Source organism: Kitasatospora phosalacinea, from assembly GCF_000716545.1.
GTDB lineage: Bacteria > Actinomycetota > Actinomycetes > Streptomycetales > Streptomycetaceae > Kitasatospora > Kitasatospora phosalacinea.
On record NZ_JNWZ01000015.1, the window covers coordinates 115343 to 172664 of the forward strand.

Genomic DNA, 57322 nt, shown 5'->3' on the forward strand with positions numbered 1-57322 from the left:
CTCCTTGCCCCAGGGACTCTCCTCGGGCTGCATTTCCGGCTGGCTCACCTGTGGCGCTCCCTGTGGCGGGGTGACTGCGGAGGCCCGGCGGGCACCGGGACTGACGGTACGGAGTCCGAACGCCCCGGAGGGTCGGGCCGTCGGTTCGTGGGACCGGCGGTTCGTGGCACGGCGGTGCGGCCGGGCTCGGGTCCAACAGCACTTCTTACCGCCAAATGGCTTAGCGTGGGGGCGCTTCCGCAGTGATCGTTATGTGATTTCACCTCCGGAAGCCGAGGTGGGAGGGTTGCGGCGGGCGGCCGGATTTCACCCGTCCGAGCGAGGCCGGGCGGGGTCGCCGGTGTGACGGCACGGCTGTTCGGGAGCTCCTCGTATCTTCCTACGGACCGGGACCCGGACCCGGGCCCGAGCCCGGACCCGGACCGCGGGTCGCCGCCGCCCGCCGGGGCCTGCTCCGGAGCCGCCGACGGCGCGGAACCGGCCACCGACTAGGCTTGGCAGGCGTGAAGGTCCTCGTCATCGGAACCGGCGCCCGCGAACACGCCCTGTGCCGCTCACTGTCCCAAGATCCCGCCGTCACCGAGCTGCACTGTGCCCCGGGCAACGCCGGGATCGCGCGGGTCGCCGCCCTGCACCCGGTCGACCAGTCGGACGGCGACGCGGTCACCGCGCTCGCCCGCCGACTGGACGCCGACCTGGTGGTGGTCGGCCCGGAGGCCCCGCTGGTGGCCGGCGTCGCCGAGCCGCTGCGGGCGGCCGGCATCCCGGTGTTCGGCCCCGGCCGGGAGGCCGCGCAGCTGGAGGGCTCCAAGGCGTTCGCCAAGGACGTGATGGCCGCGGCCGGCGTCCCCACCGCGCGCTCCTACGTGTGCACCACCGAGCAGGAGGCCGCCGAGGCGCTGGACGCGTTCGGCGCCCCGTACGTGGTCAAGGACGACGGCCTGGCGGCCGGCAAGGGCGTCGTGGTCACCGAGGACCGCGCCGCCGCGCTGGAGCACGCCGCGGCGTGCGAGCGGGTCGTCATCGAGGAGTACCTGGACGGCCCCGAGGTGTCGCTGTTCGCGATCACCGACGGCACCACCGTGCTCCCGCTCGTCCCCGCGCAGGACTTCAAGCGCGCGCTGGACGACGACCGGGGCCCCAACACCGGCGGCATGGGCGCCTACTCGCCGCTGCCCTGGGCCCCCGAGGGCCTGGTCGCCGAGGTGCTGGAGAGCGTCCTGCAGCCGACCGTGGACGAGCTGCGCCACCGCGGCACCCCGTTCTCCGGCCTGCTGTACGCGGGCCTGGCGCTGACCTCGCGCGGCACCCGGGTGATCGAGTTCAACGCCCGCTTCGGCGACCCGGAGACCCAGGTCGTGCTGGCCCGGCTGCGCACCCCGCTGGCCGGCGTGCTGCTGGCCGCCGCCAACGGCACGCTGGACGCCCTGGAGCCGCTGCGCTGGTCCGAGGAGGCCGCGGTGACCGTGGTGATGGCCTCCGAGGGCTACCCGGCGAGCCCGCGCACCGGCGACCCGATCGAGGGCCTGGACGCGGCGGAGGCCGACGGCACCGCCTTCGTGCTGCACGCCGGCACCAAGGTCGGCCCGGACGGCGAGGTGCTGACCGCGGGCGGCCGGGTGCTGTCCGTCACCGCCGTCGGCGCGGACCTCGCCGAGGCCCGGGCCAAGGCGTACGCGGGCGTCGCGGAGATCTCCTTCAAGGGCGCCCAGCACCGCACCGACATCGCGGCCAGGGCCGCGGCGGCAGCCCAGTAGCAGATCGCTCCCGCGGGGCGCTGTGCCCGGACCGACCCGTCCGGACGCAGCGCCCCGCGGCGTTTCCCGCGCTCGCGCCGGTCAGCACGGAGCCCGGAAAACCAGTCCTTCGGGTGATGGCCGGGGCATCCTGCTGACGGGGTGCGATCAGGGGCCTTAGGGTGCGCTGCATCGCGCCGGGACGGGGGCCCGGGTGCGGACGCGGCTCGTCCCCCCGGCGCGCCGGGGGGATGCTGGGAGCGGTGGCGCGCCCCGCCGCGGTGTCACCAGGACGGGTGGAATCGCCGGAGTTCCGGAACACCCGCCCGCACCGCGGCGTCGAGACTGACGGGAGAGCGCCACGCGAGTCGTACCACCGGGTTCGGCATCCGCCGCTTCCCGTACCGGAATTGATCGAGTCGAGTCGGCTGCGAAGGGGGTGCCGCGGCGATGGCTGCAGTGGACACCGCACGCGCACGAGCCCAGGCCGTCCTGCGTCTGCGCGGACGGGCCGTGGCGGCCGCCGCGCTGCCCGCCGCCTGCGCGGCGGTGCTGTTGGCCGGGCGGTTCACCGGACACATAGGCGCCCCGGGGTCGCCGGACGCCCCGCTCTGGGACGGCATCCGCTGGGCGGTCTGCGCGGTCGCCGCGCTCACCCTGGCGCTGGCCGCGCTGGTCGGCCGGGCGCACCGGCTGGCCGTCCCCCCGGTCACCCCGGCGGTGCCGCTGGCCCGGACCGAGGCGCCCGAGCTGTACCGGCTGATCGAGGAGCTCGCCGAGCGCCTCGACGTGCCGGCGCCCGCCTCGATCGCGCTCACCCCGGACTGCGACAGCTGGCTGGAGGAGCCGCACCGGCGGGGCGGCGGACCGGAGCCGGCCGCGCCGGTGCTGGTGATCGGCTCCCCCTTCCTGTGGTGGATGCGGGCCGGCGAGCTGTGCGCCCTGCTGGCCCCCGTGGTGGCCGGCGGCGCCGCGGCCGCCGCCCCGGACATCGCCGCCGCCCGCCGCTGGGTGCGCACCCTGGACGCCTCGCTGGGCGAGCGCCGGCGCGGCCCCGCCGCCCTGGTCGGCCTGGTCGACCGCCGGCTGCTGGGCGCCTGCCGGGAGCACTCCGCCGAGCTGGAGCGCGCCGTCGCCGCCTGGTCCTCCGAGCAGGCCAGGGCGGTCGACTACGGGCCGCGGATCGCCGCCCAGGCCCAGGTCGGCCTGGCCTACGCGGGCTGGGACCGGCTGCTCACCCGGGTCGCGCTGCCCGCCTGGCGGCTCGGCCTGCACCCCGCCCACCTGAACGCCGGCGTGGTCTCCGCGCTCACCGAGCTCTCCCGCCGCGACCGGCTCGCCGACGGCTACGAGAACCGGCTCGGCGACCGCCCCGCCTGCGACCTGCTGGAGGAGCCCGGCCTGATCGACACCCGGGTCTCCCGGCTGGCCGCCGAACTGCTGCACGAGGAGCCCGCCGAGGGCTGGCAGCCGCTGGACTGGGAGGACTACCCGCAGCGGGTGGTCCTCCGGGGCTGGCGGGTCCAGGCCGCCGCGCTGCAGGCCGCGCTCGGCGACGACCGCTCGCGCACCGGTCCGGCGCTGGACAAGCTGCTGGCCCGGCTGGCGGCCGGCGAGGCCGAGGAACTGGCCGCCGCACTGGCCGGCCAGGTGGCGCGCGCCGCCGAGGTCGCGCCCCCGCTGCCTCCCGTGCGCAGCGGCCGCGACCTGCTGGTCGAGCACCTCACCGCCACCGTCTGCTGCGCCGCGGTGGACGCCGGCACCGCCGCCCCGGGGCTGGACTGGCTGGACGGCCCGGTGCTGCTCTGCTCGGCCGCGCCCCGTGGGGAGTTGGCGCCCGCGGTGGCGATGGCGGTCGAGGACGGGCAGGACGGCCCGCTGCGCGGCTGGCTGGAACGGGCCGGGATCAGGGTGGAGCGCCCGGTGCGCCTTTCGGGTTGAACCGGGACGCTTCCGGACCGTCCAGGGAAACCTGGTTTCATCCGTACCAATTGCTACGGTGGGGTGACGCTTCGCCGTCCAACTGTGGTGTGCTGGACCGCACGCACATCCGCATGGCAATTGCCAAACCCTCGGTGGATGGGCGAAGGGTGGGGAGGGGCGCGTGGGGACGGAGTCCAACCGCCGGTGGGAGTCCGGCACGTTGGCGCATGGGGTGTCCGACCCGTTCGGGCAGGGCCCGGTGCCGTGGCTGCGCAGCCCCGACCACTACCTGGCGGACGGCGAGGGCGTGGTCCCCTGGTACGTGAGCGTGGACGCGCCCGGCCAGCGGCCGGTCGACGGCCCGTCCCGGCCGCGCCCGGCGGTCAGCGGCCCGCGCAACGCGGACGACGTGCGCCGGCAGATCAAGGGCTTCGCCTCGGCGGGCGTGGTCCGTCCGGGCGGTTCGGTGGACTTCCGGGTGACGGTCAACCCGCCGCAGGAGTTCCAGGTGGACGTCTACCGGATCGGCCACGACGCCGGCGACGGCGCCCGGCAGGTGTACTCCAGCCCGCTGATCTCCGGCCTGGCCCAGCCCGCGCCGATGGTCGCCGACCGCACCGTCTCCTGCCACCACTGGTGGCTGTCCTGGCGGCTGCAGGTGCCCGCCGACTGGCGCTCGGGCGCGTACGTCGCCGTGCTGACCACCGCCGACGGCGGGCACCGAAGCCACATCCCGTTCACCGTGCGGGACTTCGACCAGGCGGACCTGCTGCTGGTGCTGCCGGACGTCACCTGGCAGGCGTACAACCTGTTCCCCGAGGACGGGCACCTGGGCGCCAGCCTCTACCACGCCTGGGACCACACCGGGCACCTGGTGGGGGAGGAGGCGGCGGCCGTCACGGTCTCCTTCGACCGGCCGCACGCCGGGGCCGGACTGCCGCTGCACGTCGGACACGCCTACGACTTCATCCGCTGGGCCGAGCGCTACGGCTACGACCTGGGCTACGCCACCGCGACCGACCTGCACGCCGGGCTGGTGGACCCCTCCCGGTACAGGGCGCTGGTCTTCCCCGGGCACGACGAGTACTGGTCGGAGCCGATGCGGCGGGCCGTCGAGCGGGCCAGGGACGGCGGCACCTCGCTGGTGTTCCTGTCCGCCAACAGCGTGTACTGGCGGGTCGAGCTGTCCGCGGGCGTCGACGGCGAGCCGTCCCGGCTGCTGAACTGCCGCAAGCGCCAGCGGGTCGCCGCCGACCACCCCGCCGCCGGGGTGCCGGGCGCGGCCTCCGCGCTCTGGCGGGACGCCGGGGAGCCCGAGCAGCACCTGCTGGGCATCCAGTACGCGGGCAGCGTGCCCGCGCCGGTGCCGCTGGTGGCCCGCAACACCGGGCACTGGCTGTGGCAGGGCACCGGCCTGGCGGACGGCGACGAACTGCCCGGGCTGGTCGCCGGGGAGGCCGACCGCTACTACCCGAAGGTCCAACTGCCCGCGCACACCGAGCGGGTGCTGCTCGCGCACTCCCCGTACCGGGACGCGGCCGGGCGGGTCACCCACCAGGAGACCTCGCTGTACCGGGCGCCCAGCGGCGCGTACGTGTTCGCCGCCGGGACGTTCGCCTGGTCGCCCGCGCTGGACCGGCCCGGGCACACCGACGAGCGGATCCAGCGCGCCACCGCCAACCTGCTGGACCACCTCTGCAAGGAGGGGCGCACCGGGCCCTGAGCGGGCGGGCGTGAAAGACTCGGCCGCAGAGCCCCCCAGCTGTGAGGACTGACTGAGCGTGAGCGGATTCGTCACCAAGCCCGAGCCGGTGCAGGTGCCCGGCCTGGTCCACCTGCACACCGGCAAGGTGCGCGACCTGTACCGGGACGGCGCCGGGAACCTGGTGATGGTGGCCAGCGACCGGACGTCCGCGTACGACTGGGTGCTGCCCAACGAGATCCCCGACAAGGGCCGGGTCCTGACCCAGCTCTCGCTGTGGTGGTTCGACCTGATCGCGGACATCGTCCCGAACCACGTCGTCTCCACCGAGCTGCCCGCGGGCGCCCCCGCCGACTGGGCCGGGCGCACCCTGGTCTGCCGCAGCCTCGACATGGTGCCGGTGGAGTGCGTGGCCCGCGGCTACCTGGCCGGCTCCGGCCTGGAGGAGTACCGGGTCTCGCAGACCGTGTGCGGCGTCGCGCTGCCCGAGGGCCTGGACAACGGCTCGGAACTGCCCGGCCCGATCTACACCCCGGCGCTCAAGGCCGAGGTCGGCGAGCACGACGAGAACGTCCCCTACGAGGAGACCGCCCGCCGGGTCGGCGCCGAACTCGCCGCCACCCTGCGGCAGACCACCCTCGCGGTGTACTCCCGGGCCCGGGACATCGCCCGCGACCGCGGCCTGATCCTGGCGGACACCAAGTTCGAGTTCGGCCTGCTGGACGGCGAACTGGTGATCGGCGACGAGGTGCTCACCCCCGACTCCTCGCGCTTCTGGCCCGCCGACGAGTGGGAGCCCGGCCGCGACCAGCCGTCCTTCGACAAGCAGATCATCCGCGACTGGCTGACCTCGCCCGCCTCCGGCTGGGACCGCAAGAGCGAGAACCCGCCGCCGCGGCTGCCCGACGAGGTGGTCGCGCACACCCGGCAGCGCTACATCGACGCGTACGAGAAGCTCACCGGGCTGCACTGGAAGTGACGCACCGGCACGGCCGGCCGCGGGCTCCCGTCCACGGCCGGCCGCGGCCCCCCGCCGGAGGGGGTCACAGCCAGCCGTGCTCGCGGGCGATCCGGACCGCCGCGTGGCGGTTCTCCGCGCCCAGCTTGCCCGCCGCCGAGGACAGGTAGTTGCGGACCGTGCCAGGCGAGAGCGCGGCGCGCTCGGCGATCTCGGCGACCGGGGAGCCGTCCGCGGCCAGCTCCAGCACGTCCGTCTCGCGCGGGGTCAGCGGGGAGTCGCCCGCGCTGATCGCCTCCGCGGCCAGCTCCGGGTCCACGTAGCGGCCGCCGGCCCGGACGGTGCGGATGATCCCGGCCAGGTCGGAGGCGGAGACCGTCTTCGGCAGGAAGCCGCGCACCCCGACCTCCAGGGCCCGCTTCAGGTAGCCCGGACGGCCGTGCCCGGTCACGATCATCACCCGGCACTCCGGCAGCCGGTGGCGCAGCTCGGCCGCCACCTCCAGGCCGTCCAGCCCCGGCATCTGCAGGTCCAGCACCGCCACGTCCGGGCGGTGCGCGGCGGCCATCGCCAGCGCCTCCGGCCCGGAGGCCGCCTCGGCGACCACCGTCAGGTCGTCCTCCAGCGCCAGCAGCGCCGCCAGGGCGCCGCGGATCAGGTGCTCGTCGTCCGCGAGCAGTACCCGCACCAGGTCGTTCACTTCACGGACTCCCTCACTGTGATCGGTAGTTCGGCGGTCAGCCGGAACCGCCCCGGGCCGCTGCCGGCCGTGTCCAGGGTGCCGCCGTGCGCGGCCAGCCGCTCGCCCAGGCCGCGCAGGCCGCTTCCCGCGCCCTCCGCGCGCGGCGGCGGCACGGCGGGCACGCCGTCGTTCTCCACCTCCAGCAGCGCGGTGCCGCCCGAGACCCGCAGCCGGAACCGGCAGTTCGCGGCCTCCGAGTGCCGCAGCACGTTGGTCGCGGCCTCCCGCACCACCCAGCCCAGCACCGACTGCGCCTCGGCGGGCAGGTCGTCCGCGCCGGACAGCTCGGTGCGGCAGTCGACGTTCGCGGCGCGCAGCACCGAGGCGGCGCCGACCAGTTCGGTGTGCAGCTCGACCGTGCGGTAGCCGCGCACCACCTCGCGCACCTCGCGCTGCGAGTCCTGGGCGATCCGCTGCACCTCGGTCATCTGGTCCACCGCCTCCGGGCGCTGACGGCGCGCCAGCTGCACGGCCAGCTCGCTCTTCAGCGCGATGGTGGCCAGGTTGCGGCCCAGCACGTCGTGCAGGTCGCGGGAGAAGCGCAGCCGCTCCTCGGCGACCGCGAGGCGGGCCTGGGCCTCCCGGGCGGCGTCCAGCTCCCACACCACCTTCGCCGTCCAGATCGAGCCGCGGGCGGTGCACGCGGCGATCGCCGACCCGAGCAGGGAGCCCGTCAGCAGCCCGGCCACGAACCCGGGGGAGACGCCCGTCAGCAGCAGCGGCAGCGCGACCAGCAGCAGGCCCGCCACGGCGGCGGCGGCCGTCTCCAGGACCGGCAGCGCGACCGCGGTGGTGGCGATCCAGAAGGCCATCGTCATGACCGCCACCGTCAGCGGGAACGTCGAGCCCTCCTCCTCCACCGACGGCCCGAGCAGCAGCGCCGCCACCGAGACGGCCACCGACGCCGCCCCCGTCGCCACCACCCAGGGGTAGGGGCGGGAGCGCCGGCCCAGGTAGGCGGCCAGGCCGGTGCGGACCAGCACCGCGTTCAGCGCCGCCGCCGCCGCCGAGCCGAGCGCGCCCACCGCCAGCTCCGCGTCCGACGTCTCGCCCCGGCCGATGCTCCCGGCCACCATGCCGAGCGTCACCAGCGGCTGCATCAGCGCCACCGCGTACAGCGACCAGCGCACGTAGAACTCGGTGCGCTGCGGTTTGGACAGTGCCCGCCAGCGGCGGATCGGTCGCGGCCTGCTGACCCGCACGGCGTGGCCCCTCGCTCCTCGGTGGTCGTCGGACGAATCTAGCGGCGCGGTTCCCAGCGGAACCAGCGGCGGGCCGCCCAGGCCGCCGCCCCCGCCCAGGCCGCGGCCAGCAGCAGCGGCAGCGCGGCCGGGCCCCACGTCCCGGCGAAGCCCGCGGAGGGGCCGGTGCCGTCGGTGCCGAGCCAGCCGATGTGCAGGAGCTGGAGCGCGGGGGTGGTCGGGAGCAGGCGGCAGAGGTCCGCCACGCTGTCCGGCATGGACTCCAGCGGGATCATCAGGCCGGAGCCGAACTGGGCGGCCAGCATCAGCGGGAGGGTGGTGATGCCGGCGGTCTCGACGGACTTGGTCACCGCGCTGGACAGGGCGGCCAGGGCGGTCAGCAGCAAGGCGGACAGGGCCAGCCCGGCCAGCACCAGCAGCGGGTTCGCGGGGGTGCGCAGGTCGAGCAGGGCGGCGCCGCCGACGGCGAGGAGCAGGCACTGGAGCAACGCCAGCGCGATCGAGGGGAAGGCGGTGCCGAGCAGGATCTCGGCGTCGGCGGCCTCGCCGGTGCGCAGCCGCTTCAGCACCAGTTCGTTGCGGCGGGCGGTGTAGGCGGTGGTCAGGTTGGTGTAGACGACGACCAGCAGGACGACGCCCATCGAACTGGTGACGAGGTTGCCGTTCACGTCCATGCCGGGGGTGTGCTCGGCGGCGGCCCGCAGGATCGAGCGGAGCGAGCCGACCAGCGCGAACGGCAGCACCAGGGCCAGGAACACCGCGGTGCGGTTGCGGCGCAGCAGGGTCGCTTCGGCGCGGCCGAGGGCCGCCAGCCGGGAGAGCGGGGTGCGGGCGGGGGCGGCGGCGGTGGTCATGCGGCACGTCCGATCTGCGACGGGGCGGCGGGGGCGGCGGTCGGGGCGGCGGACGCGGCGACGGCCAGGAAGGCCTCCTCCAGTGAGGCGCTGCGGGCGTCCAGCCGGGCCAGTTCGACCTGGTGGCGGGCGGCCCAGCCGAGCAGTTCGGTGAGGGTGCCCTGCAGGTCGGGGGTGCGCAGCAGCACCCGGCGGCCGTCGAGCCCGACGGTGGTGCCGTGCAGCGGGGGCAGTTCGAGCGCGGCGTGCGCGCCGGTGCGCTCGGGCAGTTCGAAGCCGATCCGGGCGGGGTGGGCGGCCAGCACCTCGGCGACGGTGCCGCCGGTGACCACCCGGCCGTGGTGCATGATCGCCAGCCGGTCGGCCAGCTCCTCGGCCTCCTCCAGGTAGTGCGTGGTGAGCACCACCGTGGTGCCGGCCGCCCGCAGTTCGCGGATCAGCCGCCAGACCGAGGCGCGGGCCTCCGGGTCCAGGCCGGTGGAGGGCTCGTCCAGGAACAGCACCTCGGGGCGGCCGAGCAGGGCCATCGCCAGGTCGAGCCGGCGGCGCTCGCCGCCGGACAGCTGCTTGACCCGCACCGTGCGCCGGGGCAGCAGGCCGACCAGGTCGAGCGCCTCGTCGACGGCCCGGGCGCCGGTGGTCAGGCCGGCCCAGCAGCGGCCGGTCTCGGCCAGGGTGAGCTCGCCGGGGAAGCCGCCCTCCTGGAGCATGATGCCGATCCTGGGCCGCAGCGCGGCCCGGTCCCGGCGCGGGTCGAGGCCGAGCACCCGGACCTCGCCGGCGCTGGGCCCGGCCAGGCCCTCCAGCACCTCCAGGGTGGAGGTCTTGCCCGCGCCGTTGGTGCCCAGCAGGGCGAACAGCTCGCCGGGGGCGACGTCGAGGTCCAGGCCGCGGACGGCCTCGAAGCCGTTCGCGCCGGACGGTCCGTAGCGGCGGTGCAGCCCGCGGGCCTCGACGGCGGGGCGGGGACGGCTGGTGTCGGTCATGGCTCCAGCCTCCCGGCGGCCGGGGCCCGCCAGTAGTGCGGACCGTCACCGGGCGCCGGTGCGGGCGCACGGGTGGGCGGTGACAAACGTCACCGGTGCCGCGCCGCCCGGCGCGGTGGTGCGGGCACGAACGCCGAAGGCCCCCCTCGGTGGAGGGGGGCCTTCGGCACTGGAGCGGACGACGAGATTCGAACTCGCGACCCTCACCTTGGCAAGGTGATGCTCTACCAACTGAGCCACGTCCGCAGGATATGGAGTTGTACTGCACCAGTCTGTTCACGCTGACTGCGAGCGGACGACGAGATTCGAACTCGCGACCCTCACCTTGGCAAGGTGATGCTCTACCAACTGAGCCACGTCCGCACGGCGCCGGGCGCCGGCCGCCCCGCTCGGGTTCCCCCGGTTGCGGCGACGAGAATTACTCTACAACATCGATCGGCGTGCTCGCCCCACCCTTCTCCGGCGCCTTCCCCGGCGGCGTGGCCGGGGGAGGGCCGGCGGGCCCGCGACGGGCCCGGGGCGACGCTCAGTTGTTCTCGGCGAACGCCTCGTACACGTGCTTGGGGATGCGGCCCCGGGCGGGCAGCTCGTGCCCGTTCGACTGGGCCCAGGCCCGCACGGCGGCCGGGTCCGGGGTGAGGGCGGTGCGGCGGAAGGACTTCCCGCTGCGGCTCTGCCGGCGGCCGGCGGCGACGAACGGTGCGAGGGCCTCCCGGAGCTTTTCCGCGTTGTCGGCGGACAGGTCGATCTCGTACGACTTCCCGTCCACGCCGAAGTGAACGGTTTCCGCGGCGGTGCCGCCGTCCAGATCGTCGGAGAGCGTGACGACTACGCGCTGAGCCATGGGTGTCAATCCTCTCGGGCAATTCGGCCGTCGGGGGTCTCGGATGCCCCGCCGGTCCGCTGGGCCGGGATCGCGGCATCCGCCGGCGGGCAGGGGAGCCCACGCCGAGATGCGGCGCGTTCGGCTGCCGGTCGCCCTATTCTGCACCCGAAGGCCGGTGAAATCGTAGAGTTGGGGATTCCTTTTTTCGGGATATTCACGCTCTTCCCCCCGGCGCGGATACCCGGGTCGATACCCGGGCCGATACGGGTGCCGATAGCCGCCCGTTGCAGACGGGATTAAAGCGGCGAAATCGGATGCCCGGGAGGGGTGGCGGGGGCCCTGGACCCTTGGGGCGTAAGGGGTGTGGGTCTACGCGCGTTACCGCTGGTGGCCCGCAAGAGGGCCCCGGAGCCCAGGTAGTCTGGAGTTCCCCCGCCTTCACGCAATCACCACCGGGAGTGCCAGTGGCACGCGTCGTAGTCGACGTCATGCTCAAGCCGGAGATCCTCGACCCGCAGGGACAGGCGGTGCAGCGCGCACTGCCGCGTCTCGGGTTCGCCGGGATCGCCGACGTCCGCCAGGGCAAGCGTTTCGAACTGGAGCTGGAGGGGCCGGTCGACGACGCCGCGCTCGCCCGCATCCGCGAGGCCGCCGAGACCTTCCTCGCCAACACCGTGATCGAGGACTTCACCGTCCGAGTCGAGGGCGAGGAGGGCAAGTGACCACCCGAGTCGGCGTCGTCACTTTCCCCGGTTCCCTCGACGACCGCGACGCCCAGCGCGCGGTCCGCCTGGCCGGCGCCGAGCCGGTCGCCCTCTGGCACCGTGACAAGGATCTCCACCAGGTCGACGCCGTCGTCCTGCCCGGCGGATTCTCTTACGGCGACTATCTGCGCTGCGGTGCCATCTCCCGCTTCTCCCCGGTGATGGACACCGTCATCGAGCAGGCCAAGCTCGGAATGCCGGTCCTCGGTATCTGCAACGGCTTCCAGGTGCTGTGCGAATCGCACCTGCTGCCCGGCGCGCTCACCCGGAACGACTCGCTGCACTTCATCTGCCGCGACCAGAAGCTCCGCATCGAGAACGCCTCCACCGCCTGGACCCGGGATTACTCGGCCGGCCAGGAAATCGTCGTTCCGCTCAAGAACGGCGAGGGCCGGTTCGTCGCCGACGGGCGCGTCCTCGACGAACTGGAGGCGGAGGGCCGCGTGGTGGCCCGCTACCTCGATCTGAACCCGAACGGTTCGTACCGCGACATCGCCGGCATCACCAACGCGGCCGGCAATGTCGTCGGCCTGATGCCGCACCCGGAGCACGCCGTGGAGCCGCTCACCGGTCCGACCACCGAGGGCCTGGGCTTCTTCACTTCCGTCCTGAAGCAGCTGGTGAACGCCTGATGAGCCTCGACACGGTAAAGAACGCCGAGCAGACCCCGGACGCCGCCCAGCCCTGGGCCGAACTCGGCCTCAAGGAGGACGAGTACGCGCGGATCCGGGAGATCCTGGGCCGCCGCCCGACCGGCGCCGAGCTCGCCATGTACTCGGTGATGTGGTCGGAGCACTGTTCGTACAAGAGCTCCAAGGTCCACCTCAAGCAGTTCGGCGAGAAGGCCCCGGAGAACGACGCGATGCTGGTCGGCATCGGCGAGAACGCCGGCGTCGTCGACGTCGGCCAGGGCTACGCGGTGACCTTCAAGGTCGAGTCGCACAACCACCCGTCGTACATCGAGCCCTACCAGGGCGCGGCCACCGGCATCGGCGGCATCGTGCGCGACATCCTGGCGATGGGCGCCCGCCCGGTCGCCGTGATGGACCCGCTGCGCTTCGGCGCGGCCGACCACCCGGACACCCGGCGCGTGCTGCCCGGGATCGTCGCGGGCATCGGCGGCTACGGCAACTGCCTGGGCCTGCCGAACATCGGCGGCGAGGTCGTCTTCGACTCCTGCTACCAGGGCAACCCGCTGGTCAACGCGCTCTGCGTGGGCGTGATGAAGCACGAGGACATCCACCTCGCGCAGGCGTCCGGCCCCGGCAACAAGGTCATCCTGTACGGAGCCCGCACCGGCGGCGACGGCATCGGCGGCGTCTCGGTGCTCGCCTCGGAGACCTTCGACGCGACCGGCCCGGCCAAGCGCCCCGCCGTCCAGGTCGGCGACCCGTTCCAGGAGAAGCTGCTCATCGAGTGCACCCTGGAGATCTTCAAGGAAGACCTCGTCGCGGGCATCCAGGACCTCGGCGGCGCCGGCCTGTCCTGCGCCACCTCGGAGCTGGCCTCGGCCGGCACCGGCGGCATGCGGATCGAGCTGGACACCGTGCCGCTGCGCGACCACACGCTCTCGCCCGAGGAGATCCTCATGAGCGAGTCGCAGGAGCGCATGTGCGCCATCGTGGAGCCCGGCAAGGTCGACCGCTTCCTGGAGATCTGCGAGAAGTGGGACGTCATCGCCACCGTCATCGGCGAGGTGACCGACGGCGAGCGGCTGGAGATCTTCTGGCACGGTGAACTGGTCGTCGACGTGCCGCCGCGCACCGTCGCCCACGAGGGCCCGACCTACCACCGCCCGTTCGCCCGCCCGTCCTGGCAGGACGCCCTGCAGGCCGACGCGCCGACCGCCGAGCGGCTCGCCCGCCCGGCCGACGGCGCCGAGCTGAAGGACGCGCTGCTCAAGGTCGCCGGCTCGCCGAACCAGGCCTCCAAGGCGTGGATCACCGACCAGTACGACCGCTACGTGCTGGGCAACACGGTGCTGGCTACCCCCGAGGACTCCGGCATGATCCGGATCGACGAGGAGACCAACCTCGGCGTCTCGGTCGCCACCGACGGCAACGGCCGCTACGCCAAGCTCGACCCGTACGCGGGCGCCCAGCTGGCCCTGGCCGAGGCGTACCGCAACGTCGCGGCCGGCGGCGCCAAGCCGCTCGCGGTCTCCGACTGCCTCAACTTCGGCTCCCCCGAGGACCCGGACGTGATGTGGCAGTTCGCCGAGGCCACCCGCGGCCTGGCCGACGCCTGCCAGGTGCTCGGCACCCCCGTCACCGGCGGCAACGTCTCGCTGTACAACCAGACCGGCGACGTCGCCATCCACCCGACCCCGGTGGTCGCGGTGCTCGGCGTCATCGACGACGTCACCCGGCGCACCCCGGTCGGCTTCGCCGAGGAGGGCCAGCTGCTCTACCTGCTCGGCGACACCGCCGACGAGCTGGGCGGCTCCGCCTGGTCGCAGGTCGTGCACAACCACCTCGGCGGCCTGCCGCCCAAGGTCGACCTGGAGCGCGAGCGGCTGCTCGGCGAGATCCTGATCGCCGCCTCCCGCGACGGCATGGTCGACGCCGCGCACGACCTCTCCGACGGCGGCCTCGCGCAGGCCCTGGTGGAGAGCTGCCTCAAGGGCGGCAAGGGCGCCCGGGTGGTCGTCCCCGAGGACATCGACCCGTTCGTGTTCCTGTTCTCCGAGTCCGCCGGTCGTGCCGTGGTGGCCGTCCCGCGCAGCGAGGAGCTCCGGTTCAACGACATGTGCGGCGCCCGCGGCCTGCCCGCCACCCGGATCGGCGTGGTGGACGGCGAGGCGCTGGAGGTCCAGGGCCAGTTCACCGTCACCCTGGCCGAGCTGCGCGACGCCCACACCGGCGTCATCGAGGCGCTGCTCGCCTGACGGCGCGACCGACGCTCCGCCCGGCGGTTCGTCCGACGGTTCGTCAACCCCGCGGGGCGGGAGGTTCGGTACTTCCGGACCGCCCGCCCCGCGGGTTTTGTACGCTGCGCTCATGCCCACCGTGAAGCCCCGAACCTACGACCCGGTGAAGGTGCGCGCCGCACTCACCGGGCAGCTCGACGCGATCGCCGCCGCCGTCCGCGACCTGGACGACGCGCAACTCGCCCTACCCACCCGGCTCGGTGAGTGGCGGGTGCGCGAACTCGTCGCCCACCTCGGCATGGTGGCCAGCTGGGTGCCGCTGCACCTGCACGACCCGCTGCCGCCGCAGGCCCCGATCACCCCGCTGTACTGGGCCTCGAAGACCCGCACCGCGGCCGCCGCCATCAACTCCACCGCCGTCGAACTGGTCGCCGAGCAGTTCGCCGGGGACGCCGCCCAGGTCTCCGGTGAACTCGACCGGCAGATCGGCGAGTTGTGGAAGGCCCTGGACAGCGAGGAGGGCCGGGAGCCCGGCCGGATCATCCCGATGCGGTTCGGCCCGATGCCCCTGGCGGACTTCCTGGTCACCCGGCTGGTCGAGACCGTGGTGCACGCCGACGACCTGGCCGCCGCGCTCGGCATCGACCCCTTCCCGCACGACAAGTTCGCCCTGGCCTCCACCGCCCGGCTGCTCGCCGACGCCTTCGCCGTCCAGGTGCCGGGCGGCGCGGTCGAGTTGCGCATCCCCCCGTACGCGGTGGTGCAGGCCGTCGAGGGCCCCCGGCACACCCGCGGCACCCCGCCCAACGTGGTGGAGACCGACCCGCTCACCTGGATCCGCCTCGCCACCGGCCGCCTCGCCTGGGCCGACGCCCTCGACACCGCGCTCACCGCCGGCGGCGAACGCAGCGACCTGTCCGGCTACCTGCCGGTGCTGGGCTGAGGGCTGCTCGCCGTCGGCCAGGGCGGCGAGCGGCCCTCCGTGGAGTCGGACCACCGCGCCGGACGCGTCGATCAGGCCGATCCCGCTGAGGAAGGCGCGGGCCCCGGGGTCGGTGACGGCCTCGGGCAGTTCCGCGGCGGGGACGCGGCGCGGGCCGTCGGCGCCGTAGACCTCCTCCGGTTCGAAGCGGCCGACGGGGCGGACCGGTGGCAGGGCGCGCGGACGTCATATCGGCGGATTGGTGCGCGTCAACGGGTCGATCTCCCCTGCCCGGAAAGGCCGTTGGGGCGGAAGCAGGCCGCACGGATCGTGACCGTCGAGTCGGCCTCCGGGAGGCCGGGGGCGGGGAGCGCCGCGTTCCGCCGCATCCCGTGAGCATCACCGTGCGGGTCTCGGAGCACTCGGCGGACTTGGTGTGCGCGGAGCTCTCGGTCATGCCGGTCGCAGTGTGGTCCGGGGCGGCCTCAGGGGGCGGACGGGCCGCTGAGGTACTTGCCGTCGGAGTCGTAGGGCCAGGCGTTGGCCACGCAGCCGTCGAGGCCGTAGATCTGCTGCATCATCGCGGGGGCGGGCTTGCCCGGACCGGGGCAGGTCTCGTGGCCGTGGCCGATCCGGTGACCGACCTCGTGGTTGATGATCAGCGCCCGGTAGTCGTCCAGGCTGCCGGAGAACTGGGGCGAACCGGTCAGCCAGCGCTTGGAGTTGACCACCACCTGCTTGCCGACGTCGCAGTTCACCTCGTTGTGGGTGTCGAGGCCGCCGGTCGCGCAGATCGCGTCCGCGGTGTCGGGGGAGGCGATCTTGACGGTGAAGTCGTAGCTGCCGGAGGAGACCGGTTGGAAGCTGTCGCGCTTGTCGGTGGTCCAGCTGCGCGGGTCGGACAGCACGGCGTGGACGGCGGTCGCGGCGGCGTCCGGGTCGATGCCGATGCCGTTCTCGACCTCCACCCGGTAGCGGCGCAGGACACCGCCGGTACCGACCCGGCCGCCGGTGGCGGTGGCGGTGGTGAAGCTGCCGCTGCCGTGGGCGACGATCTCCGGCTGCGTGCCGGACGACTGGGCGCCGGAGGGCCGGGTGCCGGACGGCGGGTCGTCGGGGGGCGGCGGGCCGGGCTGCTCGGCGGTGGCCGAGGGCGCCGCGGCCGCGGTCGGCTCGGTCAGCGGCGGGACGGCCCGGGCCTGGGCGGTCGGGTCGCCGGTGGGCGGGTGCGAGGAGTCCTGGTCCAGGGCGACCAGCCCGGCGGCGCCGAGGACGGCGAGCAGCGCGGTGCAGCCCACGGTGACGGCCAACCGGCGGCGGCGGGCGGACCGGCGCCGACGGGCGGACCGACGGCTGGGCCGGGAGGCTGCGCGCATCTGGACTTCCCTCGGGACGGCGGCGTGGCAGGTGGTGCGGATGGGCACGTCCGTGCGAACGTGCCGCACCGTGAACATACGCGGTATGGCTCCGTTCGGTTCCCGGAACCTTCCGATCCGGACGTGAAACACGGGTGGGCGGGGCCGGGGCCCCGCCCTGACCAAGGGCTCGGGTGCAGGGGGCTCAGGCGTGGATCCCGGCGACGAGGCGGGCCAGCACCCGACCGAGCGGCTCCCCGCTCAGCGTGCGCCCGCCACCGTCCGGCGGTTCCTGGCTGAGCAGCAGCACGAGGTCCCCGTCGCCCTTCACCGGGACGCGGGCGAGCGCGGCCAGCCCGCCGTCGGGGGTGACCAGCGGTGCGGCGCCGGGCGCGGGGCGCCGGTCGTAGACGGTGTGGATCCCGTCGACCCGGAGTTGCCCGGCCGCCTGGGCCTTCGGCAGCATCAGGCTGACGCCGACGTCGTTCATCGGGACGGCCAGCAGGTCGAGCCTGACCGGGCCGCCGTCGACCGTCCAGACGCAGGTCACCCAGCCGGTGGGCGGCCTGCCGGGCACCGAGGCCATGGACGGCGGCGGCGTCATAGCGGACGGCCAGGGCTCCGGGGCGGTGGCCTCGGTGACCTCGCCGGTGGCGGGCTTGTCGTCCTCGGTGCCCGGAGTGGCGGTCAGGTCGACACCGGCGGCCTTGAGTGCGGCGGCGAGGTCCAGCCCGAACGGGCAGGTGCCGGAGCCTCCCTGGCCGAGCTGCTCCGCGGTGGAGCGGACCAGCGGGTAGGAGAGCGCGGCGTCGGTCCTGCCGTCGTCGGAGCGGTCGGAGCCGCCGGAGCAGGCGCCCGCGCCGAGCAGGACGGCCAGGGCGGCGGGCAGCGCGAGCAGGCGGCGGACGGTCGGGCGGACGGCCGGGGCGGTTGCGCGGTGAGCGGTCACCGCACCAGGCTATTACCCTGCCGCGCAAGGAAGTTGAGGATCGGTCGGAAAACCGGGACGGTCAGCCGTTGCGGGCGGTCAGTGCTTCGGCGAGTTCGCGGATGCCGGCCTCGCGCTCGGCGGCGGAGTCGCCGTAGTCGAAGCTGTGGGTGAACTCGGCCTGCGGGAAGGTCTCGGCCATCCACACGCTGCAGTAGTGGCCGGGCATGAAGCAGGCCTGCAGCTCGGTGTAGACCTCCAGGACGTCCGCGGGCCGCGCGCCGCCCCCGGCCAGCCGGTACCAGAGGGCCTCTTCGGGATGCAGGGCGAGCGAGCCGTCGGCGGTGAGGATCTGCTCGCCGCCCCGCCCGTCGCGGACCTTGAACGCCGCGTAGCCCGGCACGCCGCGGGTGTGCCGGACGTCCTCCAGCACCCGGGGCCACCAGTTCTCGTCGCTCTCGAAGGCCCGCAGGTCGGTGGTGCGCAGTCGGCTCTCGACCGAGCCGAACAGCGCGAAGACCTCCTGCGGCTGCTCGGCGGCGGCCAGCCGGCGCAGCGCGCCGTCGAGTTCGGCGAGCGAGTCGAGGAAGGCCGCGAGGCTGCCGTTGACCGGGATCGGGCGCTCCCGGAAGGCGAGGAAGACCGCCCACACCCGGCCGACCGGGTCGACGCACAGCTCGGCACCGCGGTCGGTGCCCAGGCGGGCCCAGCGGTCCTCGCCGCCGGTCGGCGCGGGGAGCCCCCGCTGCCTGGCGAAGTCGGCCAGCGCCGGGGCGTCGTCCGCCTCGGTGGCGAAGTACGGGCCGACCTGGACGGGGAGACCGCATCCGGCGAGCAGGTCGGCCGCCTCGGCGGGGAGGGCGGTCGCCGCGAGGGCCGCCGCCGGGAGGCGGCGCAGGCCGCCGGGGCCGAACTGGTCGAGCAGGCGCCGGGAGAGTTCTGCGGTCATGCGGGAAGCCTACCGGTGCGGGGACGGACGAGACGGGGACGGACGAGGCGCGGCCGGGCGACGCGGACGGACCAGACCGGGCGCCCTCCGGCAGGCCGGCCAGACCGTCCAGGTCGTCCAGGCACGGGTCGGGGCGCGCCCCGGGGGTCCGGAGGATCTCGTCCTCGGCGAACACCGACCCGAGCGACCCGTGCGCCACCTGCGGTGCCGTCCGGCGCGGCGCGGCGGTTCGGACGGAGGTCCGCCACGACGCCACCACCGGGACGGCGACGGGCCGCCCCCGTGCGGGGGCGGCCCGTCCGCTCGGGCGGGTGCGGTCCTAGTGCTCCTGCTTGAGGACCGTGTACGCCTCGGCGCTGCTGTCCTTCAGGAACTGCCAGCAGCGGGCTTCCTCCTCGGTCTCCTTGATCGCCCCGGCGGCCCGGGCGAGCGCCGCCAGGCAGCGCAGGAAGCCGCGGTTGCCGCGGTGCTCCCACGGCACCGGGCCGTGGCCCTTCCAGCCGTTGCGGCGCAGCGCGTCCAGGCCGCGGTGGTAGCCGGTGCGGGCGTAGGCGTAGGACTCCACCGTCCGCCCGGCCGCGAACGCGTCGTCCGCGAGCATGGCCCAGGCCAGGCAGAACGCCGGGTACTCGGCCGCCACCTGGGTCGGCGAGGCCGACTCCTCGGCGAGCATCCGGTACGGGTGCTCCTCCTCCGGCAGGAGGGTCGGCCCGGGGCCGTCAAGAAGGTTCTTGTGCGTCTCCATGGTGTGCCAGTCTGCCACCCGGAACGGCCGGACCGACCACGGCCGTCGGGAGGGACGGGCCCGGGCGGGCGGATTCCGGGCCGTGCGCGCCCGCATCGGGGCGGCCCGGACACGGAGACGCCCCCGCACCCCGGGGAGGCCGGGGGCGGGGGCGCCGTCGCGGGCGGGGCCCTACTTCATGCGCTTGCCGGCCGAGCGCAGCTGCTGCGCGGCCTCGGTGACGCGGTGGGCCATGCCGGCCTCGGCCAGCTTGCCCCAGGTGCGCGGGTCGTAGGTGTTCTTCTTGCCGACCTCGCCGTCGACCTTCAGCACGCCGTCGTAGTTGCGGAACACGTGGTCCACGACGGGGCGGGTGAAGGCGTACTGGGTGTCGGTGTCGAGGTTCATCTTGACCACGCCGTTCTCCAGCGCGGTCAGGATCTCCTGCTCGGTGGAGCCGGAGCCGCCGTGGAAGACGAAGTCGAACGGGTCCTGCTTGCCGTACTTCGCGCCGATCTCGGCCTGCAGGTCGGCGAGCAGCTCCGGACGCAGCACCACGTTGCCCGGCTTGTACACGCCGTGCACGTTGCCGAACGAGGCGGCCAGCAGGTAGCGGCCCTTCTCGCCCAGGCCGAGCGCCTCGGCGGTGCGGACCGCGTCGGCCACGGTGGTGTAGAGCTCGTCGTTGATCTCGTGGGTGACGCCGTCCTCCTCGCCGCCGGTCGGGGTGATCTCGACCTCGAGGATGATCTTGGCGGCGGCGGCCTGGGCCAGCAGCTCCTGGCCGATGGCCAGGTTGTCGGCCAGCGTCTCGGCCGAGCCGTCCCACATGTGCGACTGGAACAGCGGCTCCTCGCCGCGGGCGACGCGCTCGGCGGAGATCGCCAGCAGCGGGCGCACGTAGCCGTCCAGCTTGTCCTTCGGGCAGTGGTCGGTGTGCAGCGCCACGGTGATGTCGTACTTGGCCGCGACGATGTGCGCGAACTCGGCCAGCGCGACCGCGCCGGTCACCATGTCCTTGTTGTACTGGCCGCCCAGGAACTCCGCACCACCCGTGGAGATCTGGACGATGCCGTCGCTCTCGGCCTCGGCGAAGCCGCGCAGCGCGGCGTGCAGGGTCTGCGTCGAGGTGACGTTGATGGCCGGGTAGGCGAACTTGCCTGCCTTGGCCCGGTCGAGCATCTCGTTGTAGGCCTCGGGAGTTGCGATGGGCATGCGGATCCGCTCCTGTCGGTGTGGGGCGATCGGACGACGCTGTCCGAAGGCTCGATACGCCTGTGGTTCACGACATCGGCGCGGTACGAGCGAAGAGGGTGGTAGCTCGACCGCGGGCCGGACACCTCGGCCATCTTCCCAGACTCCCCCCGCGGACACACCCAGCGGCCCGCCACTTGGGACGGGCCACCGCCCGGGGCACCCGCGAGGCCGCCCGGGCGCTCTCGGCGGGGCCCTGCCGGCGGCGCCGGACGACCGCCTGACAAGGCTTCGCGGAGCAGTACGGGCTATCCTGCGCGCGTGGAACACATCCAGCTCGCCGTCAACGTCCTTGACGCCAAATCGCTCGTCGCCTCCGTCGGCGCCATCGGGATCCTGGCGATCATCTTCGCCGAGACCGGCCTGCTGGTCGGGTTCTTCTTCCCCGGTGACTCGCTGCTCATCCTGGCCGGTGTCGCCGCCTCCAGCGCCGCCGAGAAGGTGCTCGGCCCCGGCACCCAGATGAACATCGCCCTGCTGCTGATCGGCGCGCCGGTCTGCGCCGTCGTCGGCGCCCAGCTCGGGCACCTGCTCGGCCGGAAGGTCGGCCCGCGGATGTTCGACAAGCCGAACTCGAAGATCCTGCGGCCCGAGTACGTGGCGAAGGCCGAGGAGTACTTCGAGAAGTTCGGCCCGGCCAAGGCCGTGGTGATGGCCCGCTTCATCCCGATCGTGCGGACCTTCCTGAACCCGGTCGCCGGCACCCTGCAGATGCCCGCCAGGACCTTCTTCGTCTGGAACGTCGTGGGCGCGGTGCTGTGGACCGAGACCATGCTGCTGATCGGCTACTTCACCGGCGACCAGCTCGCCCCGGTGATCGACAAGTACCTGCTGCCCGCGATGGCGCTGATCATCCTGATCTCGGTCTCGCCGATCTTCGTCGAGGTGATCCGCGAGCGGAGGAAGAAGAAGGCCGCCGCGGCCGCCGGCGGCACCGCCGCGCAGGAGGGCGAGCCGGTCACCAGCGGCCGCCACCGCAAGGGCTGAGCCGACGCCCGTCAGACCGCGCGAGGGCCCCGACCACCACCAGGTGGCCGGGGCCCTCGCCGTTGCCCCGTCGCCCCGTCGTTCCACGTGGAACACGGGACGCGGAGCCGGGGTCACAGACCCAGGTCGTCCAGGGTGTACGCGGTGACGTACGGCAGGCCCGCCTCGGCGATGGCCGGGGCCGCGCCGCGCTCCACGATCACCGCGACGCCGACCACCTCGGCGCCCGCCTCGCGCAGCGCCTCGACCGCGGTCAGCACCGAGCCGCCGGTGGTCGAGGTGTCCTCCACCGCCAGCACCCGGCGGCCCTTCACGTCCGGGCCCTCGATCCGGCGCTGCAGGCCGTGCGCCTTGCCCGCCTTGCGGACCACGAAGGCGTCCAGCTTGCGGCCGCGGGCCGCCGCCGCGTGCAGCATCGCCGCGGCCACCGGGTCGGCGCCCAGGGTCAGGCCGCCCACCGCGTCGAACTCCAGGTCCGCGGCCGCGTCCAGCATCACCTTGCCGACCAGCGGCGCCGCCTCGGCGTCCAGGGTGATCCGACGCAGGTCGACGTAGTAGTCGGCCTCCCGGCCGGAGGAGAGGGTGACCTTGCCGTGCACGACGGCCTTGTCCTTGATCTGCGCCAGCAGGGCGTCGCGGTCGTTGCTCATGGGCAGCCAGTTTAGGGGGCCGCCGAGCGGCTCAGCGCCGCCGCAGGGCCCGGACCAGCACCACCGCGCCGCCGATCAGCGCGACCCCGCCGCCGATCATCCACGGCAGCGCGCTGCGCTCGCCGTGCGCGCCGGGCAGCAGCGACGGCTCCGCGCCGCCCCAGCGGGAGGCGGCCCGGGCCCGGGCGCTGTGGGCGGGCGGGGCGGGTGCGTACCGGCCGTGCGGCGGGGCGTGGTCGACCTCCTCGGCGGAGCGGCCGACGATGCTGCGCCGCACCGGGGCGCCCTCCTGGTCGTAGCCGGGCTCCGGGCGCGGGGCGGCGGGCACCGGGGCGGGCAGGTCGTCCGCGTCGTCGAAGGAGATCAGGTCGGACAGGTCGTCGTCCAGGTCCTGGCCGCGGTCGCGGTCGTCCAGGAAGACCACGGTGGCGCCGTCCGCCGGGTCGCCGTCCTCGCCGTCCTCCTCGCCGCCGTCGCGCCCCTCGGGTCCGGAGAGCTCGGCGACCAGCGCCGCCACCGCCCGGTCGATCAGCCGGCGGCCGGTGGACTCCAGCGCCTCGGCCTCGAAACCGGCCAGCCGCCCGGAGGCGGACAGGCCGGCGGTGAACCGGATCGCGGTCTCGCCGGTGCGCTCCTCCAGGACGATCCGCAGCTCGGCGGCGACCGGGGCCGCGCCGCGGATCTCCTCGCCGCCCAGCCGCAGCGCGAGCGCGCCGTCCCGCCAGCCGTCCAGCGTCAGCCGGCCGGCGAAGGTGATGGTCGATCCGGCGATCCGGATCCTGAGCCGGCTGTCCGCCCCCGCGGGCGCGGACGCCGACGCGACCGCGCTCAGCCCCGGCACGCAGCGGGCCACCAGCTCGCGGTCCACCAGCGCCTCCCGGACCACCTCGGCGGGCACCGGGACGACAACCTCATGCTCCATACCGGCGAGCCTACCGACCGGCCGCCGTCGTGCCGAGCCCTCCACGCGAAGCCGGGCCGACCAACCTGCCAATGGACGCACCGGGCCCCGCGGCCGGCCGCCCCCGCCGCCCCGCGCCCGGGCCGAACTGCCCGGTGGAACAGGCCCTTTCAGGGGCCGAGCAGGGTGTGCGGCGGCGGCAGCGGGGACGGGCGGCGGGCCGCCAGCCGGCTCTCGGAGGCCCGCAGCGCGGTCACGGTGAGCGAGCGCGGGGCCGGCACGTCCGGCGACAGGTCCAGCACGGGGGCGGTGCGGGCGGCCAGCAGGAACGCCGGGACCGGGTCCGGGCGCCCGCACTCCGCGGCCGCCGGGCCGCCGCCCTGGTACGCCACCGCCGCCAGGCCCGCCGCGTCCAGGCCGGACTCGGCCGTCCACAGCCCGCCGTCCGGCCCGCCGACCCGGGCCGCAAGCCGGCCCGCCGGGGCGAGCCGGCCGGCGGCCAGGCCGAAGAACTCGCGGGAGCGGTACTTGCCGTCCGCGGCGGAGCCGTCCAGGTCCGAGACGATCACGTCGAAGCGGCCCCCGGCGCTCCGCAGCCAGCCCATCGGCTCGGCCACGACCAGCCGCACCCGCGGGTCGTCGAAGGCGTGCCCGGTGAGCGCGGCGAGCGCGGCGTCCCGGCGGGCCAGCGCGGGCAGGGCCTGGTCCCGCTCGACCACCAGCACGCTGCGCACCGCCGGGTGGCGCAGCACCTCGCGCAGCGCCAGACCGTCGCCGCCGCCCAGCACCAGCACCCGCCCGCTCGGCCCGGCGGCCAGCGCGGGGCGCACCAGCGCCTCGTGGTCGCGGTACTCACCGGGGCCGCAGACCGCCAGCCGGCCGTCCAGGAACAGTTCCAGCGGCGGCCCGGTGCGCTGGGCGGGCACCCGGGGCGCGCCGTCGCCGGCGCCCGCGGCGCTCCCCGCCTCCGCCGGGCCGCCGGTCAGCACGATCTCCTGGTAGCGGCTCTGGGCGGCGAACCGGATCGGGCCGCCGTACAGCGCGTGCCGGGCGGCGCGCTCGATCGCGCCGGTGCAGGCGGCGGCCAGCGCGAGCAGGGCGAGCACCAGGCCGCAGCCCGTCCACAGCAGCAGCCGGGTGCGCGGGGCGGGCTCGGAGCGGAACAGCCAGAGCACCACCACGGCGCCCGCCACCGCGTTCACCGCGCCGGTCAGCAGCGCACCCGCGGTCTGGCCGAGGGCGGGCAGCAGCACGAACGGGAAGGCCAGTCCACCGATCAGCGCGCCCACGTAGTCGGCGGCGAACAGGTCGGCCACGGCGCGGCCGGCGTGCTCCCGGCGGATCCGCTGGATCAGCGTCATCAGCAGCGGGATCTCCGCGCCGATCAGCAGGCCGATCAGCACGGTCGCGGCGATCAGCGCCACCAGGGTGGCGCGCGGCTGGTGCAGCCAGGCCCAGCCGCAGTACAGGGCGAGCGCGGACAGGCCGCCGGTCAGCGACAGCGCGTACTCGACCAGGGCGAAGGAGGTGGCCGGGCGACGGGTGAGGCGCTTGGCGAGCAGCGAGCCGACGCCCATCGCGAACACCATCACCGACAGCACCACGGAGGTCTGGGTGACCGAGTCGCCCAGCAGGTAGCCGCCGAGGGCGACCAGTTCGAGTTCGTACACCAGGCCGCAGGCCGCGCAGACGAACGCGGCCAACAGGACCAGCACGCGGGCCGGACGGGGGGCCATGGCCAGCGGTGCGGCGCAGCCGGCCCGGACCGCGCCGCCGGGGCCCGCGGCGCGGGGGGCGGTGGGCCGGGGGGCGGCCGCGGGCGGGGGCGCGGTGGCGTCCGGACCCGGCTGCGCGGGCCGTCCGACCGGGTGGTTGATCATGAATGAACGCTAGGCGAGAGTCCAGGTGAATGGCTGCACCCATCCGGGGGACAGGGCGGGGTGCCGGGTTGACGTCGGCTCACCATCCGACCTGCGCCTGGGCGTCCGCGGTGGTCGTCGCCACCGCGTCCCCGGCGGCCCGGTCGGTTTGGGGCCGGCCGGTGCCGGGCAGCGAGAGCGAGGAACGGGTGCACACCAGTCGGCCCTCCTGCGGGTAGGCGTGCCACGTCCGCCAGTGCACCCGGCGGTCGTCGCAGTGCGCGACCAGCGCGGTGAAGGCGCTCGGGTCGCCCGGGAAGACCCCGGCCAGCGCCCGCGGGTGCCCCTCGACCAGGGCCAGCAGCTCCTGTGCCCGGGCCTCGAACACGTACGGCGGCAGCTCCTCGATCCGGGCCGCGAACTCGTACTCCCAGCCGGCCACCCGCTCGGCCACCCGGGCGGGCAGCGGGGTGCGGCGGCCCGGCAGGCAGGCCACCGTCTCCAGGCAGTCGCCCGGCCCGGCGGCCAGCACCACCTGGTGCGAGGCGCCCAGCAGCCGCAGCTGGAGGGTGCCCCGGAGGCCGCCCGGGACACCGCAGGCGCCGTCGAGTCTGAGGTCGCGGACGGCCAGCGCGGGCAGCGGTTCGCCGCCCAGCTGCCAGGCCAGGTCGCCGGCGCGGGTGTCCGTGTAGGAGGTCTGCAAGGTGGTGAGCATGCTCGGCTCCGCGTTTCAGCTCCGTGCGCGCCCCCGGTGCGACCGGAGTCCGCCCTCATCCGTGAGGCTGTTCGAGACTGTCCGATCCGGGGCGCGGCCGACCGTGGAAGGAGGGATTCCGGCTGGAGATTCAGCAGCAGAGAAGCACGAATTCTCCGGGTCCGTCGGGGATTTACCCATGTTTGGCACTCATTCACCGTTCTGAGGCCTGTGTCCGACTGGGTGTGATCGGTCCCGGGTTGCACTCTGCCCGCCGCGCGCCCTCGCGCTGGTGGCACAGGCCGTGCACGCCGGTAGCGCGCCCGCCGCGCGCCCGCGTGCGTCCCCGATCGGCCGCCCCGCCGACCGCCGACAGGGGATGGCTTCCAGGTTCGTATGCGACCCGACTGGTCGGCGCGGAGGAGCGGGCCGGTCTCCAGGGGCCCGGCGTCCCGCACCGCGGCACGGACGGGTCGATCCGCCCCGAACTCCCGTGCCGCAGTGGGTCGGTGGCGCCGCGTCGGCCGTCAGCCGGTGCGCAGGGCGTGCAGCCGGGAGACGGCCTCTTCCAGCACGTCGGTCTTCTTGCAGAAGGCGAAGCGGACCTGGGCGCGGCCGGCCTCGGTGTCGTCGTAGAAGACGGCGTTGGGGATGGCGACCACCCCGCAGCGTTCGGGGAGGGCGCGGCAGAACTCGATGCCGTCCTTCTCGCCGAGGGGGGTGATGTCGGTGGTGATGAAGTACGTGCCCTGGGGTTCGAAGACCCGGAAGCCGGCCTCGGCCAGCCCGGCGGCCAGCAGGTCGCGCTTGCGGTGCAGGTCGGCGCGGAAGTCGGCGTAGTAGCTGTCGGGGAGCCGGAGGGCCTCGGCGACGGCGTACTGGAACGGGCCGGCGCTGACGTAGGTCAGGTACTGCTTGGCGGTGCGGACGGCGGCCACCAGTTCGGGGGTGCCGGTGACCCAGCCGACCTTCCAGCCGGTGAAGGAGAAGGTCTTGCCGGCCGAGGAGATGGCGACGGTGCGTTCGCGCATGCCGGGCAGGGCGGCGAGCGGGTGGTGGGCGCCGGCGAAGACCAGGTGCTCGTAGACCTCGTCGGTGACGACCAACAGGTCGTGTTCGACGGCGAGTTCGGCGATGGCGCCGAGTTCCTCGGGGGTGAGGACGGTGCCGGTCGGGTTGTGCGGGGTGTTGACCAGCAGCAGCCGGGTGCGCGGCGTGATCAGCGAGCGCAGCTCGTCCAGGTCGGGGCGGAAGGAAGGAGCGCGCAGGGTCAGCGGGACGCGCGTGGCGCCGGCCATCGCGATGCAGGCGGCGTACGAGTCGTAGAACGGTTCGAAGGCGATCACCTCGTCGCCGGGCTCCAGCAGGGCGAGCAGCGCGGCGGCGATCGCCTCGGTGGCGCCGGCGGTGACCAGCACCTCGGTGTCGGGGTCGTACGACAGGCCGTAGAAGCGCTGCTGGTGCTCGGCGACGGCGGCCCGCAGTTCGGGGATGCCGGGGCCGGGCGGGTACTGGTTGCCGCGCCCGTCCAGCACGGCGCGGGCGGCGGCCTCGGCGATCTCGCGGGGGCCGTCGGTGTCGGGGAAGCCCTGCCCGAGGTTGATCGAACCGGTGGCGGTGGCCAGGGCCGACATCTCCGCGAAGATCGTGGTTCCCATGCCCGCCAGACTGCGGTTCAGCAGCGGCCTCGTGCTCATCGGTGGCTCCTCGCGAACGGTGGTGGGGCCCATCATCCAGCGGCGCGCGGCGGACGCCAAGGGGCCTCCGTGCGGGACGGCCCGGAGGGGCGGACGGCCGTGGACCCGGAGCCGGCGCACCACGGCGACGGGCCCGCCGTCCGCGCGTCGCGCGGGGGGCGGGCCCGTTCGGGCGGTGCGGGGGAGGAGCTCAGGCCTCGTCGGCCGGGCCGTCCTCGTCGGCGGCGGCGTCCTCGGTCTTGCCGTCGCCGAGCTGCTCGACCATCCACTGCTCGAAGCCGACCGCGGCCTGCGTCCAGTTGGCGGTGGTGCCGACGAAGTACTCCAGGTTGACGCCGTTGCCGACGATCATCTGGGACTCACCGATCAGCCGGACCACGCCGTCGTCGTGGGTGTGGGTGTAGACCTTGGGCCACAGGGTCTCGCGGTTCCACTCGTCGATCAGCGCGAGGATCTCGGGCTTCTGCTCCAGCGGGAACGGGCGGTCGTAGAACGCCCGGACCGCGAACAGCTCCTTGTGGTCGCCGCGGAACATGTAGTAGACGCGGAAGTTCTCCCAGGGGGCGGTGAGGTCGCCCTCCTCGTCCACCACGTGCTTGAGCTGCATCTGGTCGAGCAGCTGGGCCACCAGGTTCTGGTCCGGGACGATCACCGGCGGCGGCCCGGCCGGAGCGCCACCGGGCTGGCCGCCGCCCTGCGGCGGCTGCGGCAGACCGAAGGACGGGATGGACGACGGGTCGATGCTCACGGGGGTGTCCCTTTCACGGTGCACGGTCGGCTGCCGATGGGGGGCCGCCTTTCCTGTCTCCATCCTGCCTCATTCGGGGCCCGCGGCACAGGGTGTACCCCGGCGCGTGATCATGTCCCTGCAAGCCGTGCCGCCCGGGCCGGCGCGGCCGCCCGCGCCCCCCGGGCCGGGCCCGGGCCGGACGGTGGTCCAGCGGCCCGGCCCGGCCGGGGAGTTGCACGGCGGGAAAGGGCCGTTGGCATCCGACCGGACCCGTCCCGGGCCGGGCCGCGGGGGCGCGCCGGCGCCCCGGGGCGTTCGGCTGCCCGGGGGGCACGGGCGGGGGTACGGGCGGGGGCACGGGCGGGTACGCGGGGCTTCCACGCCGCCCGGGCGGGGCGGGCCACCGGCGGTGCCCCGGGCGGGGCGCACCCGCCGACGGACGGCGCCGGGAGGGAGCCCCGGTGCCGCCCGTCGGCGGCGTCACTTCTCCAGCGAGGCGCGCGGCCCGACCGCCAGCCGGTCGGAGACGCCGTCGTGGTCGACCACCACCGTGTCGCCGTCGTGCACCCGCCCGGAGAGGATCTCCTTGGCCAGCTGGTCGCCGATGGCGGACTGCACCAGCCGGCGCAGCGGCCGGGCGCCGTACGCCGGGTCGTAGCCGGTGAGGGAGAGCCAGTCCCGGGCGGCGGGGGTGACGTCCAGGGTGAGCCGGCGCTCGTGCAGGCGGCGGGAGAGCGAGGCGACCTGGAGGTCGACGATCCGGCTGAGCTCCTCGGTGCCCAGCGGTTCGAACACCACGATGTCGTCCAGCCGGTTGAGGAACTCCGGCTTGAACGCCTGCCGGACGGTGTCCAGCACCAGCTGCTTCTTGCGCTCCTCGGGCGTGGTCGGGTCGACCAGGAACTGCGAGCCGAGGTTGGAGGTGAGGATCAGGATCGCGTTGCGGAAGTCCACCGTGCGGCCCTGGCCGTCGGTGAGGCGGCCGTCGTCCAGCACCTGGAGCAGCACGTCGAACACCTCGGGGTGGGCCTTCTCCACCTCGTCCAGCAGGACGACGCTGTACGGGCGGCGGCGGACCGCCTCGGTGAGCTGGCCGCCCTCCTCGTAGCCGACGTACCCGGGCGGGGCGCCGACCAGGCGGGAGACCGAGTGCTTCTCGCCGTACTCGCTCATGTCGATCCGGACCATGGCGCGCTCGTCGTCGAAGAGGAAGTCCGCCAGAGCCTTGGCCAGCTCGGTCTTGCCGACGCCGGTCGGGCCGAGGAACAGGAACGAGCCGGTGGGGCGGTCCGGGTCGGCGATGCCGGAGCGGGTGCGGCGCACCGCGTCGGAGACGGCGCGGACGGCCTCGTGCTGGCCGATCAGGCGCCGGCCGAGCTCCTCCTCCATCCGCAGCAGCTTGGCGCTCTCGCCCTCCAGCAGCCGGCCGGCCGGGATGCCCGTCCAGGACGCGACCACGTCCGCCACGTCGTCCGGGCCGACCTGCTCCTTGACCATGGTGGTGCCGGGCTCGTCCGCCGCGCGGTCCTGCGCCTCGGTCAACTCCCTTTCGGCGGCCGGGATCTCGGCGTACATCAGCTTGGAGGCGCGCTCGAAGTCGCCGTCGCGCTGGGCGCGGTCCAGGGCGCCGCGCAGGTCGTCCAGGCGCTCCTTGAGCTCGCCGACCCGGTTGAGCGACTTCTTCTCCTGCTCCCAGCGGGCGTTGAGGGTGCTCAGCTGCTCCTGCTTGTCCGCCAAGTCCCGCCGGAGCCTGCCGAGCCGCTCGACCGAGGCCGGGTCGGACTCCTTCTCCAGCGCCAGCTCCTCCATCCGCAGCCGGTCGACGGAGCGCTGCAGCTCGTCGATCTCCACCGGGGAGGAGTCGATCTCCATCCGCAGCCGGGAGGCGGCCTCGTCGACCAGGTCGATCGCCTTGTCGGGCAGGAAGCGGGCGGTGATGTACCGGTTGGAGAGCGTCGCCGCGGCGACCAGGGCGGCGTCGGTGATCTCCACCTTGTGGTGCGCCTCGTAGCGGCCCTTGAGGCCGCGCAGGATCGCGATGGTGTCCTCGACGGTCGGCTCGCCGACCATCACCTGCTGGAAGCGGCGCTCCAGGGCCGGGTCCTTCTCGATCCGCTCGCGGTACTCGTCCAGCGTGGTGGCGCCGACCATGCGCAGCTCGCCGCGGGCCAGCATCGGCTTGAGCATGTTGCCCGCGTCCATCGCGGAGTCGCCGCCGGCGCCCGCGCCGACCATGGTGTGCAGCTCGTCGATGAAGGTGACCACCTGGCCGTCGGAGGCCTTGATGTCGTTCAGGACGGCCTTGAGCCGCTCCTCGAACTCGCCGCGGAACTTGGCGCCCGCGACCATCGCCGCCAGGTCGAGCGCGACCAGGCGCTTGCCACGCAGCGACTCCGGCACGTCGCCCGCGACGATCCGCTGGGCCAGGCCCTCGACCACGGCGGTCTTGCCGACGCCGGGCTCGCCGATCAGCACCGGGTTGTTCTTGGTGCGCCGGGAGAGCACCTGCACCACCCGGCGGATCTCCTGGTCGCGGCCGATCACCGGGTCGAGCTTGCCGTCCCGCGCGGCCTGCGTCAGGTCGGAGCCGTACTTCTCCAGGGCCTTGTAGGTGCCCTCCGGGTCCTTCGAGGTGACCCGGGCGCTGCCCCGGACCTCCTTGAACGCGGCCAGCAGCGCCTTGGGCGTGGCGCCCTGCTGCTTCAGCAGGTCGGCGACCTGCCCGCCCTCGGCGGCCAGGCCGACCAACAGGTGTTCGGTGGAGACGTACTGGTCGTCCAGGTCGGTGGCGCGGCGGCCGGCCTCCTCCAGCACGGCCAGGGTGTCGCGCGCCAGGTTCGGCGCGGCGACCGTGGAGCCCTGGGCGGCGGGCTGGGCGGCGGCCTGCTGGCGGGCGGCGGCGGCGACGCGCCCCGCATCCGCCCCGACGGCCTCCAGCAGCGGGCGGGCCAGGCCCTCCGGCTGCTCCAGCAGGGCCAGCAGGATGTGCACCGGCTTGACGTCCGGGTTCCCCGCGGCGCTGGCCTGCCGGATGGCGGAGGACAGGGCCTCCTGCGTCTTGCTGGTGAACTTACTGGCGTCCACTGCGGGCGTACCCCTCTCGTCTCGGGACTGGTACCAAGCTGCCGACTACAGCATGCACTAAGTTGAGTCTATTCCGCTCAGGTTTTGGTTCAAGCCCTCCGGGGCTTCGGTGCGACGACCGCCCGGGTCAGCCCCAGCAGCTCGCGGGCTGGCCCGGCCGGACGCTGGCCGGACGGCCAGACCGCGCGCAGCGGGCGCTGCAGCTCCAGGCCGTCCAGCGGCACCGCCACCAGTCGGCGGGTGGCCAGCTCCTCCTTCACCGCCAGCTCGCTCAGGCACACCGGGCCCGCGCCGGTCATCGCGGCCGCCTTCAGCGCCGTCGAGGAGGCCAGCTCCAGCCGGGGCGCGGCCGGGCCGCCGTACGGGGCGAGCGCCTCCTCCAGCACCTCCCGGGTGCCGGAGCCGACCTCGCGCAGCACCAGCGGGGTGGCGGCCAGTTCGGCGCCGGTCACCGGGGCGCGGCGGCGGGCCCAGCGGTGCTCGGGGGAGACCACCACCACCAGCCGGTCGGCGGCCACCACCGCGCCGGACAGGCCGGGCGGGGTGGAGGTGCCCTCGACGAAGCCCAGGTCGGCCTCGCCGGCCAGCACCTGGGCGGCCACGTCGTGCGAGTTGGCGGTGCGCAGGGTGACGGCGGTGCCCGGGCTGGCCTCGTTCAGGGCCAGCAGCCAGCCGGGCATCAGGTACTCGGCGACGGTCAGGCTGGCCACCACCCGCAGCCGGGCGTCCCGGCGGCCGCGCAGCGCATCGATCCCGGCGTCCAGCGCCTGCGCCGCCTCCACCACCTGCCGGGCCCACTCGACCACCAGCCGGCCCGCCTCGGTGGGCCGGGAGCCGCGCGGCGAGCGCTCCAGCAGCGGCACCCCGATCTGCCGTTCCATGCCCTTGATCCGGGCGCTGGCGGCGGGCTGGCTGACGCCCAGTTCGGCGGCGGCCCGCCCGACGCTGCCCAGCCGGGCCACGGCGAGCAGCAGCTCCAGGGCGCCGAGTTCCGGGACGTGCGGGGAGAGGGCCATAGGCCCAGGCTATGTCCTCATAGCGGACGGCCCGCTACCCGCGTCCCCGGCGGCGGCGGAGGGTGGGGCCATGGCAACCCTCCTCGCGCCGCGCGCCGCCCTGCGCGGCCTCGACCTCTCCCGGCTCGGCCCCAACTGGTACGCCACCGTGATGGGCACCGCGATCACCGGCAACGCCGCCGCCGCCCTGCCGGTGGAGCTGCCCGGGCGGACGGCCTTCGCCGAGGCGCTCTGGACGCTCTCGCTGCTGATGCTGGCCGCCCTGCTGGCCGGCCGCGCCGTCCACCTGGCCCGGCACCGCGAGCAGGCCCGGCACACCCTGCTGGAGGACCCGTCCGCCGCCGTCTTCTACGGCTGCCCGCCGATGGCCCTGCTGGCCGTGGGCCACGGCGCGCTGACCGTCGGCACCCCGCTGCTCGGCGACCGGCCCGCCCTCGCGCTGGACGCGCTGCTGTGGACGGTCGGCACGGCGTACGCGCTGGTGGTGGCCGCCGGGCTGCCGTACCTGATGATCACCCGGCACCGGCTGTCCGCGCTGGAGGCCAACCCGACCTGGCTGCTGCCGGTGGTCGCCCCGATGGTGGCCGCCGCGTGCGGCCCCGCGCTCGTCCCGCACCTGCCGGAGGGGGCGGCCCGGCAGGCGGTGCTGTACGGCTGCGCGGCGATGCTCGGCGCCAGCCTGCTGGCCACCCTGGCGCTGCTGCCGGTGGTGCTCGGCGGGCTGCTGCACAGCAAGCTGCCCGTCCTGGCGCTCACCCCCTCGCTGTTCCTGGTGCTCGGGCCGCTCGGCCAGTCCACCACCGCCGTGCAGAAGTTCGCCGACGCCGTCCCGCTCGCCCTCCCCGGCGCCGGTCCGGGGGCGGTGGCGGTCGCCCGCGGGCTGGCCGAGGTGTACGGCGTGGCGGTGACGGGATTCGCCCTGCTCTGGCTGGCGGTGGCACTGGCCGCCAACCTGCGGGCACTGCGGGCCGGAATGCCGTTCGCGATGACCTGGTGGGCCGCCACCTTCCCGGTCGGAACGCTCGTCACCGGCGCGACCGGACTCGCCGCCCACACCGGATTCGCCGGATTCACCGCGCTCGCCGCCGCGCTCTACCTGCTGCTGTTCGCCGCCTGGGCGGTGGCGCTGGTGCGCACCGCGGCCGGCCTCCGGGCGGGCCGCCTGCTGTGAACTGGACGTATGCCGCACCGGGGAGGGGTCGGCCGGGGTCGGCGGGGTGCTGCCGGGTCGGTTCGCGGGCGGCCGTTATTCGGCGCGGCGCATTCCGGATCGGTGGATTCGGCGGAGGATTGTCGAATTCCGGGGGAGGTGGGTGACATTCCGGTCCAGGGTGACGCCACCGGCCCGCACGCCCCCTCCGCCGCTTTCCGAATGTATGTTCGGTGGAGGGGGGCAATGCGGCGGAAGCGGGATTCCGGGCGCCGCGCCGAGGCGTTTGCTGCATGTTCCTGCACTTGCGGGAACCTGCAGCCGGGGAGCACTTGTTCGGAGTCCGTCCCGCTGTGAGGGTGTAGTCACGCCAGGTCGTCCGGGGCAGCCGCAGCCCGAGTCGGCGACTTGCTCTTCGCGTGGGGGCGACAGGTGCGTTCGTATCTGCGCAACGGGGGGAAGAGCACCGGCCGGCACGCCACGTGTGGTGGTGGCTGCCGCAGCCGGATCGGTGAGGCGTTGCTGCTCCGCCTCCCCGAAGCGCCATGACGCTGGCGTGACACGAGCGGGTCCTCCGGGATCCGGGTGCCCACGGCACCCGCCCCGGGGGACGCGCCCGTAACCGCGGGTGACTCCCGCCGTCGGACCGGACGGCCCTGCTGGGATCATCATCCGCAAACGGAGGAACACGGCAGGGAGTGCTCGACGTGGCAGCGGACCACCCGAAGTCCGAACCGGACACCGCACCGTCCCACCCGGACGGCGGGCCCTCGGACCGGAGCACCGCACCGTCCCACCAGGACGGCGGACCGCTCGACCCGGACACCGGCCTGCCCGAGGAGGACGCCACCCGGCTCTACCTGGCCGTCCTCGCCGCCGGCGGCCGGATGCCGTTCGGCGCGCCGCCCGCGCTCGGCCCCGGCCTCACCCCCCAACGCCAACAGGCCCTGCTGGAACAGCTGGTGGGGGTCGGACTGCTCCTGCCCAACCGGATCGACGGCTGCTACGTCGCGGTCAGCCCGCGCTCCGTCGCCGAACGCCTCGGCGCCGACCTGCGCTCCCGCGCCACCCGCCTGCTGCTCGACGCCGGCCGGCTGCCCGCCGCCCTCGACCCGCTCGCCCGCGCCTACGACGCCGTCCCCCGGCCCGCCGACCGGACCAGACGGACCGTCTACCTCGACAGCCGGGAGGACATCCGGCTGCGGCTCGCCCAACTGGTCTCCGACTGCCGCCTCGAACTGCTCAGCGCCCAACCCGGCCTGCGGCCCCCCGCCGTCCTCGAACTCGCCCACGCCCAGGACCGGCGGATGCTCGACCGGGGCGCCACCCTGCGCGCCCTCTACCAGCCCGTCGCGCTCAGCGAGGACAGCGCCGTCCGGCACGCCGCCTCGATGACCGAGCACGGCGCCCAACTGCGCGTCCTGGACGAGCCGTTCCGCCGCCTGATCGTCATCGACCGGCGGACCGCCGTCATCCCCGCCGCCGAGGACCACAGCCGCGCCGCCTTCGTCGAGGACCCCGCCGCGATCGCCTACCTGGTGGCCGGCTTCGAACGCGACTGGGCCCGCGCCGAACAGGTCCACTGGCACCGCCTCGACACCCGCAGCCTCACCCGCACCATCACCGACCGGGTCGGCCGCCTGCTCGCCCAGGGCCTCACCCAGCGCGCCGTCGCCACCCGCCTCGGCCTGTCCGAACGCACCGTGGCCGGCCACATCTCCCGCCTGCGCGACCTGTACGGCGCCGGGACCCTGTTCCAGCTCGGCTGGCTGATGAGAGGCGGCGGCGGACGTGGCTGACCCGACCCCGATCCCCGCGCCCGCCGCGGTCCCGGTGCCCGCCGCGCTGTCCGCCCCCGCCGTACTGCCCGCCCCCGCCGTACTGCCCGCCCCCGTCGTGCTGCCCGAGTGCGGGCCGATAGACGAACGGGCCTGGCGCCTCTACCTGGACGTCCTCGAAGCCGGCGGCCGGATCACGGCCGAGGCCGTCCCCGCCCGTGAGCCGCTCGCCGAACTGCTGCGCACCGGCCTGCTGGTGCCCGACGGCATGGACGCCTCCTACCTGGCCGTCAACCCCAGGTTCGTCGCCGACACCCTCGGCGCCGCGATGAACGCCGAAGCCGCCCGCCTGCTCAACCGGGCCGAGCGGCTGACCGCCGACCTCGACCCGCTGATCGCCGCCTACGACAGCGTGCCCCGCACGGCCGAGCCGGGCTCCGCCGGCACCCAGGTCACCGGACGCGAGCACGTCCGCCAGCGGATCGCCCAACTCGGCGCCGCCTGCCGGGAAGAGGCCCTGACCGCCCAGCCCGGAACCACCGGGCCCGCCGCCCTGGAACTGTCCCTGCGCCAGGAACTCCCGGTCCTGCGCCGAGGCTGCCGGATCCTCACCCTCTACCAGCCGGCCGCACTCGCCGAGCCCGCCGTGATCCGCTACGCCGCGACCGTCACCAAGGCCGGCGGCGAGGTCCGGCTGCTCGACGAGCCCTTCCAGCGCACCCTGGTCTTCGACCGCGCCACCGCCGTGGTGCCGGCCTCCGACGACCTCGACCGGGCCGCGGTGATCTCCGACCCCGCCACCGTGTCGATGATCGTCGCCAACTTCGACCGCGACTGGGACCGGGCCGAACGCGTCTGCTGGAACAGCCTGCTGGAGAGCGCCCCCACCCGGGCCGCCGCCGCCGACCGGGTCGGCCGCCTGCTCGCCCAGGGCCTCACCCAGAAGGCCATCGCCGCCCGCCTCGGCCTGTCCGAACGCACCGTGGCCGGCCACATCTCCCGCCTGCGCGACCGCTACGGCGCCGACACGCTGTTCCAACTCGGCTGGCTGATGCGGAGGGGCGGCGAGCACGATGCCTGACACCCCACCGGCCACCACCGCCCCGGCCCCGCCGTACGCGGCGCCGAACGAGGCGGAGAAGGCGCTGTACCTGTCCGTGTTGCGGGCGGGCCGGGCCTCGTTGCGGGAGGTGATGGAGCAGGACGCGGCCTCGGCCGCCCGGCTGCTGGAGATCGGCCTGCTGAGCCGGTACGCCTACCAGGAGTGGGTGGTGGCGATGAACCCGCGCGTCGCCACCGCGAAGCTGGCCGCCGCGCTCCGGGAGGGCGCCGGTGACCTGCTGTCCCGTGCCGACAGCTCCGGCGACGGCCTCGGCGAACTGGCCGACTCGTACGACGCCGCCCAGCAGCGCACCCACATCGCCCACGTGTTCGGGCAGGACCGGATCCAGCAGCGGCTGCTGGCGATCGAGTCCGACCACTGGGACGAGGCGATGGCCGCCCAACCCGGCCCGCGCGCGCCCGAGTTCCTGACCGAGAACCCCCGGATCCGAGCCGCGCTCGCCCGTGGCGCGACCGCCGACATCCTGTACCAGCCGGTCACCCGGCGGACCCCGCACACCGTCGCCTACGCGGCGGCGGCCACCGACTGGGGCATGCGGCTGCGCGTCCTCGACGAGCCGTTCGCCCGCATGATGATCTTCGACCGCCGAATCGCCGTCATCGCCACCGCCGGGGACAACCGCAGCGGCGCCGCGTTCATCGAGGACCGCGCCGTGGTCGACCACCTGGTCAAGCTGTTCCAACGGGACTGGGAGCGGGCCGTCCGCGTGCCGTGGTTCGACGAGGTGGGCCGGGAGCTGCCGGAAGTGCTGAGCCGGGTGGGTGAGTTGCTCGCAGCGGGCCTGACCCAGAAGGCGGTCGCCTCCCGCCTGTCGCTGTCCGAGCGGACGGTGGCCGGGCACATCGCCCGGCTGCGCGAGCGCTACGACGCCGAGACGCTGTTCCAGCTCGGCTGGCTGATGCGGGACGGGGCCCGGTGAACAGCCTGCTGAACGACGACGCCCGCCGGCTCTACCGCGAGATCCTCGGCCGGGGCGGCCGGGTGATGTTCCGTGAGTCGATGCAGCGCGCCCCTGACGCCACTCGGCGTCTGATCGACCTCGGTCTACTGGTGCACTTCGGGAGGGAGGAGTCACTGACGGCCGTCAACCCGCGTGCGGTCGCCGCCCGGCCCGGCGGTGCCCGCCCCACGCGGATCCTGCGAGAGACCCTGGTCCGCGACCGGCGGTCCCTCGCGGCCGGGATCTCCCTGCGCACCCTCTACCGGCCCGGTGTGCTCACGCACCGCCCCACCGTCTCGTACGCGGCTTCCGCGACCAGGGCGGGCGAGTGCTTCCGGGTCCTGGACGAGCCGTTCCTGCGGATGCTGGTCTTCGACCGCAAGGTCGCCGTCATTCCCGCCGCGCACGGTGACAGCAGCGCCGTGTTCGTCGAGGACCCGGCGCTCGTCGCCCTGCTGCGCGAGCACCACGGCGCCGAGTCGCTCTTCCAACTCGGCTGGCTGATGCGCGGAGGAAGCTGAGATGACGCTCCGGCTGCCCAACGAGGCCGAGCGCGCCCTGTACCGCGAAGTCGTCGCGCAGGGCGGGATGGTGCTGCTCCGCGAGGCGATGGAGCAGGACCCGGACGCCACCCTCGGGCTGATCGGGCTCGGGCTGCTGCTCCACCACGACCACGGGGAGATGCTGACGGCCGCTCACCCCGGGTCGCTCGGCGAGCGGTTGAGCGCCGAACTGCGCAGCTCGGCCACGGAGAAGCTGCTGGCGGCCGAGCACGCCGCGACCCGGCTGGAGGACCTGGTGCAGGCGTACGACGCCATCGCGCGCCGCGGCCGTTCGGCGCGGCCGCTGCAACTGGTGGCGGGACCGCAGATCTCGCACCACATCGCCCGGATCGAGTCCGAGATGCGCGAGGAGACGCTGGCGTCCCAGCCCGGTGGGGCCCGGCCGGTCCACGGCATGCAGCAGACCAGGGTGCGCTCGCTGGGCTTCCTGGCGAAGGGCATCGGACTGCGCTCGATCTACCAACCGGGTGCGCTCCTCGACCCGCCCACCGTCTCGTACGCGGCCGAACTCACCGCCGCGGGAGAGCGGTTCAGGGTCCTGGACGAGCCGTTCCGGCGGATGGTGATCTTCGACCGGCGGGCCGCGGTGGTCTCGGCGGCCCCGGACGACCGCCAGGCGGTGCTGGTGGAGGACCCGGCGGTGCTGGCCGTCCTGGTGGGCCTGTTCGAGCGCGACTGGGCGCGGGCCGAGCGGGTCGACTGGCAGGCGCTGGCCGGGGGCCCCCGGGAGACCGGCGTCCCGCCGGAGCTGACCGGCCTGCTCGCGGCGGGCCTGACCCAGCGGGCGATCGCCTCCCGACTGGGCATCTCCGAGCGGACGGTGGCCGGGCACATCGCCCGGCTGCGGGAGTTCTACGATGCGGAGACCCTGTTCCAGCTCGGCTGGCAGCTGCGGGGGGCGTCCGAACGACCCGCCGTACCGCTGGGGGAGGACCCGGGTCGGACGGCCGAGGAGGAGTGGGACCTGTGAGCGAGCCGAACGGAGCCGCCCTGCCGAGCGAGTCGGAGCGGCGGCTGTACCAGCAGGTCCTGGAGCAGGGCGGGCGGGTGTCGTTCCGCGAGGCGGTCGAGCAGGACCCGACCGGGGTGCTGCGGCTGATGGAGCTCGGCCTGCTGGCGCACGACGCCGCCGAGCAGGTGCTGACGGCGGTCAACCCGCGCGCGGTCAGCGACCGGATCAGTGCCGAGCTGCGCGCCGAGGGCACCCGGATGCTGCTGCGCGCCGAGGAGATGCCGACGCTGCTGGAGGACCTCACCCACGCCTACGACGCGACCCCGCGCCGGGCCGACCGCTCCAGCGTGGTGCAGCACGTCGACCGGACCGAGCAGATCCGGCACCGCGTCCTGCAGTTGGCGAGCGAGGCGTACGAGGAGGAGCTGTCCCTGCACCCGGGTGGGGCCGGGCCGGCCGATCTGCTGGAGGAGGCGCTGGAGCGCACCCGGCGCTTCCTGGAGCGCGGGGCGACCATCCGCACCGTCTACGAGCCGACCGCGCTGCTGGACGAGACGACGGTCCGCTGGGCGGAGAGGGTCACCGGTTGGGGAGGCCGGTTCCGCACCTTGAGCGAACCCTTCAGCAGGATGTTGATCTTCGACCGCCGGATCGCCGTCGTTCCGGCGTCGGCCGACAATTCGAGTGCCGCGTTCATCGAGGACCCGGCGGTGGTCTCGTTCCTGGTCGCCGCCTTCGAGCGGGACTGGGAGCGGGCCGAACGGATCCAGTGGCGCTCCGCCGAGCACGAGGGCGAGAGCGTGGTGCCGGTCCACGAACAGGTGGGCCGACTGCTCGCCCAGGGCCTGACCCAGAAGACCATCGCCTCCCGGCTGGGCCTCGGCGAGCGCACCGTCGCCGCGCACATCTCGCGACTGCGCGAACTCCACGACGCGGAGACCCTGTTCCAGCTGGGCTGGCAGATGCGGGGAGCCGGGGAACCGCGTGACGGGGGCGCGGGCGACTGACGCGCGGTCAGCCGGTGGCGATCTCCGGGGACCAGAAGCCGTACGGGCCGGCGTGCTCGCGGCGCGGCCGCGGGAACTGGTCGCCGGGCGCGGTCCAGAAGCCGCCGCGCAGCGACAGCGCCATCCCGGCCCAGTCCAGCGCGGTCTCCACGGTGTGGTGCAGCGCCTCCTGCGACCAGGTGTCGTCGAAGACCAGCGGCAGCACCGGCGCGACCTGCTCGATGGTCGCGATCAGCGGGTTGTGCGTGATCGCCTCGTCCACCAGCAGCACGATCGGCTTGCGCAGCGCCGAAGCCCAGCCGAGCTCCAGGCTCACCCCGGCCGACAGCGGCGCACCGACGTACGCGAACACCAGGTCCGCGCTCTGCATCGCCCGGAAGTCGGAGGGCACCCGCTGTTCCGGCGCCCGTCCCGCCACCGTCCACGCGTCACTGTGGTGCGCGCTGTACACCGCGGCCCCGCTGTCCAGCAGCGTGCTCCGCAACGTGGTCAGCCTGGTCCGGCTCGCCAACGTCACCACACTGTCCGCCGGCCCGGTCAGCCGCATCAGCGGCGCGGCCAGGAAGACCCGTGCGCGGCGCCCTTCGGCGCGGTGCTGCAGGTGGTGCTCACTCATGTCGACTCCGGGGGTGTGGTGAATCGGCCACTGCCGCCACGTGTCCGCGTTCGCCGGAACGGTGGGTGGGAAGCCCGAAGATTGCCGCACTCCGGGTTCGGTGGCCGTGATGGACGTGCTGATTCTGCTTCTGCCGTTACGACTAGCTGATCGTCCATCGCCGGGTGTCAACGAGTCCACTGGCGCACGGTGTCATCTGGCTGCCTGGCGGATAGATGACACCCGGCCGCACCCGCTTCCCCGCCTGCGCCGACATGCTCATTTCATCGACTGGATCACTGTGGCAGTCGGGGCGGGGTGACGCCAAGGCACTTGGTAGGGAATCATATGTAGAAAATCGGTGCGGCCATCGTTCGTAGGGGCGGTGCTCGCGGTGGGTTTGTCCGAAAGGAGTGGTGTTGTGTTGAAGGCCCGTCGTATCCTGATATCGGCTGTTCTTCTGAGTGTCGCTGTGTTCCTCGGGGCCAGCGCGGCGAGCGCGGACTCTCACCCGCAGACCGCCAAGACCGCTGTGTCATCGATCGCCGCAGTGAGCATGGACAGCGCCTGGTAGGACTCCCGGCGGCAGGGGGTCGTCGGGCTCAGTTCGCCGGCCCCTCCGCCCGGGCGATCTTCCATCCGAGTTGGAAGAGCGTCTCCACTCCGTATTCCTCGCGCATCTCGGCGATGTGGCGGGCGAGAGTGCGTTCGCTGAGCCCGAGGCGCCGGGCGATCGTGCGGTGGGCGATGCCCTCCAGCATCATGCGGACGATCTGCTTGCGCATGCTGGAAACCACCTGCGGCGGTATTTCGTGGTCGCCGGTGAAGGGGATGGCGCGTTCCCACTGGCTGTTGAACACGCTGATGATGTAACTGATGACGGCATCGTCCCGGACGAAAGCCGCGCGGTCGCGGTCCTGCCCGTCCCCGGTGGTGATGACGGCGACCTTCCGGTCGATCACGATCAGCTTCGCGAAGGCCTCGTCCAGTGTTCTCACCTGGCAACCTCCCTGGGTCACCGCGTGGACGTAGTTGATCGTGGGATTCGAATAGCGCGCGCTCGGCTGGTAGATCGTCCTGATGGTTCCGCCGCGCTCCACGAATTCCAGATCGCGGGCGATCGCTATTTTGATGTCGTCCTCACCGCGTCCGCCGCCGGGTTGGGCGGTGAGCATTTCGTGCGAGGCGCCGGCCATGATCGCCGACAGGCTCTCATTGATGCTCCAGCGGCCTTGGAGGTACTCGACGGTTCCGCCGGATTCGGGATGAACGATGTGGTCCTGGTATTCCTGGTGGAGTTCCAGTAGGAGTTGACTGGTCGCGATGGAGCGCTGGAGGATTTTAGCGGCCTCGAGCTGGAAGCCGAGCGTCATGGTTTCGGCCAGCTGTTGCGGGTCCTTTACCGCGTACGTCCCCGGCAGGCCGATCTCGGGCTGCAGCAGTCCGAGGTCCAACAACTCCTGCAGCGCGGGTTCCTCTCCACCGGCGGGAAGGGGACGGCGCCCGGCCAGCCTCCCCCCGTTCTGCACGGCCTGGCTGTAGAGGGACCTGGCCTCCACGGAAAGGCCGGGGGCCGCGACGGGGTTCCTTCGCTCAGTGCTCATGTTCATGACTCCTTGCCTGAGCTGGGGCCTTTCGGCGGAGTTGACGCGCACCTTCCGGCCCGCATCATAGGGCGAAGGCTCCTCCACTCCCCCCCGGATTACCGGACTGCGGACGGGCTCGCGGCACTTCCGGAAAAGAACTTTGGCAGGACGACGACGCCGCCGACACCCCCCGAACGGTAGGGGGTGCCGGCGGCGTGGTGCTTTTCGGCCGCGCTCAGCGCTTGGGCCGCCACACCACCAGTGCGCTGGACTGCTGGACCTGCTGGTAGGGCACCAGGTCGCGGCGGTAGGAGGCGTGGACGGCGGCCTCGCGCTGCTGGAGGGTGGCGGCGGCGCCCTCCAGGGCGTCGACGAGTTCGGCGACCCGGGACTGCAGGGCGGCCACCTGGTTCTCCAGCTCGATGATGCGCTTGATTCCGGCCAGGTTGATGCCCTCGTCCTGGGAGAGCCGCTGGACCTCGCGCAGCTGCTGGATGTCCCGGGCGGAGTACCGGCGGCCGCGACCGGCCGTGCGGTCGGGGCTGACCAGGCCGAGGCGGTCGTACTGGCGGAGGGTCTGCGGGTGCAGGCCGGAGAGCTCGGCGGCGACGGAGATGACGTAGACCGGGGTGTCCTCGGTGAGGACGTACGGCGGGGCGGCGGCGCGCGGGCGGCCGCCGCCGGGCAGGCCCTCGCCGAGCCCGGGACCGGGGCCGATCCGGCCGGTGACGCCGGGGCCCTCGCCGCCGTGGGGACTGTCGGGGTGGGGACTCATCGGGATCTCACGCTCCCTCCGCCGCCTTGAACAGGGCGGCTCGCGGGTCGTCCGAGGCGGTGGCCTCGCGGTACTGCTCCAGTGCGGTCAGCGCGTCTCCGGTGACGTGCCTGGGCACCGTGACCTCCACGGTGACCAGCAGGTCGCCGCGGGTGCCGTCCTTGCGGGTGGCGCCCTTGCCCCGGGCCCGCATGGTCAGGCCGTTGGCGCTGCCGGGCGGCAGCTTGAGCTTCACGGCCGGGCCGTTCAGGGTCGGCACCTCGATGGTGCCGCCGAGCGCGGCTTCGGGGAAGCTCACCGGCACGGTCACGGTGAGGTTGTCGCCCTTGCGCCCGAACACCGGGTGCGCGTCGACGTGCACGGTGACGTAGAGGTCTCCGGGCTGGCCGCCGCGCTCGCCCTGGGCGCCCTTGCCCTTGAGCCTGATCCGCTGGCCGTCCTGCACCCCGGCCGGGATGCGGACCTGCATGGTGCGGGCGGAGGAGGCCCGGCCGCTGCCGTGGCAGACGGTGCACGGGTCGTCGACGATCATGCCGCGGCCCTTGCAGTCCCGGCAGGGCTCGGAGAGCGCGAAGGCGCCCTGGCCGCGGCTGACGGTGCCGGCGCCGACGCAGGTCGGACAGACCCGCGGGGTGGTGCCGGCCTTGGCGCCCGTCCCGGCGCAGGCGCGGCAGGCGGCCTGGGAGGTCATCCGCAGCGGCACGGTCGCGCCGTCCACGGCCTCCTCGAAGTTCAGCGTGACCTCGGTCTCGACGTCCGCCCCGCGGCGCGGCTGCGCGGTCTGCCGGCCGCCGCGGTTGAACAGGCCGCCGAACACGTCGCCGATGCCGCCGCCGCCCGTGCCGCCCCCGCCGTTGAACAGGTCTCCGAAGTCGAAGCCGCCGGCCGCGCCGCCCGCCCCGCCGGGGCGGAAGCCGCCGCCCGCGAACAGCGAGCGGGCCTCGTCGTACTCCTTGCGGCGCTTCTCGTCGGAGAGCACGTCGTAGGCCTCGGAGATGTCCTTGAACCGCTCCTCGGCCTTGGTGTCGCCCTTGTTCGCGTCCGGGTGGAACTCGCGGGCCAGCTTGCGGTAGGTCTTCTTGATCTCGGCGGCGGTGGCGTCCTTGGGCACGCCGAGGACCTTGTAGTAGTCCTTCTCCACGTAGTCCTTAGCGCTCATGGCCTTTGACCGCCACCTCCCGGAATCCCGAAGTTCTGTTGCGAAGCGACACCGCGGTGCGGGGCCGTGATACGGCGCTGCGGAGCCGGCCGTCGTACTGGACGACGTACGACTCCGCAGCGCACGGGGACTCTACTCAGCTGTCGGACGAACCGTCACCCTGGTCGTCGTCCGGCTCGCCGGTGGTCTGGGTGCCCGGCTGGGGCTCCGCGACCGCGACCATCGCCGGGCGGATGATCCGCTCGCCGATCCGGTACCCGGGCTGGAGGATCTGCACGCAGGTGTCCTCTGTCACGTCCGACGAGTAGCTGTGCATCAGCGCCTCGTGGATCGTCGGGTCGAAGGGCTCGCCCTCCTTGCCGAACTGCTGCAGCCCGAGCTTGGCGACGACCGTCTCCAGCGACTCGGCGACCGACTTGAAACCGCCCGTCACCTCGCCGTGCTCGCGGGCCCGGCCGATGTCGTCCAGCACCGGGATCAGCGACTCCAGGATGCTGGAGACCGCGATCTCCCGGACGGTGGCCCGGTCGCGCTCGACCCGCTTGCGGTAGTTCTGGTACTCGGCCTGGAGCCGCTGCAGGTCGGCGGTGCGCTCGCCGGCCTCGCGCTTGGCGGCGGCCAGTTCGTCGGCACCCGCACCCGCGACGGCCTCCTCGGCTGCCTTGAGCACGGCCTCCTCGGCGGCGGAGTCGTCGCCGGGCTGCTCGCCCTGCGGCTTCTCCGTCATGCCGCACCACCCTTGGGCTTCTCGTCGTCGACGATCTCGGCGTCGACCACGTCGTCGTCCTTGGCGCCCGCCTCACCGGCACCGGCCCCGGCCGCGCCGGCCGCCGCGCCCGCGCCGTCGGCCTGCGCGTACAGCGCCGCACCGAGCTTCTGGGCGGTGGTGGAGACCTTCTCGGTGGCGGTGCGGATGGCCGCGATGTCCTCGCCCTTGAGGGCTTCCTTGAGCTCGCCGATGGCGGTCTCGACCTCGGTCTTGACGTCGGCCGGGAGCTTGTCCGAGTTGTCCGCGATGAACTTCTCGGTCGAGTAGACGAGCTGCTCGCCCTGGTTGCGGGTCTCGACGGCCTCGCGGCGCTTGGTGTCCTCCTCCGCGTAGCGCTCGGCCTCCTCGCGCATGCGGTTGACCTCGTCCTTCGGCAGCGAGGAGCCGCCGGTGACGGTCATCTTCTGCTCCTTGCCGGTGCCGAGGTCCTTCGCGGCCACGTGCATGATGCCGTTGGCGTCGATGTCGAAGGTGACCTCGATCTGCGGCAGGCCGCGGGGGGCCGGCGGCAGGCCGGTCAGCTCGAACATGCCGAGCTTCTTGTTGTACGCCGCGATCTCGCGCTCGCCCTGGTAGACCTGGATCTGCACGGAGGGCTGGTTGTCCTCGGCGGTGGTGAAGATCTCCGAGCGCTTGGTCGGGATCGTGGTGTTGCGCTCGATCAGCTTGGTCATGATGCCGCCCTTGGTCTCGATGCCGAGGGACAGCGGGGTGACGTCGAGCAGCAGGACGTCCTTGACCTCGCCCTTGAGCACACCGGCCTGCAGGGAGGCGCCGATGGCGACGACCTCGTCCGGGTTGACGCCCTTGTTGGCGTCCTTGCCGCCGGTCAGCTCCTTGACGAGCTCGGCGACGGCCGGCATGCGGGTCGAGCCGCCGACCAGGACCACGTGGTCGATCTCGGACAGCTGGATGCCGGCGTCCTTGATCACGTTGTGGAACGGGACCTTGCAGCGGTCCAGCAGGTCGGCGGTGAGCTGCTGGAACTGGGAGCGGGTGAGCTTCTCGTCCAGGTGCAGCGGGCCCTCGGCGGAGGCCGTGATGTAGGGCAGGTTGATCGAGGTCTCCGAGGAGGAGGACAGCTCGATCTTGGCCTTCTCGGCGGCCTCGCGCAGACGCTGGACGGCCATCTTGTCCTTGGACAGGTCGACGCCGTGGCCGGCCTGGAAGACCTTCACCAGGTGGTCGACGACCCGCTGGTCCCAGTCGTCGCCGCCGAGGTGGTTGTCGCCGTTGGTGGCCTTGACCTCGACCACGCCGTCGCCGATCTCCAGCAGCGACACGTCGAAGGTGCCGCCGCCGAGGTCGAAGACCAGGATGGTCTGGTCGTCCTTGTCCAGGCCGTAGGCCAGGGCGGCCGCGGTCGGCTCGTTGACGATGCGCAGGACGTTCAGGCCCGCGATCTCGCCGGCCTCCTTGGTGGCCTGGCGCTCGGAGTCGTTGAAGTAGGCCGGGACGGTGATGACGGCGTCGGTGACCGTCTCGCCCAGGTACGACTCGGCGTCCCGCTTGAGCTTCTGCAGGACGAAGGCGGAGATCTGCTGCGGCGTGAAGTCCTTGCCGTCGATGCCGATCTTCCAGTCGGTGCCCATGTGGCGCTTGACCGAGCGGATGGTGCGGTCGACGTTGGTGACCGCCTGCCGCTTGGCCACCTCGCCGACGAGCACCTCGCCGTTCTTGGCGAAGGCGACGACGGACGGCGTGGTCCGAGCGCCCTCGGCGTTGGTGATGACCGTGGGCTCACCGCCCTCAAGAACGCTGACGACGGAGTTCGTCGTGCCGAGGTCGATGCCGACCGCGCGTGCCATCGTGAATACCTCCGAGGAGAAGTTGAGCAGTACGGGCTCAAGGATGCACGAACCGTCCGGCGGCGTCAACAGCTTTGAGCCAGTCGCGCTCAACTTTACTGAGCGCTTATGTCGCCGGGCTCGTGGCGGCTCCGCCGGACGGGTGAGTCTGGGCTTAGTGACTGCCGCCATACCTTGAACATCTTCTGGCCGGGTGTTAACGCGCGGTAATCTCCGGACGCGTCGACCCTGCAAGTTACCGCCCAGTACACTCTGGGGAGACCGGGAAGACTGGGAAAGCCCCGGACATAGCCGCTGGAGACGGAGAGCCGATGCAGCTAGCAGCGATCGTCATCTCGCTGGTCACCTTCGTGATCGGCACCGCGCTCGCCGCCAGGGCGGCGCTGTACATCTACCGGGTGGTGCGCACCGGCTCCGCCGACGCCACCCGCTTCGGGCAGCCCGCGCAACGGGCCGCCACCCTGGTCAAGGAGTTCCTCGGCCACACCCGGATGAACCGCTGGGGCGTCGTCGGCGTCGCCCACTGGTTCGTCGCGGTCGGCTTCTTCTCGCTGGTGCTCACCCTGGTGAACGCCTTCGGGCAGCTCTTCGACGCCGAGTTCGTGCTCCCGGTGATCGGCCACTGGCTGCCGTGGAACGTCTTCGTCGAACTGATCGGCACCCTCACCACCCTGGGCATCCTCACCCTGATGGTGATCCGCCTGCTCAGCCTGCCCTCCCGGGCCGGCCGCAAGTCCCGGTTCGCCGGCTCGATCGCCTGGCAGGCCTTCTACGTCGAGTACACGATCCTCGGCATCGGCCTGTGCATCATGATGCTGCGCGGCCTGGAGGGCGCCCTGGAGGGCGTCGACTCCTACGACCCGGCCTACCTGGTCTCGTACCCGATCGCCGCCGCCTTCCACGGCACCGCGCACGGCACCCTGGTCAACCTGGTCTACCTGTTCGCGATGCTGAAGATCTGCATCTCCTTCGCCTGGGCGATCACCATCGGCGTCAACCCCTCGATGGGCGTCGCCTGGCACCGCTTCCTGGCGTTCTTCAACATCTACTTCAAGCGCGAGGACGACGGCTCCACCGCGCTCGGCGCGCTGCGCCCGATGACCTCGGGCGGCGAACCGATCGACTTCGAGGACCCGGCGGACGACGCGGTGTTCGGCGTCTCCCAGGTCGAGCACTTCTCCTGGAAGGGCATCCTCGACTTCTCCACCTGCACCGAGTGCGGCCGCTGCCAGTCGCAGTGCCCCGCCTGGAACACCGGCAAGCCGCTGTCGCCCAAGCTGCTGATCATGAGCCTGCGCGAGCACGCCTTCGCCAAGGCGCCCTACCTGCTGGCCGGCGGCGGCAAGTCCGTGGAGGGCGAGGAGAAGGCCACCGCCGAACAGCTGGCCGGCGTCCCCGCCGCCGCCCTGGCCGAGGCCGAGCGCCCGCTGGTCGGCACCGCGGAGGAGAACGGCGTCATCGACCCGGACGTGCTGTGGTCCTGCACCACCTGCGGCGCCTGCGTCGAGCAGTGCCCGGTCGACATCGAGCACATCGACCACATCGTCGACATGCGCCGCTACCAGGTGATGATCGAGAGCAGCTTCCCGACCGAGGCCGGGACGATGCTCAAGAACCTGGAGAACAAGGGCAACCCGTGGGGCCTGGCCACCAAGGCGCGCCTGGACTGGGTCAAGGAGCTGAAGAAGGAGACCGGCATCGAGGTGCCGGTGATCGGCGAGGACATCGACCCCGCCGAGGTCGAGTACCTCTACTGGGTCGGCTGCGCCGGCGCCCTGGAGGACCGGGCCAAGAAGACCACCAAGGCCTTCGCCGAACTGCTGCACACCGCGGGCGTGAAGTTCGCGATCCTCGGCAAGGAGGAGACCTGCACCGGTGACTCCCCGCGCCGCCTGGGCAACGAGTTCCTGTTCCAGATGCTCGGCGCGCAGAACGTCGAGACCCTGAACGCCGCGCTGGAGGACGCCCCCACCAAGCGGATCGTCGCCACCTGCCCGCACTGCTTCAACACCATCGCCAACGAGTACCCGCAGCTCGGCGGCCACTTCGAGGTCATCCACCACACCCAGCTGCTCCAGCACCTGATCGACGAGGGCAAGCTGCTGCCGGTGAACCCGGTGGAGGGCCTGATCACCTACCACGACCCGTGCTACCTCGGCCGGCACAACAAGGTCTACACCCCGCCCCGCGAGATCATCGGCAGGGTGCCCGGCCTGCGCAACGAGGAGATGCACCGCCACAAGGAGCGCGGCTTCTGCTGCGGCGCCGGCGGCGCCCGGATGTGGATGGAGGAGCGGATCGGCAAGCGGATCAACACCGAGCGGGTCGACGAGGCGCTGTCGCTCAACCCCGACATCGTCTCCACCGCCTGCCCGTTCTGCCTGGTGATGCTCTCCGACTCGGTCAACGGCAAGAAGAACGAGGGCGCGGCCAAGGAGCACCTGAAGGTGGTCGACGTGGCCCAGCTGCTGCTGGAGTCGGTCAAGGCCGTCCCGACCGCCGAGGCCGAGCCGGTCGACGCCTGACGCCCGTTCAACCCGCTTGCCCCATCCGGACCCCGGGTGCCCGTCGCGGCCCCGGGGTCCGCCCCCGTCCGGCCGCCCGCGGGGCCGGGCAGCGGCCGGACGGCGGCCGGAACGGGCGCGCACGGCGCGGGCGGGGGCGTCCTCGCACCCGCGGACAGAGCCACTGCGGAGCGTTCCCGGCGGGCCGACGTCACCGGATGTGCCGATTCGTACACCGGATCGACCTGGGCGGTGGCGCTCGGACGCTGTTCGGGCAAATAGAGTATGCGGCGGAGCCAGGGAGAGTACTGGCTCCGTCGAGGGGCGTGTCATGCTGCCTCGACCAGTTCACCGAGCGAGCACACCGGACCCTGTCGTGCCGGGCCGCCGGAATTCGACCACGGGAGACATCACATGACCCAGGCGATCATGTTGGTCGGCGGCAAGGGCACCCGACTCCGCCCGCTGACCACCCACACGCCGAAGCCGATGCTGCCCGTGGCGGGCGTCCCCTTCATCGCCCACCAGCTGGCCCGGGCCGCCGCGGCCGGCGTCACCCGCGTCGTGCTCGCCACCTCGTACCTCGCCGACGTGTTCGTCGACCACTTCCAGGACGGCAGCCCGTACGGCATCGAGCTGGTCTACCTCACCGAGGAGGAGCCGCTGGGCACCGGCGGCGCGATCCGCAACGCCGCCTCCGGCCTGACCTGCGGCCCGGACGAGCCGGTGCTGGTCTTCAACGGCGACATCCTCTCCGGCCTGGACATCGCCGCCCTGCGCGACGGGCACCGCGACTCCGGCGCCGACGTCACCCTGCACCTCACCCGGGTGGCCGACCCGCGCGCCTTCGGTCTCGTCCCGACCGACCAGGAGGGCCGGGTGCTCGCCTTCCTGGAGAAGCCCGAGACGCCCGAGCAGATCGTCACCGACCAGATCAACGCGGGCTGCTACGTCTTCACCCGTTCGGTCATCGACCGCATCCCGGCCAGCCGCGAGGTTTCGGTCGAGCGCGAGACCTTCCCCGAGCTGCTGGCCACCGGCGCGCTGCTGCGCGGCGTCGTCGACACCTCGTACTGGCTGGACCTGGGCACCCCCGGCGCGTTCGTCCGCGGCTCCGCCGACCTGGTGCTCGGCAAGGTCGACTCCCCGGCCGTCCCCGGCCCCACCGGCGAGGCCCTGCTGCTGCCCGGCTCGGCCGTCGACCCGGCCGCCGTGCTGGGCTCCGGCACCGTCGTCTCCAAGGGCGCGGAGATCGCCGCCGGCGCCATCGTCGAGGGCAGCGTGGTGCTGCCGGGCGCCCGGATCAAGGCCGGTGCGTACATCAAGGACTCCATCGTCGGCGCCTACGCCGAGATCGGTGAGCGCTGCTCGCTGGACGGCGTGGTGATCGGCGACGGCGCCGTCCTGGAGGCCGAGAACGAGCTCCCCAACGGCCTGCGGATCGCCTGCGGCACCCGGCTCCCGGTCGGCGCCGTGCGGCTGTCGGCCGGCCCCGGCGGCTGCGAGGCCGGCCTGAGCAACGCCGCCGCGGTGCACGCGCCCGGCGCCCGCGTCAACGGCTGACCACCGCGCGGAGCCCCCGGCGGGGCCGGACCGCAGCGTCACAGGACGGCTGCAATCCGGCCCCGCCGCCATGATCACCCGACGGTGGGTCAGCCCTTGCGGGTACCGTCGAAGCGTGGCTGGCAATCGACACGACGACGGACGGGGCGCCGACCCCCGGCACGACTGGTCCGCGCCCCGACCGGGCGCCCACCGGGGCGGCCCGCACCAGGGCGTGCCCACCGGCGCCCCCGAGTACTTCACCGCCCCGCTCCCCGGCCGCCCCGATGCGCCCGGGCCCGGCGACCAGCCCGGCCACACCAGGGCCTTCACGCTCGGCGAGCAGCCCTACGGCGACCAGCCGTACCCGTACGGCGGCCAGGACGGCCACGGCGGCCACCCGGGCCACGGCGACGGGTACGGCGGCTACGGGTACGACCAAGCCGGGTATGAGCAGGCCGGGTACGAGCAGGCCGGGTACGGGCCCGAGGGCCACGGCCAGGGCGGCTACGAGGGCTACGACGGCTACCGGCCGGACGCCTACGACCCGGGGCCGGTGGACAACGTCGCCGTCTACCGGGCCGGCGGCCAGGCCGCGCCGCACGCCGGCGGGCCCCGGCTGCCCTGGCGGCAGCTGCTGGTCGGGATCTACCGCAGCCCCAGCGCCACCTTCGACCGGATGCGCGACCACCAGGTGTGGCTGCCCGCGCTGTGCGTGTCGCTGCTGTACGGCGTGCTCGCGGTGTTCGCCATCGACTCCACCTACGACCAGGTGGTGCACTCCACCTTCGCGGTCGCGCTGTGGGCGATCGGCGGCGCCGCGCTCGGCTTCACGCTGGCCGGCGGGGTGCTCTCCGCGGTGACGTACGCCCTGGCCCGGCAGTCCGGCGGCGACGGCCCCTGGCAGTCCACGGTCGGCCTGGCCGCGCTGATCAGCTGGACCACCGACGCCCCGCGGCTGCTGCTCGCGCTCTTCCTGCCGGTCGGCAACCCCGTCGTGCAGGCGGTCGGCTGGGCGACCTGGGTCGGCTGCGCGGTGCTGCTCACCATCATGGTGCGCCGGATCCACGACCTGCCCTGGGGCAAGGCGGCCGGCGCGGCCGCGGTGCAACTGCTGGCGCTGCTGGTGCTGATCAAGCTGCCCACCCTGGGCTGAGGCCCCGCCCGGTCCGCCCCCGGGCGGGGACGGGCCGCCCGTCCGGGTTTGTAGGGTGAGGTGGTTCCGCCCACCCTCGCATCCCGTCCGGAGCCCGCGCATGAGCCTGCCCACCACCCACGTCAGCTTCCCGGCCGGGGCGGTGACCGGACAGTCGCCCGTCCTCGCCGTGCACGCCCTCCCCGACGGCCGCACCGCGGTGGTCACCGAGGCCACCCCGTTCCACCCCGTCGACCACACCTGGCCGGACCAGCCCGCCGACCACGGCACGCTCACCGTCGACGGCGCCGCCCACCCCGTCGTCGACTGCCTCACCGGTGCGGCCGGGCCCGCCGGCGAGTTCGCGGTCGGCGCCGACATCCCGGTCCGGCGCGGCGACGAGGACTGGACCTGGCTGGTGCTGCACGTGCTGCCCGCCGGCGCGCTCGGCCCCGACGCCGTCGGACGCACCGCGCACCTCGCCGTCGACGCCGAACGCCGCGCCCGGCTCTCCGCCGCGCACACCGGCTGCCACCTGCTCGCGCTCGCCCTGAACGCCGCGCTCGCCCCGCGCTGGCGCAAGGACCCGGGCCGCGCCGACGCCCTCGGCCACCCCGACTTCGACAGCCTCGCCATGGACAGCTCGGTGATGGACACCGCCGCCAGCACCGACACCTACCGGATCGGCAAGTCCCTGAAGAAGAAGGGCTTCACCGTCGACGCCACCGACGCCCTCCCGGCCCTCGCCGACGCCCTCCCCGCCCTCGCCGCGGACGTCAACGCCCGGCTCGCCGCCTGGGTCGCCGCCGACGCCCCGGTCCGGATCGACACCCCCGGCCCCGGCCTCACCGCCCGCCGCCGCTGGCACACCGACCTCCCCGAGGGATCCGCCGACATCGCGTGCGGCGGCACCCACCTCCACCACCTCGGCGAACTCAGCGCGCTCCGCACCGAGCTGGCCCTCTCCGCGGACGGCACCGAACTCACCGCCGTCACCACGCCCGTCCGCGCCTGACCCCGCTCCCGGCCGCTCCCGGCCCCCTCCGGCCCTCCCGCGCCCGCAACCCGCAGCGGGCGCGGCGAGGGCCGGCCCCGGACAACCGGGACCGGCCCTCGACGCCGCACTCCGTCCGGGATCAGATCTCGGTGCGGTGGAAGTTCAGGTGCGAGCGGGACGGCGTCGGGCCGCGCTGCCCCTGGTAGCGCGAGCCGTAGCGCTCCGAACCGTAGGGGTGCTCGGCCGGCGAGGACAGCCGGAACAGGCACAGCTGCCCGATCTTCATCCCCGGGTACAGCTTGATCGGCAGCGTCGCCACGTTCGACAGCTCCAGCGTCACGTGCCCGTTGAACCCCGGGTCGATGAAGCCCGCCGTCGAGTGCGTCAGCAGCCCGAGCCGGCCCAGGCTCGACTTGCCCTCCAGCCGGGAGGCCACGTCGTTCGGCAGCGTGATCATCTCGTAGGTGGACGCCAGCACGAACTCGCCCGGGTGCAGGATGAACGCCTCGTCCCCCTCCGGCTCGACCAGCCGGGTCAGGTCCGGCTGCTCCTCGGCGGGGTCGATGTGCGGATAGCGGTGGTTCTCGAAGACCCGGAAGAACCGGTCCAGTCGGACGTCGATGCTCGACGGCTGGACCATCGACGGCTCGAACGGGTCGATCACGACCCGCCCCTTGTCGATCTCGGCACGGATGTCGTTGTCGGAGAGCAGCACGCCCCGAGCGTACGTGCCACGGGGCGGACGCCCCAAAAGCGCCCGCCCCGTGGACCACTCCCGCCGACCGGCTACGCCAGCGACTCCACCGCCACCAGCCGCAGCCCGCGCGCCAGTTCGTCCGCCGAAAGCTCCGAAACGTCCGCCGGTACCGAACTCCGCAACCGCCCGCACCTCGGGCACCGCAACAACCGCCCCGGCCCCAGCCGCCCCGCCTGCAAGTGCTGCATCGGGAACGCCGCCGTACTGAAAACGTGCCCCTCGGCACAACGAACCACGGTGCGCTGCTCCATCGGTCCCCTTCCCACACTGTCGCCGACAGCGTCACATTAGGGGACTCCCGGGCACCGCCCACCCAGGCTCGCCGCCACCCGGAACCTGTGCTCACCACCCCGCACCATGGGGTACAGTGGTCCTTGATCGGGCCGTCACTGACGGGCCGTCAGATGCGGGTGTAGTTTAATGGTAGAACATGAGCTTCCCAAGCTTAGAGCGCGAGTTCGATTCTCGTCACCCGCTCCGCATCGAAAGCCGCAGGTCATCCGACCTGCGGCTTTCGCGTTTCCCGGGGCGACCGGCGGGTCCGGTTCCCGCAGTACTTCGACTTCCCGCAGTACTTCGACGCTCCCGTTGCGGGCGGCAACCCGGCGGGGCGGCCGGGTGTTTCCGGGGAGGGGGCAACTGGTGCGTCAGGACGCGGTGTCGGGGTCAGATGGGACGGTCCGGGACGCGGGGGAGGGTGCGGACCGGGCGGGTGAGCAGGAGGGCGAGCGGGGTCAGGAGGGCCACCACGATGCCGGTCGCGAGCACCCGGGAGGTGCCGAAGGCGTGGGCGGCGGGGCCGGCCAGGGCGGAGCCGAGGGGGTAGAGGCCGACCGACCCGGCGACCTCGTAGGCGTGGACGCGGTTGAGCACCTCGCCGGGCACCTGGGTCTGGACGGCGGTGGACCACATCACGCCCCAGACGCCGATGCCGGCGCCGACCAGCACCTGGGCGGCGGCGAGCACCCAGACCGGGGCGTGCAGCAGGACGGCGAGCGGGTAGAGCGGGTAGGCGAACATGGCGACCGCACCGGCGGCGAGGGGGCGGCGCGGCTTGTAGCGGATGGCGAGCAGCCCGCCGGCCACCGTCCCCGCGCCGAGGGCGCAGTTGACCAGGCCGAACGCGGCGGGGCCGTGCGCGGGCACCACGATGCCCGCGGCCAGCGAGAGCTGCGGCCCCCAGGAGAGGACGGCGTAGACCATCCAGATCAGGATGACGCTCCACAGCCAGCTGCGGGAGCGGAACTCCCGCCAGCCGACCCCCAGGTCGTGCCGGAACGAGTGCCCCGCGGGCGGCGCCGGGACGCGGCCCAGGCGCAGCGCGAACAGGCAGGCCGCGCTGGTGGCGTGAGCGAGCGCGGACAGCGCCATCACCCAGCCGGTGGAGCCGAAGCCGACCAGCACGCCGGCCAGCGCGGGCCCGCCGAGACCGGTGAGCGCCTCCGAGGTGCGCAGCACGCCGTTGGCGCCCTGCACGTCGCGGGCGACCAGCGGGACGGTCGAGGCCGCGCCGGGCTGGAACAGGGCGTTGGCGGTGCCCGCCACCGCGAGCAGGGCGTACAGCTGCCAGAGCCGGTCGACGCCGTGCAGGAACAGGACGGCCAGCAGGACGTGCGCGGTCAGGTTGGCCAGGTCCGCGACGATCATCATCCGGCGGGCGGTGAACCGGTCGGCGAGGACGCCGCCGAACAGGACCAGGCCCGCGAACGGGGCGACCAGGAAGGCCATCGCGTAGCCCGCGGTGTCCAGGCCGTGCCCGGCCGAGAGCAGCCCGGCCGAGACGGCGACCGGGAGCATCGACCAGCTGAGCAGGCCGGCGCTGCGGGCGGTGAAGTAGCGGCGGAAGTCGCGGGACCAGATGGCTGGTCCGGGGGCGGCCGCGGTCGCGGGCGCCGGGCGGTCGGTCAGGCCGGAGGGCACGGCGGGTCAGTCCTTCGCGGGGAGGAGGGGCGGGCGCCGGTGGTGGTGGCGGCGAGTTCGGCGCGCAGCAGGGCGTTCTCCCGCTCCAGCCGGGCCAGCCGGTCGCGGATCGGGTCCAGGGCGTCGGCGAGTTCGCGTTCGGTGAAGCGCGGGGTGATGTGGTTGGGGCAGTTCCAGGCGTGCGCCTCGACGCGGACGGTGACGAGCTGTTCGACCCGGCCGTCGGTGCGCGGGGTGGCGAGCCGTTCGGCGAGGGCCGGGTCCTGGTCGGCGGGGACGGCGGTGGCCCGGCCGAAGACCTTGAGCCGGGCCTGCCGGGCGTGGTCGAGGAAGAACAGGGCGACCCGGCCGTCCCCGCCGCGCAGGTTGCCGGTGGTGAGGTACTGCCGGTTGCCGCGCACGTCGAGGTAGCCGAGGGTGTGCGGGTCCAGGACGTGGACGAAGCCGGGCGGGCCGCCGCGGTGCTGGATGTACGGCCAGCCGTCCTCGTTGACCGTCGCGAACAGGAAGCCGTCGAGCCCCCGCACGAAGGCGGTCTCGGCGGCGCCGAGCGGTTCGGGCCCGTCGTCGGGCGCGCGCAGTCGGCGCTCGGCCGCGGCGGCGCTGCCCATCTCCTGCTGGACGCGGCGTACGGAGGGCGTGTACGCGAGTCGGTCGTAGCGGCTCAAGGCGTCACCTCTGGAGGTCGGGTGCGGGTGGGGTGCGACCACCGTAAGGAGCCGGGCTGTGCGATCGGCCGGAGCGGAACCAGAAGCAGGGCGGGGTCCTGCAACCCGGCTGAGCTGGGACGATGCGGCGGAGCGGAAGTTTCGTGGAACTTCCGGGTCAGCGCGGCGGGGTTCCGCCCGCCTCCCGGGCGATCCGCAGCGCCTCCCGGCGGTGCCGGACGGCGTCGGCGTCGGCCCCGAGGGCGGCGGCGGCGAGGGCGAGGACGAGACGGGTCCTGGCCTCGCCCGGGCGGTGGCCGGTGGTCCGGTGCAGGGCGAGCGCGTCGGCGCCGAGGGCCAAGGCGGTGTGCGGCTCGCAGAGCCGGACGTGGACGCGGGCCAGGACGGTGAGCGCGTCGCCTTCGAGCATCCGGTACTCGGCGTCGCGGGCGAGGGCCCGGGCGCGTTCGGCGGTGCGCAGTGCGGCCGGCGGATCGGTTCCGAGCCGGGCGGCGGCCAGGCCGGCCAGGGCGGCGGCCTGCGGGTGCCGGTCGCCCGAAGCCTCGGCCGACCGCAGTGCCTCGTGGTACGCGGTGGCCGCCTCGGCGGGGCGCCGGGCGCGCAAGTGTGCTGCGGCGAGGGCGAGTTGCGCGTTGGCCTCCAACGCCCGGCTGCGCCCGGCCCGGGCGGCGGCGAGCGCGCTGTGGGCGAGTAGCCGCCCGGTGGCGTGGTCGCCGAGGTCGGTGTGGGCGCAGGAGAGGCAGCTCAGCGCGACGGCCTCGCTGAACCGGTTGCGGTGCTGCCGGTGCACCGGCAGCGTCCCGCCGATCTCCCGGATCGCCTCGCCCGGCCGTCCGAGCGCCCGCTGCACGACGGCCAGGTTGGTCCGGGCGATGGCCTCCCGGTCGCTCGCGCCGCCGCTGAAGCCGTCGGGGCCGCCGGAGCCGCCGGAGCCGCTGAAGCCGTCGGGGCCGCCGGAGCCGCCGGAGCCGCTGAAGCCGTCGGGGCCGGTGATGTCGTCGGGGTGCGGGCCGCCGCGCCGCCCGGCGAGGACGAGCGGGGCCGGGTGGGGCGTCGCCTCGCTCCCGGGCGCCGGGCGTCGCGTGCCGCAGACCCGGGCGGCGGCCTCGTCCAGCTGCTGCCGGTCGATCGGTCGGCCGGTGTCGCCCGGACGCCCGGCATCGACCAATTGATCACCGACAGTCTGCTGGTCGACGCCGGGCAGTGGATCGACGTCGACCACCGCCGGTTCGCCGCGCTCCGCCGCCAGCCCCGCCGCGTACGGGTGGAGCAGGCCGGGCAG

At 73.8% G+C, this 57322-nt stretch carries 49 protein-coding genes, 3 tRNA genes and 1 pseudogene (2 of these 53 cut by a window edge); 21 read left to right on the forward strand and 32 right to left on the reverse strand.

The window, feature by feature from the left end:
- Nucleotides 1-48 carry the start of an SLATT domain-containing protein gene (locus OO48_RS09845; protein ID WP_033214240.1) on the reverse strand. It extends 738 nt beyond the left edge of the window, so 48 of the gene's 786 nt are visible here — the first part of the coding sequence; it begins with the start codon at nucleotides 46-48; its stop codon lies off the left edge, out of view.
- A gap of 455 nt (nucleotides 49-503) precedes the next feature.
- On the opposite strand from OO48_RS09845, the gene purD reads away from it, so the two are divergent.
- The 4 genes from purD (at nucleotide 504) to OO48_RS09865 (ending at nucleotide 6340) form a co-directional block, all read left to right on the forward strand.
- Entirely contained in the window at nucleotides 504-1757 is a 1254-nt protein-coding gene (purD, locus tag OO48_RS09850; RefSeq protein WP_033214242.1) for a phosphoribosylamine--glycine ligase, read from the forward strand.
- A gap of 429 nt (nucleotides 1758-2186) precedes the next feature.
- Nucleotides 2187-3677, forward strand: coding sequence for a membrane protein (locus OO48_RS09855; protein WP_033214244.1), 1491 nt, complete (start codon nucleotides 2187-2189; stop codon nucleotides 3675-3677).
- Nucleotides 3678-3840: 163 nt separating this feature from the next.
- Nucleotides 3841-5382, forward strand: coding sequence for a N,N-dimethylformamidase beta subunit family domain-containing protein (locus OO48_RS09860; RefSeq protein WP_033214246.1), 1542 nt, complete (start codon nucleotides 3841-3843; stop codon nucleotides 5380-5382).
- A gap of 58 nt (nucleotides 5383-5440) precedes the next feature.
- Nucleotides 5441-6340: a phosphoribosylaminoimidazolesuccinocarboxamide synthase gene (locus OO48_RS09865; RefSeq protein ID WP_033214248.1), complete on the forward strand. Its 900-nt coding sequence runs from the start codon at nucleotides 5441-5443 to the stop codon at nucleotides 6338-6340.
- A 64-nt stretch (nucleotides 6341-6404) separates the two neighbouring features.
- Here the strand turns inward: OO48_RS09865 and OO48_RS09870 are convergent, their stop codons facing one another.
- The 7 genes from OO48_RS09870 to OO48_RS09900 form a co-directional block, all read right to left on the reverse strand.
- Nucleotides 6405-7019, reverse strand: a complete 615-nt coding sequence (locus OO48_RS09870; RefSeq protein WP_033214250.1) for a response regulator transcription factor — start codon at nucleotides 7017-7019, stop codon at nucleotides 6405-6407.
- Nucleotides 7016-8263: a sensor histidine kinase gene (locus OO48_RS09875; protein WP_051731939.1), complete on the reverse strand. Its 1248-nt coding sequence runs from the start codon at nucleotides 8261-8263 to the stop codon at nucleotides 7016-7018. Before OO48_RS09875 ends, OO48_RS09870 begins: the two co-directional genes overlap by 4 nt.
- Nucleotides 8264-8301: 38 nt before the next feature.
- Nucleotides 8302-9117, reverse strand: a complete 816-nt coding sequence (locus OO48_RS09880; protein ID WP_033214252.1) for an ABC transporter permease — start codon at nucleotides 9115-9117, stop codon at nucleotides 8302-8304.
- Nucleotides 9114-10103: an ABC transporter ATP-binding protein gene (locus tag OO48_RS09885; RefSeq protein WP_033214254.1), complete on the reverse strand. Its 990-nt coding sequence runs from the start codon at nucleotides 10101-10103 to the stop codon at nucleotides 9114-9116. The genes OO48_RS09880 and OO48_RS09885 overlap by 4 nt, the downstream gene beginning before the upstream one ends.
- Nucleotides 10104-10273: 170 nt before the next feature.
- Nucleotides 10274-10349 (reverse strand) — tRNA-Gly (locus OO48_RS09890).
- 44 nt (nucleotides 10350-10393) lie between these two features.
- Nucleotides 10394-10466 (reverse strand) — tRNA-Gly (locus tag OO48_RS09895).
- Nucleotides 10467-10629: 163 nt separating this feature from the next.
- Entirely contained in the window at nucleotides 10630-10947 is a 318-nt protein-coding gene (locus tag OO48_RS09900) for a histone-like nucleoid-structuring protein Lsr2 (protein ID WP_033214256.1), read from the reverse strand.
- A gap of 446 nt (nucleotides 10948-11393) precedes the next feature.
- Here OO48_RS09900 and purS point away from each other — a divergent pair, with 446 nt between their 5' ends.
- From purS to OO48_RS09920, 4 genes are all read left to right on the forward strand, one after another.
- A complete protein-coding gene (gene purS, locus OO48_RS09905; RefSeq protein WP_030457566.1) occupies nucleotides 11394-11651 on the forward strand; it encodes a phosphoribosylformylglycinamidine synthase subunit PurS in 258 nt (85 codons plus the stop codon).
- On the forward strand, nucleotides 11648-12325 hold the full coding sequence (purQ, locus tag OO48_RS09910) for a phosphoribosylformylglycinamidine synthase subunit PurQ (protein WP_033214259.1): 678 nt from the start codon (nucleotides 11648-11650) through the stop codon (nucleotides 12323-12325). Before purS ends, purQ begins: the two co-directional genes overlap by 4 nt.
- Nucleotides 12325-14580 carry a phosphoribosylformylglycinamidine synthase subunit PurL gene (gene purL, locus OO48_RS09915; RefSeq protein ID WP_033214266.1) on the forward strand — a complete coding sequence of 752 codons (2256 nt, stop codon included), beginning with the start codon at nucleotides 12325-12327 and terminating at the stop codon, nucleotides 14578-14580. The genes purQ and purL overlap by 1 nt, the downstream gene beginning before the upstream one ends.
- Before the next feature lie 112 nt (nucleotides 14581-14692).
- Nucleotides 14693-15505, forward strand: coding sequence for a maleylpyruvate isomerase family mycothiol-dependent enzyme (locus tag OO48_RS09920; RefSeq protein ID WP_033214268.1), 813 nt, complete (start codon nucleotides 14693-14695; stop codon nucleotides 15503-15505).
- A 464-nt stretch (nucleotides 15506-15969) separates the two neighbouring features.
- Here OO48_RS09920 and OO48_RS09930 read toward each other — a convergent pair whose 3' ends face one another.
- The 5 genes from OO48_RS09930 to fbaA form a co-directional block, all read right to left on the reverse strand.
- Nucleotides 15970-16860: a DUF3152 domain-containing protein gene (locus tag OO48_RS09930; RefSeq protein WP_033214463.1), complete on the reverse strand. Its 891-nt coding sequence runs from the start codon at nucleotides 16858-16860 to the stop codon at nucleotides 15970-15972.
- A 184-nt stretch (nucleotides 16861-17044) separates the two neighbouring features.
- Nucleotides 17045-17788 (reverse strand): hypothetical protein, encoded by a 744-nt coding sequence (locus OO48_RS09935; RefSeq protein ID WP_033214272.1) that lies wholly within the window; start codon nucleotides 17786-17788, stop codon nucleotides 17045-17047.
- Nucleotides 17789-17849: 61 nt separating this feature from the next.
- The gene (locus OO48_RS09940; protein WP_033214274.1) at nucleotides 17850-18716 is read right to left on the reverse strand and encodes a nucleic acid/nucleotide deaminase domain-containing protein; all 867 of its coding nucleotides are present in this window, start codon (nucleotides 18714-18716) and stop codon (nucleotides 17850-17852) included.
- A gap of 319 nt (nucleotides 18717-19035) precedes the next feature.
- Nucleotides 19036-19461 (reverse strand): DUF3151 domain-containing protein, encoded by a 426-nt coding sequence (locus OO48_RS09945; protein ID WP_033214276.1) that lies wholly within the window; start codon nucleotides 19459-19461, stop codon nucleotides 19036-19038.
- 171 nt (nucleotides 19462-19632) lie between these two features.
- Nucleotides 19633-20655, reverse strand: a complete 1023-nt coding sequence (gene fbaA / locus OO48_RS09950; RefSeq protein WP_033214277.1) for a class II fructose-bisphosphate aldolase — start codon at nucleotides 20653-20655, stop codon at nucleotides 19633-19635.
- Nucleotides 20656-20955: 300 nt separating this feature from the next.
- Here fbaA and OO48_RS09955 point away from each other — a divergent pair, with 300 nt between their 5' ends.
- Entirely contained in the window at nucleotides 20956-21681 is a 726-nt protein-coding gene (locus OO48_RS09955) for a DedA family protein (protein ID WP_033214279.1), read from the forward strand.
- Between the two features lie 113 nt (nucleotides 21682-21794).
- Here OO48_RS09955 and pyrE read toward each other — a convergent pair whose 3' ends face one another.
- From pyrE to OO48_RS09995, 8 genes are all read right to left on the reverse strand, one after another.
- Nucleotides 21795-22331, reverse strand: coding sequence for an orotate phosphoribosyltransferase (gene pyrE, locus OO48_RS09960; protein ID WP_030905690.1), 537 nt, complete (start codon nucleotides 22329-22331; stop codon nucleotides 21795-21797).
- Between the two features lie 31 nt (nucleotides 22332-22362).
- Entirely contained in the window at nucleotides 22363-23253 is an 891-nt protein-coding gene (locus OO48_RS09965) for an SRPBCC domain-containing protein (RefSeq protein ID WP_081952020.1), read from the reverse strand.
- A gap of 149 nt (nucleotides 23254-23402) precedes the next feature.
- Complete coding sequence (locus OO48_RS09970; protein WP_081952021.1) at nucleotides 23403-25112, reverse strand: spermine/spermidine synthase domain-containing protein; 1710 nt, start codon at nucleotides 25110-25112, stop codon at nucleotides 23403-23405.
- Between the two features lie 79 nt (nucleotides 25113-25191).
- Nucleotides 25192-25806 carry a DUF2617 family protein gene (locus tag OO48_RS09975; protein WP_245194576.1) on the reverse strand — a complete coding sequence of 205 codons (615 nt, stop codon included), beginning with the start codon at nucleotides 25804-25806 and terminating at the stop codon, nucleotides 25192-25194.
- Between the two features lie 506 nt (nucleotides 25807-26312).
- A complete protein-coding gene (locus tag OO48_RS09980) occupies nucleotides 26313-27482 on the reverse strand; it encodes a pyridoxal phosphate-dependent aminotransferase (protein WP_033214282.1) in 1170 nt (389 codons plus the stop codon).
- Between the two features lie 190 nt (nucleotides 27483-27672).
- Nucleotides 27673-28230 (reverse strand): type III secretion system chaperone family protein, encoded by a 558-nt coding sequence (locus OO48_RS09985; protein ID WP_033214286.1) that lies wholly within the window; start codon nucleotides 28228-28230, stop codon nucleotides 27673-27675.
- 462 nt (nucleotides 28231-28692) lie between these two features.
- Entirely contained in the window at nucleotides 28693-31296 is a 2604-nt protein-coding gene (gene clpB / locus OO48_RS09990) for an ATP-dependent chaperone ClpB (protein WP_033214288.1), read from the reverse strand.
- Nucleotides 31297-31385: 89 nt separating this feature from the next.
- A complete protein-coding gene (locus OO48_RS09995) occupies nucleotides 31386-32312 on the reverse strand; it encodes a LysR family transcriptional regulator (protein WP_033214290.1) in 927 nt (308 codons plus the stop codon).
- A gap of 70 nt (nucleotides 32313-32382) precedes the next feature.
- Here OO48_RS09995 and OO48_RS10000 point away from each other — a divergent pair, with 70 nt between their 5' ends.
- The 7 genes from OO48_RS10000 (at nucleotide 32383) to OO48_RS10030 (ending at nucleotide 39825) form a co-directional block, all read left to right on the forward strand.
- Nucleotides 32383-33483: an SLAC1 family transporter gene (locus OO48_RS10000; protein WP_033214292.1), complete on the forward strand. Its 1101-nt coding sequence runs from the start codon at nucleotides 32383-32385 to the stop codon at nucleotides 33481-33483.
- A gap of 686 nt (nucleotides 33484-34169) precedes the next feature.
- The gene (locus tag OO48_RS10005; RefSeq protein ID WP_245194577.1) at nucleotides 34170-35261 is read left to right on the forward strand and encodes a LuxR family transcriptional regulator; all 1092 of its coding nucleotides are present in this window, start codon (nucleotides 34170-34172) and stop codon (nucleotides 35259-35261) included.
- Complete coding sequence (locus OO48_RS35005) at nucleotides 35254-36321, forward strand: helix-turn-helix transcriptional regulator (protein WP_051731941.1); 1068 nt, start codon at nucleotides 35254-35256, stop codon at nucleotides 36319-36321. The genes OO48_RS10005 and OO48_RS35005 overlap by 8 nt, the downstream gene beginning before the upstream one ends.
- Nucleotides 36314-37282, forward strand: coding sequence for a LuxR C-terminal-related transcriptional regulator (locus tag OO48_RS10015; protein WP_033214295.1), 969 nt, complete (start codon nucleotides 36314-36316; stop codon nucleotides 37280-37282). The genes OO48_RS35005 and OO48_RS10015 overlap by 8 nt, the downstream gene beginning before the upstream one ends.
- Entirely contained in the window at nucleotides 37279-37824 is a 546-nt protein-coding gene (locus tag OO48_RS10020; protein WP_033214300.1) for a hypothetical protein, read from the forward strand. The genes OO48_RS10015 and OO48_RS10020 overlap by 4 nt, the downstream gene beginning before the upstream one ends.
- Before the next feature lies 1 nt (nucleotide 37825).
- Nucleotides 37826-38836 (forward strand): LuxR C-terminal-related transcriptional regulator, encoded by a 1011-nt coding sequence (locus tag OO48_RS10025; RefSeq protein WP_033214302.1) that lies wholly within the window; start codon nucleotides 37826-37828, stop codon nucleotides 38834-38836.
- Entirely contained in the window at nucleotides 38833-39825 is a 993-nt protein-coding gene (locus OO48_RS10030) for a LuxR C-terminal-related transcriptional regulator (RefSeq protein WP_033214304.1), read from the forward strand. Before OO48_RS10025 ends, OO48_RS10030 begins: the two co-directional genes overlap by 4 nt.
- Nucleotides 39826-39832: 7 nt before the next feature.
- On the opposite strand, the gene OO48_RS35010 is transcribed toward OO48_RS10030, so the two are convergent.
- The 6 genes from OO48_RS35010 to dnaK all read right to left on the reverse strand — a co-directional run bounded on the left by OO48_RS35010 (nucleotide 39833) and on the right by dnaK (nucleotide 46517).
- Nucleotides 39833-40441 (reverse strand): TIR domain-containing protein, encoded by a 609-nt coding sequence (locus tag OO48_RS35010; RefSeq protein ID WP_051731942.1) that lies wholly within the window; start codon nucleotides 40439-40441, stop codon nucleotides 39833-39835.
- 581 nt (nucleotides 40442-41022) lie between these two features.
- Nucleotides 41023-42024 carry a helix-turn-helix domain-containing protein gene (locus OO48_RS10040; RefSeq protein ID WP_051731943.1) on the reverse strand — a complete coding sequence of 334 codons (1002 nt, stop codon included), beginning with the start codon at nucleotides 42022-42024 and terminating at the stop codon, nucleotides 41023-41025.
- Between the two features lie 217 nt (nucleotides 42025-42241).
- Complete coding sequence (locus OO48_RS10045; RefSeq protein ID WP_033214305.1) at nucleotides 42242-42781, reverse strand: heat shock protein transcriptional repressor HspR; 540 nt, start codon at nucleotides 42779-42781, stop codon at nucleotides 42242-42244.
- A gap of 7 nt (nucleotides 42782-42788) precedes the next feature.
- Entirely contained in the window at nucleotides 42789-43940 is a 1152-nt protein-coding gene (gene dnaJ, locus OO48_RS10050; RefSeq protein WP_033214307.1) for a molecular chaperone DnaJ, read from the reverse strand.
- Nucleotides 43941-44076: 136 nt separating this feature from the next.
- On the reverse strand, nucleotides 44077-44667 hold the full coding sequence (grpE, locus tag OO48_RS10055; RefSeq protein WP_033214309.1) for a nucleotide exchange factor GrpE: 591 nt from the start codon (nucleotides 44665-44667) through the stop codon (nucleotides 44077-44079).
- Complete coding sequence (gene dnaK / locus OO48_RS10060; protein WP_033214311.1) at nucleotides 44664-46517, reverse strand: molecular chaperone DnaK; 1854 nt, start codon at nucleotides 46515-46517, stop codon at nucleotides 44664-44666. The genes grpE and dnaK overlap by 4 nt, the downstream gene beginning before the upstream one ends.
- A gap of 311 nt (nucleotides 46518-46828) precedes the next feature.
- Here dnaK and OO48_RS10065 point away from each other — a divergent pair, with 311 nt between their 5' ends.
- The 4 genes and pseudogenes from OO48_RS10065 (at nucleotide 46829) to OO48_RS10080 (ending at nucleotide 52713) form a co-directional block, all read left to right on the forward strand.
- Nucleotides 46829-49042 (forward strand): (Fe-S)-binding protein, encoded by a 2214-nt coding sequence (locus tag OO48_RS10065; protein WP_033214313.1) that lies wholly within the window; start codon nucleotides 46829-46831, stop codon nucleotides 49040-49042.
- A gap of 393 nt (nucleotides 49043-49435) precedes the next feature.
- Nucleotides 49436-50509 (forward strand): annotated as a pseudogene (gene manB / locus OO48_RS10070) (mannose-1-phosphate guanylyltransferase); the annotation flags it as partial.
- A gap of 190 nt (nucleotides 50510-50699) precedes the next feature.
- Nucleotides 50700-51719 (forward strand): Yip1 family protein, encoded by a 1020-nt coding sequence (locus tag OO48_RS40615; protein ID WP_157845413.1) that lies wholly within the window; start codon nucleotides 50700-50702, stop codon nucleotides 51717-51719.
- 100 nt (nucleotides 51720-51819) lie between these two features.
- Nucleotides 51820-52713 (forward strand): alanyl-tRNA editing protein, encoded by an 894-nt coding sequence (locus OO48_RS10080; RefSeq protein ID WP_033214315.1) that lies wholly within the window; start codon nucleotides 51820-51822, stop codon nucleotides 52711-52713.
- A gap of 121 nt (nucleotides 52714-52834) precedes the next feature.
- On the opposite strand, the gene dcd is transcribed toward OO48_RS10080, so the two are convergent.
- Complete coding sequence (dcd, locus tag OO48_RS10085) at nucleotides 52835-53410, reverse strand: dCTP deaminase (RefSeq protein WP_033214316.1); 576 nt, start codon at nucleotides 53408-53410, stop codon at nucleotides 52835-52837.
- 71 nt (nucleotides 53411-53481) lie between these two features.
- A complete protein-coding gene (locus tag OO48_RS39660; protein WP_033214317.1) occupies nucleotides 53482-53703 on the reverse strand; it encodes a hypothetical protein in 222 nt (73 codons plus the stop codon).
- A 155-nt stretch (nucleotides 53704-53858) separates the two neighbouring features.
- Here OO48_RS39660 and OO48_RS10095 point away from each other — a divergent pair.
- Nucleotides 53859-53929, forward strand: a tRNA-Gly gene (locus tag OO48_RS10095).
- 189 nt (nucleotides 53930-54118) lie between these two features.
- Here OO48_RS10095 and OO48_RS10100 read toward each other — a convergent pair.
- The 3 genes from OO48_RS10100 to OO48_RS39665 form a co-directional block, all read right to left on the reverse strand.
- Entirely contained in the window at nucleotides 54119-55372 is a 1254-nt protein-coding gene (locus OO48_RS10100; protein WP_051731945.1) for an MFS transporter, read from the reverse strand.
- Entirely contained in the window at nucleotides 55357-56040 is a 684-nt protein-coding gene (locus OO48_RS10105; RefSeq protein ID WP_051731946.1) for a pyridoxamine 5'-phosphate oxidase family protein, read from the reverse strand. Before OO48_RS10105 ends, OO48_RS10100 begins: the two co-directional genes overlap by 16 nt.
- 157 nt (nucleotides 56041-56197) lie before the next feature.
- Nucleotides 56198-57322, reverse strand: partial view of an AfsR/SARP family transcriptional regulator gene (locus OO48_RS39665; RefSeq protein WP_051731947.1) — the final stretch only. Its footprint extends 2085 nt past the window's final position; 1125 of the gene's 3210 nt are visible here — the last part of the coding sequence; its start codon lies off the right edge, out of view; the stop codon is at nucleotides 56198-56200.

Bases quoted from the DNA above. Each gene is read 5' to 3' on its own strand.
- dnaJ (WP_033214307.1), bottom strand. From the start codon at position 43,940: ATGAGCGCTAAGGACTACGTGGAGAAGGACTACTACAAGGTCCTCGGC.
- OO48_RS10015 (WP_033214295.1), top strand. From the start codon at position 36,314: ATGCCTGACACCCCACCGGCCACCACCGCCCCGGCCCCGCCGTACGCG.
- OO48_RS09965 (WP_081952020.1), bottom strand. From the start codon at position 23,253: ATGGAGCATGAGGTTGTCGTCCCGGTGCCCGCCGAGGTGGTCCGGGAG.
- dnaK (WP_033214311.1), bottom strand. From the start codon at position 46,517: ATGGCACGCGCGGTCGGCATCGACCTCGGCACGACGAACTCCGTCGTC.
- fbaA (WP_033214277.1), bottom strand. From the start codon at position 20,655: ATGCCCATCGCAACTCCCGAGGCCTACAACGAGATGCTCGACCGGGCC.
- grpE (WP_033214309.1), bottom strand. From the start codon at position 44,667: ATGACGGAGAAGCCGCAGGGCGAGCAGCCCGGCGACGACTCCGCCGCC.
- OO48_RS10065 (WP_033214313.1), top strand. From the start codon at position 46,829: ATGCAGCTAGCAGCGATCGTCATCTCGCTGGTCACCTTCGTGATCGGC.
- OO48_RS35010 (WP_051731942.1), bottom strand. From the start codon at position 40,441: ATGAGTGAGCACCACCTGCAGCACCGCGCCGAAGGGCGCCGCGCACGG.
- OO48_RS09970 (WP_081952021.1), bottom strand. From the start codon at position 25,112: ATGATCAACCACCCGGTCGGACGGCCCGCGCAGCCGGGTCCGGACGCC.
- OO48_RS09945 (WP_033214276.1), bottom strand. From the start codon at position 19,461: ATGGAGACGCACAAGAACCTTCTTGACGGCCCCGGGCCGACCCTCCTG.
- OO48_RS10025 (WP_033214302.1), top strand. From the start codon at position 37,826: ATGACGCTCCGGCTGCCCAACGAGGCCGAGCGCGCCCTGTACCGCGAA.
- OO48_RS39660 (WP_033214317.1), bottom strand. From the start codon at position 53,703: ATGGAGCAGCGCACCGTGGTTCGTTGTGCCGAGGGGCACGTTTTCAGT.
- purL (WP_033214266.1), top strand. From the start codon at position 12,325: ATGAGCCTCGACACGGTAAAGAACGCCGAGCAGACCCCGGACGCCGCC.
- OO48_RS09900 (WP_033214256.1), bottom strand. From the start codon at position 10,947: ATGGCTCAGCGCGTAGTCGTCACGCTCTCCGACGATCTGGACGGCGGC.
- OO48_RS09995 (WP_033214290.1), bottom strand. From the start codon at position 32,312: ATGGCCCTCTCCCCGCACGTCCCGGAACTCGGCGCCCTGGAGCTGCTG.
- OO48_RS09975 (WP_245194576.1), bottom strand. From the start codon at position 25,806: ATGCTCACCACCTTGCAGACCTCCTACACGGACACCCGCGCCGGCGAC.
- OO48_RS10045 (WP_033214305.1), bottom strand. From the start codon at position 42,781: ATGAGTCCCCACCCCGACAGTCCCCACGGCGGCGAGGGCCCCGGCGTC.
- OO48_RS09920 (WP_033214268.1), top strand. From the start codon at position 14,693: ATGCCCACCGTGAAGCCCCGAACCTACGACCCGGTGAAGGTGCGCGCC.
- OO48_RS09885 (WP_033214254.1), bottom strand. From the start codon at position 10,103: ATGACCGACACCAGCCGTCCCCGCCCCGCCGTCGAGGCCCGCGGGCTG.
- OO48_RS10000 (WP_033214292.1), top strand. From the start codon at position 32,383: ATGGCAACCCTCCTCGCGCCGCGCGCCGCCCTGCGCGGCCTCGACCTC.
- OO48_RS09930 (WP_033214463.1), bottom strand. From the start codon at position 16,860: ATGCGCGCAGCCTCCCGGCCCAGCCGTCGGTCCGCCCGTCGGCGCCGG.
- OO48_RS09980 (WP_033214282.1), bottom strand. From the start codon at position 27,482: ATGAGCACGAGGCCGCTGCTGAACCGCAGTCTGGCGGGCATGGGAACC.
- OO48_RS10080 (WP_033214315.1), top strand. From the start codon at position 51,820: ATGAGCCTGCCCACCACCCACGTCAGCTTCCCGGCCGGGGCGGTGACC.
- OO48_RS10040 (WP_051731943.1), bottom strand. From the start codon at position 42,024: ATGAGCACTGAGCGAAGGAACCCCGTCGCGGCCCCCGGCCTTTCCGTG.
- pyrE (WP_030905690.1), bottom strand. From the start codon at position 22,331: ATGAGCAACGACCGCGACGCCCTGCTGGCGCAGATCAAGGACAAGGCC.
- OO48_RS09940 (WP_033214274.1), bottom strand. From the start codon at position 18,716: ATGACCGCAGAACTCTCCCGGCGCCTGCTCGACCAGTTCGGCCCCGGC.
- OO48_RS09880 (WP_033214252.1), bottom strand. From the start codon at position 9,117: ATGACCACCGCCGCCGCCCCCGCCCGCACCCCGCTCTCCCGGCTGGCG.
- OO48_RS09855 (WP_033214244.1), top strand. From the start codon at position 2,187: ATGGCTGCAGTGGACACCGCACGCGCACGAGCCCAGGCCGTCCTGCGT.